The sequence below is a fragment of the Streptomyces sp. NBC_01003 genome, from assembly GCF_045162695.1.
Classification (GTDB): Bacteria; Actinomycetota; Actinomycetes; order Streptomycetales; family Streptomycetaceae; genus Streptomyces.
On record NZ_CP108707.1, the window covers coordinates 4,401,562 to 4,459,003 of the forward strand.

At 69.0% G+C, this 57,442-nt stretch carries 50 protein-coding genes (2 of these 50 running past the window's edge); 24 read left to right on the forward strand and 26 right to left on the reverse strand.

All coding sequences use genetic code 11. The annotated features are described in order from the left end of the window. From OG698_RS20050 to OG698_RS20080, 7 genes are all read right to left on the reverse strand, one after another. Window positions 1-174, reverse strand: partial view of an RNA polymerase sigma factor gene (locus tag OG698_RS20050; RefSeq protein WP_406111167.1) — the 5' portion only. It extends 444 nt beyond the left edge of the window; 174 of the gene's 618 nt are visible here — the first part of the coding sequence; its start codon is at window positions 172-174; its stop codon lies off the left edge, out of view. A 113-nt stretch (window positions 175-287) separates the two neighbouring features. Beyond that, the gene (locus OG698_RS20055) at window positions 288-737 is read right to left on the reverse strand and encodes a hypothetical protein (protein ID WP_406104466.1); all 450 of its coding nucleotides are present in this window, start codon (window positions 735-737) and stop codon (window positions 288-290) included. 213 nt (window positions 738-950) lie between these two features. Further along, entirely contained in the window at window positions 951-1,871 is a 921-nt protein-coding gene (locus OG698_RS20060) for a L,D-transpeptidase family protein (RefSeq protein ID WP_406104467.1), read from the reverse strand. A 281-nt stretch (window positions 1,872-2,152) separates the two neighbouring features. Further along, window positions 2,153-2,599, reverse strand: a complete 447-nt coding sequence (locus OG698_RS20065; protein WP_406104468.1) for a hypothetical protein — start codon at window positions 2,597-2,599, stop codon at window positions 2,153-2,155. Window positions 2,600-2,633: 34 nt separating this feature from the next. Continuing rightward, window positions 2,634-3,137: a hypothetical protein gene (locus OG698_RS20070; protein WP_406104470.1), complete on the reverse strand. Its 504-nt coding sequence runs from the start codon at window positions 3,135-3,137 to the stop codon at window positions 2,634-2,636. Beyond that, window positions 3,134-3,577: a hypothetical protein gene (locus OG698_RS20075; protein WP_406104472.1), complete on the reverse strand. Its 444-nt coding sequence runs from the start codon at window positions 3,575-3,577 to the stop codon at window positions 3,134-3,136. The genes OG698_RS20070 and OG698_RS20075 overlap by 4 nt, the downstream gene beginning before the upstream one ends. A 123-nt stretch (window positions 3,578-3,700) precedes the next feature. Continuing rightward, window positions 3,701-4,450, reverse strand: a complete 750-nt coding sequence (locus OG698_RS20080; RefSeq protein WP_406104473.1) for a hypothetical protein — start codon at window positions 4,448-4,450, stop codon at window positions 3,701-3,703. Window positions 4,451-4,760: 310 nt separating this feature from the next. Here OG698_RS20080 and OG698_RS20085 point away from each other — a divergent pair, with 310 nt between their 5' ends. Together OG698_RS20085 and OG698_RS20090 are read left to right on the forward strand one after the other, a co-directional pair. Continuing rightward, window positions 4,761-5,180: a hypothetical protein gene (locus tag OG698_RS20085; protein WP_406104474.1), complete on the forward strand. Its 420-nt coding sequence runs from the start codon at window positions 4,761-4,763 to the stop codon at window positions 5,178-5,180. Continuing rightward, the gene (locus OG698_RS20090) at window positions 5,177-7,519 is read left to right on the forward strand and encodes a tetratricopeptide repeat protein (RefSeq protein WP_406104476.1); all 2,343 of its coding nucleotides are present in this window, start codon (window positions 5,177-5,179) and stop codon (window positions 7,517-7,519) included. The genes OG698_RS20085 and OG698_RS20090 overlap by 4 nt, the downstream gene beginning before the upstream one ends. A 958-nt stretch (window positions 7,520-8,477) precedes the next feature. Here OG698_RS20090 and OG698_RS20095 read toward each other — a convergent pair. Beyond that, on the reverse strand, window positions 8,478-9,650 hold the full coding sequence (locus OG698_RS20095) for an RNA-guided endonuclease InsQ/TnpB family protein (RefSeq protein ID WP_406104478.1): 1,173 nt from the start codon (window positions 9,648-9,650) through the stop codon (window positions 8,478-8,480). Between the two features lie 245 nt (window positions 9,651-9,895). On the opposite strand from OG698_RS20095, the gene OG698_RS20100 reads away from it, so the two are divergent. The 3 genes from OG698_RS20100 to OG698_RS20110 are packed head-to-tail and all read left to right on the forward strand — an operon-like array spanning window position 9,896 to window position 10,556. Continuing rightward, window positions 9,896-10,111: a helix-turn-helix domain-containing protein gene (locus OG698_RS20100; protein ID WP_406104480.1), complete on the forward strand. Its 216-nt coding sequence runs from the start codon at window positions 9,896-9,898 to the stop codon at window positions 10,109-10,111. A 20-nt stretch (window positions 10,112-10,131) separates the two neighbouring features. After that, window positions 10,132-10,365, forward strand: coding sequence for a Scr1 family TA system antitoxin-like transcriptional regulator (locus tag OG698_RS20105; RefSeq protein ID WP_406104482.1), 234 nt, complete (start codon window positions 10,132-10,134; stop codon window positions 10,363-10,365). Between the two features lie 2 nt (window positions 10,366-10,367). Beyond that, on the forward strand, window positions 10,368-10,556 hold the full coding sequence (locus tag OG698_RS20110; protein WP_406104484.1) for a DUF397 domain-containing protein: 189 nt from the start codon (window positions 10,368-10,370) through the stop codon (window positions 10,554-10,556). A 9-nt stretch (window positions 10,557-10,565) separates the two neighbouring features. Here the strand turns inward: OG698_RS20110 and OG698_RS20115 are convergent, their stop codons facing one another. Continuing rightward, window positions 10,566-11,135, reverse strand: coding sequence for a DinB family protein (locus OG698_RS20115; protein ID WP_327578269.1), 570 nt, complete (start codon window positions 11,133-11,135; stop codon window positions 10,566-10,568). Window positions 11,136-11,336: 201 nt separating this feature from the next. On the opposite strand from OG698_RS20115, the gene OG698_RS20120 reads away from it, so the two are divergent. Next, complete coding sequence (locus OG698_RS20120; protein ID WP_406104487.1) at window positions 11,337-13,346, forward strand: calcium-binding protein; 2,010 nt, start codon at window positions 11,337-11,339, stop codon at window positions 13,344-13,346. Window positions 13,347-13,454: 108 nt separating this feature from the next. On the opposite strand, the gene OG698_RS20125 is transcribed toward OG698_RS20120, so the two are convergent. The 3 genes from OG698_RS20125 to OG698_RS20135 all read right to left on the reverse strand — a co-directional run bounded on the left by OG698_RS20125 (window position 13,455) and on the right by OG698_RS20135 (window position 16,841). Then, window positions 13,455-14,345, reverse strand: coding sequence for a hypothetical protein (locus tag OG698_RS20125; RefSeq protein ID WP_406104488.1), 891 nt, complete (start codon window positions 14,343-14,345; stop codon window positions 13,455-13,457). Window positions 14,346-14,353: 8 nt separating this feature from the next. Next, window positions 14,354-15,481 carry a hypothetical protein gene (locus tag OG698_RS20130; protein ID WP_406104490.1) on the reverse strand — a complete coding sequence of 376 codons (1,128 nt, stop codon included), beginning with the start codon at window positions 15,479-15,481 and terminating at the stop codon, window positions 14,354-14,356. Between the two features lie 139 nt (window positions 15,482-15,620). Further along, entirely contained in the window at window positions 15,621-16,841 is a 1,221-nt protein-coding gene (locus OG698_RS20135; RefSeq protein WP_406104492.1) for an MFS transporter, read from the reverse strand. Between the two features lie 72 nt (window positions 16,842-16,913). Between OG698_RS20135 and OG698_RS20140 the strand changes: the two genes are divergently transcribed. Beyond that, window positions 16,914-17,894, forward strand: a complete 981-nt coding sequence (locus tag OG698_RS20140) for an ArsR/SmtB family transcription factor (protein WP_406104493.1) — start codon at window positions 16,914-16,916, stop codon at window positions 17,892-17,894. A 313-nt stretch (window positions 17,895-18,207) separates the two neighbouring features. Here OG698_RS20140 and OG698_RS20145 read toward each other — a convergent pair whose 3' ends face one another. The 6 genes from OG698_RS20145 to OG698_RS20170 form a co-directional block, all read right to left on the reverse strand. After that, window positions 18,208-18,744: an SMI1/KNR4 family protein gene (locus OG698_RS20145; RefSeq protein WP_406104495.1), complete on the reverse strand. Its 537-nt coding sequence runs from the start codon at window positions 18,742-18,744 to the stop codon at window positions 18,208-18,210. A 253-nt stretch (window positions 18,745-18,997) separates the two neighbouring features. Next, complete coding sequence (locus tag OG698_RS20150; RefSeq protein WP_406104497.1) at window positions 18,998-19,351, reverse strand: hypothetical protein; 354 nt, start codon at window positions 19,349-19,351, stop codon at window positions 18,998-19,000. A gap of 37 nt (window positions 19,352-19,388) precedes the next feature. Continuing rightward, the gene (locus tag OG698_RS20155) at window positions 19,389-19,847 is read right to left on the reverse strand and encodes a hypothetical protein (protein WP_406104499.1); all 459 of its coding nucleotides are present in this window, start codon (window positions 19,845-19,847) and stop codon (window positions 19,389-19,391) included. A 110-nt stretch (window positions 19,848-19,957) separates the two neighbouring features. Then, complete coding sequence (locus OG698_RS20160) at window positions 19,958-20,515, reverse strand: hypothetical protein (protein WP_406104500.1); 558 nt, start codon at window positions 20,513-20,515, stop codon at window positions 19,958-19,960. A gap of 291 nt (window positions 20,516-20,806) precedes the next feature. After that, on the reverse strand, window positions 20,807-21,334 hold the full coding sequence (locus tag OG698_RS20165) for a hypothetical protein (RefSeq protein ID WP_406104501.1): 528 nt from the start codon (window positions 21,332-21,334) through the stop codon (window positions 20,807-20,809). Further along, on the reverse strand, window positions 21,331-28,971 hold the full coding sequence (locus OG698_RS20170; RefSeq protein ID WP_406111169.1) for a DNRLRE domain-containing protein: 7,641 nt from the start codon (window positions 28,969-28,971) through the stop codon (window positions 21,331-21,333). Before OG698_RS20170 ends, OG698_RS20165 begins: the two co-directional genes overlap by 4 nt. A gap of 1,514 nt (window positions 28,972-30,485) precedes the next feature. On the opposite strand from OG698_RS20170, the gene OG698_RS20175 reads away from it, so the two are divergent. From OG698_RS20175 to OG698_RS20185, 3 genes are all read left to right on the forward strand, one after another. Beyond that, window positions 30,486-31,091 carry a hypothetical protein gene (locus tag OG698_RS20175; protein WP_406104503.1) on the forward strand — a complete coding sequence of 202 codons (606 nt, stop codon included), beginning with the start codon at window positions 30,486-30,488 and terminating at the stop codon, window positions 31,089-31,091. Between the two features lie 451 nt (window positions 31,092-31,542). Beyond that, on the forward strand, window positions 31,543-33,489 hold the full coding sequence (locus tag OG698_RS20180) for an FG-GAP-like repeat-containing protein (RefSeq protein ID WP_406104505.1): 1,947 nt from the start codon (window positions 31,543-31,545) through the stop codon (window positions 33,487-33,489). Window positions 33,490-33,625: 136 nt separating this feature from the next. Next, on the forward strand, window positions 33,626-36,388 hold the full coding sequence (locus OG698_RS20185; protein ID WP_406104507.1) for an FG-GAP-like repeat-containing protein: 2,763 nt from the start codon (window positions 33,626-33,628) through the stop codon (window positions 36,386-36,388). A 245-nt stretch (window positions 36,389-36,633) separates the two neighbouring features. Here OG698_RS20185 and OG698_RS20190 read toward each other — a convergent pair whose 3' ends face one another. The 5 genes from OG698_RS20190 to OG698_RS20210 all read right to left on the reverse strand — a co-directional run bounded on the left by OG698_RS20190 (window position 36,634) and on the right by OG698_RS20210 (window position 41,053). Then, window positions 36,634-37,398 (reverse strand): hypothetical protein, encoded by a 765-nt coding sequence (locus OG698_RS20190; protein WP_406104509.1) that lies wholly within the window; start codon window positions 37,396-37,398, stop codon window positions 36,634-36,636. Then, a complete protein-coding gene (locus OG698_RS20195) occupies window positions 37,398-37,955 on the reverse strand; it encodes a hypothetical protein (RefSeq protein ID WP_406104510.1) in 558 nt (185 codons plus the stop codon). The genes OG698_RS20190 and OG698_RS20195 overlap by 1 nt, the downstream gene beginning before the upstream one ends. A gap of 75 nt (window positions 37,956-38,030) precedes the next feature. Beyond that, window positions 38,031-38,540 (reverse strand): hypothetical protein, encoded by a 510-nt coding sequence (locus OG698_RS20200; protein WP_406104512.1) that lies wholly within the window; start codon window positions 38,538-38,540, stop codon window positions 38,031-38,033. A gap of 102 nt (window positions 38,541-38,642) precedes the next feature. Then, on the reverse strand, window positions 38,643-39,329 hold the full coding sequence (locus OG698_RS20205; RefSeq protein ID WP_406104514.1) for a DUF4328 domain-containing protein: 687 nt from the start codon (window positions 39,327-39,329) through the stop codon (window positions 38,643-38,645). A gap of 116 nt (window positions 39,330-39,445) precedes the next feature. Then, on the reverse strand, window positions 39,446-41,053 hold the full coding sequence (locus tag OG698_RS20210; RefSeq protein WP_406104515.1) for a beta-N-acetylhexosaminidase: 1,608 nt from the start codon (window positions 41,051-41,053) through the stop codon (window positions 39,446-39,448). Window positions 41,054-41,253: 200 nt separating this feature from the next. Between OG698_RS20210 and OG698_RS20215 the strand changes: the two genes are divergently transcribed. The 5 genes from OG698_RS20215 to OG698_RS20235 all read left to right on the forward strand — a co-directional run bounded on the left by OG698_RS20215 (window position 41,254) and on the right by OG698_RS20235 (window position 45,544). After that, window positions 41,254-41,976 carry a 2-oxo-4-hydroxy-4-carboxy-5-ureidoimidazoline decarboxylase gene (locus OG698_RS20215; protein ID WP_406104517.1) on the forward strand — a complete coding sequence of 241 codons (723 nt, stop codon included), beginning with the start codon at window positions 41,254-41,256 and terminating at the stop codon, window positions 41,974-41,976. A 148-nt stretch (window positions 41,977-42,124) separates the two neighbouring features. After that, window positions 42,125-42,505 (forward strand): succinate dehydrogenase, cytochrome b556 subunit, encoded by a 381-nt coding sequence (gene sdhC, locus OG698_RS20220; RefSeq protein WP_100594758.1) that lies wholly within the window; start codon window positions 42,125-42,127, stop codon window positions 42,503-42,505. A gap of 8 nt (window positions 42,506-42,513) precedes the next feature. After that, window positions 42,514-43,002, forward strand: coding sequence for a succinate dehydrogenase hydrophobic membrane anchor subunit (locus OG698_RS20225; protein ID WP_100594759.1), 489 nt, complete (start codon window positions 42,514-42,516; stop codon window positions 43,000-43,002). Between the two features lie 23 nt (window positions 43,003-43,025). Then, window positions 43,026-44,780, forward strand: a complete 1,755-nt coding sequence (gene sdhA, locus OG698_RS20230) for a succinate dehydrogenase flavoprotein subunit (protein ID WP_406104518.1) — start codon at window positions 43,026-43,028, stop codon at window positions 44,778-44,780. After that, window positions 44,780-45,544 carry a succinate dehydrogenase iron-sulfur subunit gene (locus OG698_RS20235; protein WP_116510811.1) on the forward strand — a complete coding sequence of 255 codons (765 nt, stop codon included), beginning with the start codon at window positions 44,780-44,782 and terminating at the stop codon, window positions 45,542-45,544. The genes sdhA and OG698_RS20235 overlap by 1 nt, the downstream gene beginning before the upstream one ends. Before the next feature lie 77 nt (window positions 45,545-45,621). On the opposite strand, the gene OG698_RS20240 is transcribed toward OG698_RS20235, so the two are convergent. Further along, window positions 45,622-46,056, reverse strand: a complete 435-nt coding sequence (locus OG698_RS20240; protein ID WP_406111171.1) for an Lrp/AsnC family transcriptional regulator — start codon at window positions 46,054-46,056, stop codon at window positions 45,622-45,624. Window positions 46,057-46,166: 110 nt separating this feature from the next. Between OG698_RS20240 and OG698_RS20245 the strand changes: the two genes are divergently transcribed. The 6 genes from OG698_RS20245 (at window position 46,167) to OG698_RS20270 (ending at window position 50,637) form a co-directional block, all read left to right on the forward strand. Further along, entirely contained in the window at window positions 46,167-47,096 is a 930-nt protein-coding gene (locus OG698_RS20245; RefSeq protein WP_406104519.1) for an SMP-30/gluconolactonase/LRE family protein, read from the forward strand. Window positions 47,097-47,140: 44 nt separating this feature from the next. Further along, window positions 47,141-47,542 (forward strand): VOC family protein, encoded by a 402-nt coding sequence (locus tag OG698_RS20250; RefSeq protein ID WP_406104520.1) that lies wholly within the window; start codon window positions 47,141-47,143, stop codon window positions 47,540-47,542. A 110-nt stretch (window positions 47,543-47,652) separates the two neighbouring features. Beyond that, on the forward strand, window positions 47,653-48,063 hold the full coding sequence (locus OG698_RS20255) for a hypothetical protein (RefSeq protein WP_399971179.1): 411 nt from the start codon (window positions 47,653-47,655) through the stop codon (window positions 48,061-48,063). Between the two features lie 5 nt (window positions 48,064-48,068). Next, on the forward strand, window positions 48,069-48,578 hold the full coding sequence (locus OG698_RS20260; RefSeq protein ID WP_406111173.1) for a thiol-disulfide oxidoreductase DCC family protein: 510 nt from the start codon (window positions 48,069-48,071) through the stop codon (window positions 48,576-48,578). Between the two features lie 108 nt (window positions 48,579-48,686). Further along, window positions 48,687-49,358: a TetR/AcrR family transcriptional regulator gene (locus OG698_RS20265; protein WP_406111175.1), complete on the forward strand. Its 672-nt coding sequence runs from the start codon at window positions 48,687-48,689 to the stop codon at window positions 49,356-49,358. Between the two features lie 91 nt (window positions 49,359-49,449). After that, window positions 49,450-50,637: a D-alanyl-D-alanine carboxypeptidase family protein gene (locus tag OG698_RS20270; RefSeq protein ID WP_406104522.1), complete on the forward strand. Its 1,188-nt coding sequence runs from the start codon at window positions 49,450-49,452 to the stop codon at window positions 50,635-50,637. A gap of 92 nt (window positions 50,638-50,729) precedes the next feature. On the opposite strand, the gene OG698_RS20275 is transcribed toward OG698_RS20270, so the two are convergent. Continuing rightward, window positions 50,730-51,236 (reverse strand): MarR family winged helix-turn-helix transcriptional regulator, encoded by a 507-nt coding sequence (locus OG698_RS20275; protein ID WP_406104523.1) that lies wholly within the window; start codon window positions 51,234-51,236, stop codon window positions 50,730-50,732. 109 nt (window positions 51,237-51,345) lie between these two features. Between OG698_RS20275 and OG698_RS20280 the strand changes: the two genes are divergently transcribed. Continuing rightward, the gene (locus OG698_RS20280; RefSeq protein WP_406104524.1) at window positions 51,346-52,659 is read left to right on the forward strand and encodes an MFS transporter; all 1,314 of its coding nucleotides are present in this window, start codon (window positions 51,346-51,348) and stop codon (window positions 52,657-52,659) included. On the opposite strand, the gene OG698_RS20285 is transcribed toward OG698_RS20280, so the two are convergent. Continuing rightward, complete coding sequence (locus OG698_RS20285) at window positions 52,589-55,054, reverse strand: MMPL family transporter (protein ID WP_406111177.1); 2,466 nt, start codon at window positions 55,052-55,054, stop codon at window positions 52,589-52,591. The genes OG698_RS20280 and OG698_RS20285 overlap by 71 nt on opposite strands. A 389-nt stretch (window positions 55,055-55,443) precedes the next feature. Between OG698_RS20285 and OG698_RS20290 the strand changes: the two genes are divergently transcribed. Next, window positions 55,444-56,118 (forward strand): response regulator transcription factor, encoded by a 675-nt coding sequence (locus OG698_RS20290; RefSeq protein WP_227300528.1) that lies wholly within the window; start codon window positions 55,444-55,446, stop codon window positions 56,116-56,118. 74 nt (window positions 56,119-56,192) lie between these two features. After that, window positions 56,193-57,442, forward strand: partial view of an ATP-binding protein gene (locus tag OG698_RS20295; RefSeq protein ID WP_406104526.1) — the 5' portion only. It continues 274 nt past the right edge of the window; 1,250 of the gene's 1,524 nt are visible here — the first part of the coding sequence; it begins with the start codon at window positions 56,193-56,195; its stop codon lies beyond the right edge, outside the window.

Genomic DNA, 57,442 nt, shown 5'->3' on the forward strand with positions numbered 1-57,442 from the left:
CACGTCCTCGGCCTCGTCGCCGACGAGGCCGCGCAGATATCCGACGAGACCGGGCTGCACGAGCCGGTACGCGACCGCGAAGGCGGTCTCGTCCCCCTCCTGAGCCCGCGCCACGGCCATGCCCAGCTCCTCGTCGCGCGCGTGCGTGCGACGGGGCTCCCCACCCTGGCCCAACCGTTTTCCTCTTCGTACGTCTGCGTACTGACCCGACGCGGCACAGATCGATGCGTCCATGCCCTCACGGTCATCAGCGTCCCGGCCCACAGAAATGTCACTGGGCACACATGTCACAGGGCGGCGCAGGTCTTGCCCTTCCCGCGGTCGCCGCCGCGTCCGTGGAGGGTCAGGTAGAAGGTCTGGAGGGATTCCTCGCGGCCGAGTTCGAAGCGGTTGACGACTTTGCCGAGGGGGTTCCACACGCGTCCGTCGGGCATGCGGACACCGGCGGGCTGCCCGAAGTAGGCGCGCTGGGCGGCGTCGAAGTCGACCCATACGGCGCCGGCCCGTCGCACGAGCACCTCCCCCACATACGCGCCGATGCCGAACAGGGCCCCCGCGACCGACGCCCGGTCCGCAGTCCCTTTACGCAGACCGTCGACGAGGAAGTCCGCGACGCGGAGGCTGGCGACGGTGTAGTCGAGCGGGAGCCGGTTCCGCGCGGTGGCGTGTGCGACTAAACCCGCGGCGTGCCGCCGCATGTCCGCCGCGTTCGGCTCAGGTTTGTGGCCCACTCCCATGGTGTCCGCTCCTCGTCCAGTTCGTGGAGCAGCCTTCGCAACTCCCCCGCCTGGCCCAGCGGATGACGGCACGTAAGCATCACGCGTCACACACATGTCGCTTCTCACATGACCAATCGGCAAAGGCCGTACAACCTTTGAGGCAACTGTGCGTCGTGCTGGACTGCTGCACAGAGGAGCGGACCGGGTGCCTGGGCTTCCGGCTCCGGGCCGTCAGCCGATCGCGATGCGCGGATGCGCGCCCGGCTGAACCCAGCTCATGATGCGGTCCATCGTGGCGCGCGGCACGGAGACACAGCCCGCGGTCGCGCCCGAGCCGTTGACGTGGAGGAAGATGCCCGCGCCGCGCCCCGGCACGGCGGGCCAGCGGTTGAAGTTGATGACGAGCGCCTTGGCGTACTGCGTCGGGTAGTTGATCAGGTGCTCGCTGCCGCGGTCGCCGCTCTCGGTGAGCGGGAAGTCCGCGCCCGCCGCGGTGTGCATCGAGTTGTAGAACTTGGACTCCGGGTCCTCGACCCACCACTGCGTGGAGTCGACGCGCGTGTACGGCATGTTGGTACCGCCCGCCTCGACACCGAACCCCTCGGTGAGGGTGTACGTGCCGGACGGCGTCGTGTAGGTGCTCTGGCGCCGCGTCGAGCCGGGGACGACGCCGTTGGAGCCGACGCGTCCCGCGCCGGTGGAGACGACCGACTTCCATCCCGCGGCGCCCTTGGCCCATGCGGTGACGGTCGCGTACGAGCCGCTGGACTTCACGGTGATGACCTGGGTGGCGTTGCCCACCTCGACGGGCACGGGGAAGTTGGGGGCGGAGCCCGGGGCGGGGGCCTTGGACCCGGTGGCGGCGGACTTGGCCGGGGAACCGGCGGAGGCCGCGGCCGAGGCGGACTTCGAGGCGGACGCGGAGGGGGAGCCACTCGGGCTCGCCTTCTTCGGCTTCTTCGCCTTCTTCGATGCGGAGGGCGAGGCGGACGTGGATGCCGGGGCGGACGCGGCGCCGGCGTCCTCGGCCCGCACCTGGTCCGCGCCGGACGACCCGGGCTTGTCCTGGTGCCCGCACGCGGCGGTGGCGGCCAGCAGGAGCACGGCACCTGCGGTGAGGATTCCGGTACGGGAGCGGGAAACGGGCAGCACGAAGAGACCCTTCGAGTGGGCTGGTGTGGGGAGGCGGCCCGTTTATATAGGAGCCCCTCACGCGCCCGCGACCCGAAAGACATTCCGGGCGCACCCTTCAGAATCCACCCGACTCCTCCACCTGGCGATACGTCGCCGGACACTCCTCCAGCATCGAGATGATCTCCGCCCGGCAGCAGGACGGGCCAGAAGAACGGCTTGAGCAGGAATCCAGCAGGCCGACAATTTCCCCGCGCCGGAATGCCTCCAGGGCGCGGCCAGGTTGCACGGGTCCGCGGCGATCAGTGGAGGTAATCCGCCAGCGCGGCGCGCGCCGGCGCCGAAAGGCGGTCCACCGCCATGTCCTCGAGCGTGACGCGCAGCATCTCCGGCTGCATCAGGGGGATGGCCGCGACGAGGAGTTCCTCACTCGCGTACAGCGGCTCCACCAGCTGGTAGAACACGGCGGATGCCACGGGCTGGGTCGAGTTCAGGAGCAGGTTCTCGGTGAACTCGGCGCATCGGCTGAGCAGTCCGGTGTCACGCTCCGCCTCGGGCATGAGCAGCTCGGGCCGGACCAGGTCGCGGAAGACCACGTCGCGCAGGAAGTCGTAGAGATCGAACCAGTCGAGATCCCCGGAGACGGCCTGTTCCGCGGACATCCCCGCCACGGCCTCGATCCCGTCCCGGGACTCCGGGACCATGATCAGGAGGAGACCGGGAATCTGGTGTCTGCCGATGTCGGGCATGCCGCACCTCTCTTTGTTCGCGGGGCCTGGGCCATCACACAGGGAACGGACCTGTGTAATGGACCTGACGCTCCCGCACTTCACGCCGCAACAATTCCCCGGCGTGCGGGCGGAGCTTCTCCCAGTTATCCGGATGACCCAGCAAATGATCCGTCACCCGGATGCTGGTCAGCTCCTTGATGAAGGGGCTGTGACTCCCCAGCTCCGACAAGCCCTCCAGGAAGTATGCGCACCGATTCGCCATTTCCTCGTCCAAGGGAACGGTCTCAAGGAGCGGCTTCAACACCTCACTCAGGAAGACTTCGCTGATCAGGGTGTACGCCCCCACTTCGGCAGCAGGCTGATTCACCGAGTCGGCGTACTCGCGTTCGTCCTCCTCCAACGCGAGAATCACCTCCCTCTGCTCCGGAAAGCACTCCCGAATGAGGTCCCGTACGAGGGCGGAGGCCGTGGGGCCGGCCTGCTCGGGCTCGGCGCCGTCCGCCGCTTCCGTCAATTCACTCCTGAGTCCTTCCGGGGCGCCGCCCTTGCCGTTCACTCGAGCGCTCCCGCCGCCCGGAGCGCGTGCAGCGTCGCCGGATATTCCTCGAGCATGGCTACCAGCTTCGTCCGAGTCCCCGGGAGGCTGTGCTTCCAGGCCCGTAGCAGGATGTCCTGGCTCTCCAGGAACTGTTCCAGGATTCCGAAGTGGACGGAGCTCTCGACGTAGGGATTCGGGTCGGCTGCCAGAGATTCGATGTACGCGAAGCAAACTCGAACGCCTGGCTCGTCATCCGGGGCACCGGCCCGCAGCAGGGGCAGCAGCACAGGCCTGGTGAACGCCTGAAGCAGGAATTCCAGCAGGTCGGAGACGCTCCCCTGCGACCATGCCCTGTAGCGGTCAGGATGTGCGGCGATCACCTCATCGAGCACGGTGCGGGCCCCCGGGACGATGCGCAGGAACTCTTCGACCGCACGACCTGTCCCTGTCGAAGTCACTTCTCGCCTCACCCGTTCCCCTCAAAGCAGCGCTTCGGAAACGGCGAGACGCACGTGCCCGGCACCGTGAAGCCCGGTTCTACAACACGGCACCCGTCATGGGCGAACGACGGAACAATCCGGTCACGTGCCTGCGGCCGTGCGCTCCGGGCGGGGGTACATCAGGACCGCCGCGCACACCACGGCGAGAAGTCCGACGGCGGGCACGGTCCACCACGGGATGCCGGTCCACACCGCCGGGAGCCCCACCCCGAAGCAGATGACGATGCTGCCGAAGAAGAGCCGCCTGCCGTACGGCTCCCAGGTGAAGGGCGCGTGGTCACGGGGACTGACCAGGCGTACCGCGCCGAACGCGAACGTCTGAGCCGCGAAGAACGCGGCGAGCATGCCCATGGCGGCGTTCATCTGGATCTCGTCACGGGGTGCCTCCGAGGTGCTCTGCCGGACGCCGTCCTTGCTGAGCACGACGATGTCGCGGCGCCAGACGGTGGCCGTGACCCGGTCGCCGGTCTCCAGCCGCTCCAGGAGCGGCCCCGGGTCACCGAAGTCGACGACTCCCGTCCAGGAGTTCCCGTCCTTTAGCGTCGCCGTATAGGTGGAACTCTTCCCACCGCTCTTGATCACCGTCTTCACGACGGTGAAATGCCAGGTGCTCAGGCAGTCCTTCTGCACCTGCGCCGTCGCACGGGCGGGGCACAGCTCGGCTGCCACATAGTCCCGGTAGCGATCCCTGTCGGAGGGCAACCACCAGGCGAACGCGATGTAGCAGAGCACCGCCGATATCAGAGAAACCAGGATCAGCAGCACGCCCACGGCCCGAGTCCGGCCCGGCGACTGCCGACGGACACCGCCCTTGCCTGGCTCCCCACCCATACTCTGAGCCCTAGTCCTCGCCCGTACCGTCATGACCCACCCCCTCCGCCCCATCCTCCGCGCGACGGAAACAGGGATACAACGAGGTCGGACGGCAGTCCGTGGGAGGTACAGGCTTCCGCATCCCGGCAATCCGGCCGCCGGGTGGAGACCCACAGCCGTACCGAGCCTTCAGGAACTCGCCCGCCTTCTCTCTTCCCTGATCTCCCGAATTCCACCGGCTGCGCCATCCCTCACTTCAGCCAGTGTTTGGTTCGCGCTCCCTGTCCTAGGGTGATGCTGTCCACATGTGTGATGGAGGGGGACAATCATGGATCCGGAGATCGCAGCGTTAGCGGGCACCGCAGGAACAACGCTGGTCACCATGCTGACAACCGACACCTGGCACAGCATCAGGGACGGGCTCGTCTCGCTGTGGCAGCGTGCTCGGCCCGACAGAGCGCCGGCCATCGCCGATGAAATCAGTGTGACCCGAGACGATCTGCTCGGCGCTCAAGCCGTAGGCGACCGCGAGGCCGAAGCTGAAGTCAAGGCCGAGTGGCAGGGCCGGATTCGGCGACTCCTTGCAGCCCATCCCGAGCTCGCTGAGGAGCTGCGGGCGATGCTTGTCGAACTGGCCCCGGATGACGCTGGGGTGCCTGCCGTGACGCAGCATGCCACCGCCTCCGGTCAAGCGCGGGTCTACCAAGCCGGCCGCGATGTTCAGATCAGCGGGGTGGAGGACGCGTGAGTGAGGACGCTTCGCTGCGTGCAGCGGCGTACGGGCAGGGGCGGATCTTCCAGTCCGAGCGGGACATTCAAATCACCGAACACCACCACCATGGAGCGCCGGACACGTCGGCCTCGGCCAATGGACCTGCCTCAGTGAGGGTGGCGTCGGCGGCGCCGCTGCGTGCGGCGCTGCGCGACAGGGAGGAGCTGCGCGAGGAGCTCCTCACGGCACTGGACGCCGACGGCGGTGTGCATGTGCTGCACGGGTTCGGAGGGTGCGGGAAGACCGCGGTGGCACGGTGGTTGTTCGACCAGTCCGTCCCGTCCCGGGTCGCGCTGTGGGTGGATGCCTCGACCGAGTTGCAGCTTCGCGCCGGAATGCTGGCAGTGGCCGCAGACAGGGGTGCCTCGCCCGAGGAGGTGCGGGCCGCGCAAGAGGGACGGCGGGCCGCGGCCGATCTGGTGTGGCAACGGCTCGACGCATCCCCGGAACCGTGGCTGCTGGTACTCGACAACGCTGACGACCCACGGCCCCTTCGGGACGGATGGCTGCGTAGCTCTTCGCGGGGAACGGTGCTGGTGACTTCCCGGCAGGCCGCCGATCCCGCCTGGACCGGCGCGAGAGCACGGATGCACCGGGTTGGCGTCCTGCCGGTGGTTGAGGCAGCGCACCTACTGCATGACCTGACACCCGGAGAACACCAGCCCGAAGCAACGCTGCGGTTGGCGCAGCGACTGGGGTGTCATCCACCGGCGCTTACCCTGGCCGGTGGCTTCCTGTCCCAACAACTGCTCGAAAGCTGGACAGTCGAGGAATACCTGGAACGGCTGGGCGAGGATCCCGTCACCCTGTTAGATCGAGGCGCTGGCTTGGAGAGCGGGGCTCGGGAGCGGCTGAGCCGCACCTGGCAACTCTCACTCGACGCCCTGACGCGGCGTGGCCTACCTGAAGCGACAGCCATATTGAGATTGCTGGCCTGCTGGGGGCATGCTCCGGTTCCTCTGGCGCTGCTCGCTCCGTCGGCTCTGGTCGCGGTGGGCGTACCCGGGCTTGCGGCAGAGCGCGTCGAAGCGGGGCTGCATGGCCTGTTGTCGGCATCGTTGGTAGACCTCTTCGAGGTGCCGGGCGGTGCAGATGGACGGCGTGTACGGTGCGTGACCGCGCACGGTCTCTTGCTGGAAACGATCAAAGCGGGCGTACCCGCAGGACAGCGAACAGAGCTGTACGGGGCGGCCGCCGCACTGGTCAGCCGGGCCGTGCTTCATGGCGGAGACGCGAGCACGACGCGATTGGCGGAACCGCACCTGGTGGCGTTGCTGGAGAACAGCTTCGCCGTTGGCAGTGTGCTGGAGGCAGCACGCCGGGTGCGGGATACCTACGACGTCGCGGGGCGATGGGCCGACGCTCTGCCCTTCGCTTCAGGAGTAGTTAAGGCCACTCCGGGAGAGGGAGCGGCCGGGGACGTCGTGGTGGTTGCCGACGCCATCAAACTGGGGGAGATCCTCCATATGAGTGGGGACTTCGCCGGAGCGGAGCCCGTGCTCAATAAGGCGCTGGATGGGGCGATGACATGGGCAGAGGAATCGCCGCTGCTTCAGGCAGACGCCTGTTTTCAGTTGTCGCATTGCTACGGCAAGAGCGGGCGGAACGCTGAAACCATCCGACTCCTCCATAGGGCTGGCGAGATCAGGCAACGCGTCCTGGGACCGACGCACGCTGACACCGTCGAGACGGTGGTCGCGCAGGCGGACAACCAATTCCTACTGGGCAACTACGGAGTGTCGCTCCGCCTTGCTCACCAACTGACGGACCTGGTGCCCAACCTTCACGGTGAACGCAGTGATGATGTCGCCGCACGTGCCCTTCTGGTCAGTGCGGCTGCGATGCGACATGCCCAAGTGGCTCGGACCCCAGAGAGCCCGTGGCGAGCAACCGTCGCCGCCCCCGCATCGGATGCCATTGCGGAGATCGAAGCGCAGGAACTTAGTTGGGACCTGGTGTGGGAGCGAGCACAGGCCGCTCTTGACGCTCACGTCCCCCTCTTCGGACCTGACCATCCTCGGACAGCTGCGGCTCGGCACAATCTTGCACTCGCGGCCTCGGCACATGACGATCAGGAGACAGCGATTGCCGAGTTCAGAAGAACGGTCGCCATACGTACCGCGCACCTGGGCACCGGGCACCCCTGGACCATTCAGGCGAGCGGAGGCCTGGCCCACTGCCTGGCGCTGCAAGGCGACACCGACGAAGCATCCACTCTCGCGGACAAGGCCTACGCTGACGCGCTCCGCATTCTCGGCCCCAAACACTTCATCACCGTGGGGTGCGCCGCTGCGCAAAAGGCAGCCTCATCATGAGTCGGTCACCTCGGCCGGCCTGGTAGGCGTTGGGAGTGAACAGCACCGGGTGTGCAGAGGTCACCGGCTCCCAAGCGGCACTCGCCCCCGCAGGCACTCGCCGCAGATTCCTCGTCGCCCTCCGGCCGGAACAGCCGCGCCTGCGTGTGCACGCCCTCGCATTCCCGCAGTTGAGCGATACGTGGCGGCATGGGTACGGGGCGGGCCTCCTCCGCCGCAGGCGCCGGTGGTACGTCACTCAGGATGTACCGGAACAGTCCGCCCGGCTTGAGGATCGGCTGCTTGGTGCCTGGCAAGCTGCGCTGCACATGCGCCCGCACGCCGCCTGGCGGGTGCCCCGCCTCCAGCTAGGCGCTTGCCAGTGCCGCCAGCTGCGGCAGTATGCCGCGCGGGACGCGGATCCTTGGTTCCAAGTCCAGGATTGTGGCGATGAGTTGGCGCCCGCCCTCTGTGGCCGTGGGAGCCTCAGGCGCCTCCGCCTCCGGAGGCGTCTCGGGATGGTGAGGGTGTTCTCAAGAACGGGTTTTTCTGGATGACGGCCGACGGTCCGACCCGTCGGCTCACCGGCGGCCGGGTTTCCGCCCGCCGGAGCCCCGTCCCGTAAGGCGAGCGCCTGCTCCGGCTTCAGCGGCACATTGGAGACGAGCTGCACGGTCGACCACAGTCCACGAACGCCCTGTTGGCGCCACTCGTGCAGATGGCCCTCACGCTTCAGTTCGCCCTTGGCGCGATTGAAGGCGCACTTGCCGATCTCGGCCTGACGGGCGGTTTTCGACAACGAGTCCTTGGCGTCGCCAGGGAGCGACAACTGCCAGGTCAGCAGCCGTACGGCGTCCGACGAGAGGCGCGGGTGGCGGAGGATTTCGTTCGGCACCTGAGTCAACTACCCGGTCGTGAAACGACCGGGCTTGCTGCTCGAGTCATCACTGGCTGTGATGGGTTCGGCTGCATCCAGTTCTCACGCGATGAGGGTGAGTTCAGGGGCCGTTGACTGGGCCCCGCAGACCCACGCCATCCAGCCGCGTTGGCGGATGTTGTGGGACGCGTTGTGGTCTGCGTGATCAACGAATCCGCAGACCCGGCACGAGAAGCGGGCCTGGGATGGCCGGTTGCCGCGTGCTGTGTGATGGCACATCGAGCATTCCCGGCTGGTGTAGGCCGGATCGACGTGCACGATCGGCACCCCGGCCCGCTTCGCCTTGTAGGCGATGAACGAGCCGAGTTGCGCGAACGGCCAGGAGTGGATCTTGACGCGTTGGGGCTTTCTCAGCCGTGCCCGCTCGCGGATGCCCGTGAGTGTCTCCAGGGCGATCCCGCGACCGGTGCGTTCAGCCTCCGCCACGATCCACTTCGAAATCTTGTGGTTGATGTCCTTAGCGCGCCGGGCTTCCTTGCCCGCATGCTTCTTCGCCCGCCGCTTGGCGGACTTGGTGTTCTTCTTCTGCAGCTTGGACCGCAGCTTGCGGTCACTCTCGCGCTTGCGGTTGATCCGCCTGCCGCAGTGTCGTGCCCCGTCGGAGGTGACCGCGATGTTCACGATCCCCAGGTCGACGCCGAGGAACCCGGCCGGATGAGAGTTCGGGGCGGCTTCGGGGATCTCGCACGTCGCGATCAGGAACCACTTCCCGCCCTGGAACACCAGGTCGGACTCACCCTGGCGGTGCGCAGCCAGCACAGCCAGCTGCCCGTCCTGCCCGGTGAACGCCACGCCCTTGAGCCGGCCGGCCGTGGTCCAGATGGACACCGTTTGCTGCAAGTGCTGCCAGGACAGCATCCGGTCGTCGTACGGCTGCGCAGCCTGGGGCCGGAAAACCACCGGCTTGCCCGAGGCCCGGGCATGACGCCTGGAACCGGGCCGCCCGTACCGGCCGCTACGCAGGTTCGCCTTCAGGGCGGTGTAGGCGTCGCAGGTCTTCTTGATCGCGTGCTGGGCGGCCTGCGCGCCCAGTCCCCACCGCTCCCGGATCTCGGCATAGGTGTGCTTGCGGAGGGCCAGCGGACGTCGTGCCTCTTTCTCGAAGGCGACGGACGCGGCCCACGTGGCGGCCTCGTTGCAGGCGTGCAGGGTCGCCTCAAGTGCCGCCGCCTGTACGGGCGTCGGCAGCAGCTTCACCCGCATCACCAGCTTCACGATCAGCGAACCTATACACCTGGACGAAGACCCACCACATGTTCGCCCCCGCCCCACCCGAACGAGCGACACCCGCTCCGGCCCTGCCCGCGCACACTGCCGTGGCCCGGCTCCGCCGGAACGCCTCCCGGCCGCTCCGCGTCGCACCCCGTGGATGCGATTCCTCCCGGGCGTGAACGCCCGGGGCTCCTCGCAAGAATCCGCTGAAGGGGCGCCGGGAGGCCGCCGGGTTCACGCAGGAGGAGTTGAGCGCGCGGGCCATCATGTCGCGCACCCACATCGCCCATATCGAGGCGGGCCGCCGCCGGCCGTCGCTTGAGGACGCGCGACGCCTGGACCAGGTGCTGACTACGGGCGGGGTATTCGAGAACTTCCTGCCGACTCAGGGAGAGGGCAGCGTCGACGAACACTTCGCGGAGGCACTGGAGTTGGAGCGACAGGCGACGGTGATTCGGACCTAGCACCGAAGCTGGTGCCCGGCATGCTCCAGACCAAGGCGTACGCCCGCGAAGTCCTTCAGCCCGGCTTCCCTCCGAAGACCGACGAGGAACGTTACAGGCTCCTTGTCACACGACTGGACCGGGCGCGCATCCTGGACAATTTCGCCTCACCAGTGACCTGGTATCTGCTCGACGAAGCGGTCCTACGACGACCGGTGGGCGGCCCGGCAGTAGTGAGCGGCAGCACGTCCGCGTTGCCGATGCCTCAGCCCTGACGATGTGGCAGAAGTCGAGCTACAGCGGCGGCGAGAGCGACGCCTGCCTCGAAGTCAACGACCACGCCTGCGCCGCCCACGTCCCCGTACGTGACAGCAAGAACCCTCACGGTCCGGCCGTCGTGTTCACCAGCGGCGCGTGGACGGCGTTCCTCGGTGCGGTGAAGGCAGCCGACCACCCGCGCCCCTGAGCGGCGGGCCTACTGGCCCACCCTCCCGTCGATGCACTCGCGCAGCAGGTCGGCGTGGCCGCAGTGGCGGGCGTACTCCTCGACCCGGTGCACCAGCAGCTCCCGGACCGGGATCTCGACCTTCCCGAGACGCTCGCCCAGATCCGCGTGCCCCGCGAGCGCGGCGTCCGTCGCGGCCTGCTCGCGTTCGAGATCGGCGTACGCGGCGTCGATCACGGCCTGCTCGGCGACGGCGCCGTTGAAGTCCCCGTCGGGCTCGCCGTACAGCTTCGGCAGCGGTTCGCCGTCGGTTATCCAGTTGAGCCAGTCCCGCTCCGCCTCGGCGAGGTGCCGGAGGAGGCCGAGCAGCGACATCGTCGACGGCGGCACCGACCGCCGGGCGAGCTGCTCCGGGTCCAGGCCCTCGCACTTCATGCGCAGGGTCAGGCGGTAGTCCGTCAGGAACGTCCGGAGCGTCTCCAGTTCGCCCTCCGCGCTGACGCCTTCGCTGCTGCGGGGGTCGTCGTCCGGGTCGGCCCACATGTCGGGGTAGACGCTCGCCTGGCTCCATCGTGCGGGTTGGTCAGTCATACGTCGCATGGTCGTCGGTGGCGGCCCGCGCCGCCACTGATTTGCGCGGCTGAGGCATGCCGCGGCGCACCCGTTGAAGTGAACCCCGAGGTACCCGCTGGGCCCAGCGCGGCCTGCCGAACGGGTCTGGCCCCGGAGGCACCAACAGGCTGTGGCCTGCCACGGGAAGCAGCGGCCCGCTGCTCGGCGATGAGAGGCGGAAAGGTCTCCATGCCCACACTCATTACTGGTCTGCGAAGAACGCTGGGGCGAAGCGGGGCTGCCGCAGCCACCGGCCTCGCGCTCGTCCTGACCGCGCCCGGAGCCGCGCTTGCCGCGCCGGGCGACCTCGATCCCGGCTTCGACGGCGACGGCAGAGTCGTCACCGACTTCGGCGGCTACGACGAGAGCCGCGACATGGCGTTGCAGGCGGACGGCAAGATCGTCACCGTCGGCCTCAACAATTCTCCGCAAGGCGACGCGGCCGACTTCACCCTGGCCCGCTACAACACCAACGGCAGCCTCGACACCAGCTTCGACGGCGACGGCCTGGTCCTGACCGACGTGAGCGGGGGCGACGAGGACATCGCCAACGGGGTGGCGGTGCAGCCGGACGGCAAGATCGTCGTGGTCGGCCGCAGTGTGGATCCCGTGAGCGGAGGCAACCGGTTCACGGTCGTCCGCTACAACAGCAACGGCAGCCTCGACACCGGCTTCGACGGCGACGGCATCGCGCTCACCGATTTCGGCACGGGTGCGCAGGAGGCCTTCGCGGTGACGGTGCAGGCCAACGGCGCGATCGTCGCCGTCGGCGAGAGCGGTCCCAACGTCGCGCTCGCCCGCTACAACCCCGACGGCAGCCTCGACACGGGCTTCGACGGCGATGGCAAGGTCACCACCGGCTTCGCGGGCGGCAGCGCGACCGCCTACGACGTGGCGATGCAGTCCGACGGCAGGATCGTCGTCACCGGCCGCGCCGGGTACAACTTCCCGGCGAACGCCTCCGATTTCGCGCTGGCCCGCTACAACTCCGACGGCAGCCTGGACACCGGCTTCTCCGGCGACGGGAAGGTCACCACCCCCTTCGCCGACGCCGACGTCGCCGCCGGGGTGAAGGTGCAGACCGACGGGAAGATCGTCGTCGCCGGAACCAGTGACTTCGACTTCGCGCTGGCCCGCTACAACCCCGACGGCAGCCTGGACACCGGCTTCTCCGGCGACGGGAAGGTCGCCACCAGTTTCGGGGCCGGCACCCTGGACGGGAGTTCCGACCTGGCGTTGCAGTCCGACGGCAAGATCGTCGCCGCCGGCATCAGCCAGGCCGACTTCGCCGTGGCCCGTTACAACGCCGACGGAAGCCTCGACGGCGGATTCGGGACCGGCGGCAAGGTGACCACCGACGTGTCCTCCTTCGGCTACTTCGACACGGCCAGCGCGGTGGCGGTGCAGTCCGACGGCAAGATCGTCGCCTCCGGCAACACCGGCGACGACCGCGGTCTGGTCCGCTACCAGGTCACCGGCACGCCGCCCCCGACCGGCGTGGACCTGTCCGTGACCAAGACCGGACCGGCCACCGTCAGCCTGGGTGACCAGGCCACCTACACCGTGACGGTGACCAACAAGAGCACCACGACGGCGGCCACCGGCGTCACGCTGACGGACACCCTCTCCGGACCCGGCACCGTACTGTCGGCCACGCCCGGCCAGGGCACCTGCACCATCACGTCCACCAGCGCCAACTGCGCGCTCGGCTCCCTCGCCGCGGGTGCCTCGACCACGGTGAAGGTGGTCGCCGAACCCAGGACCGCCACCGGCACCCTGTCCGACAAGGCCACGGTCACCGCCACGCAGACCGACCCGGTACCTGCCGACAACTCGGCGACGGCGACCAGCACGGTGAACAACGCGCACGGCTGCACGATCACCGGCACCAGCGGCGCCGACACCCTCACGGGTGGCTGGGGGAACGACGTGATCTGCGCCCTGAGCGGCAACGACACCGTCCGGGCGAGCTACGGCAGCGACACCGTCTACGGCGGCCCCGGAAACGACAACATCGACGGCGGATTCGACAACGACACCCTGATCGGTGGCCCCGGAAACGACACCCTGACCGGTTACTTCGGCAACGACCGGCTCAACACGGTCGACAACGTCTCCGGCAACGACACCGCCAACGGCGGCCTCGGCACCGACACCTGCACGACCGACCCCGGCGACGGACGCGTGAGCTGCCCGTAGCCCCGGCCTTTACCTACCGTGCCCCAGGCGTCACCGGAGCCCTGCCACGACAGGGCTCCGGTGATACACCGGGGCGGACGGAACCCTTCAGCTCGGACTGAATTCCCGTCAGTTCACGCCCACGGGAGGGCTGATGCTCCCCTTGAACACCCCGCCGTTCACCTCGCTCACGTCCTGCCGGTAGTTGATGTACCCGCCGTCGTGCGGAATGAGGAAGGTGAACCCGAACCTATGGGCTTTGATTCGCCCGGTCCTGGCGTCCAGGGTCAGAGTCTCGTTGAACCAGGCGAGCACGATCTGGGACGTGCTGGTGGCGATGCCGGTGCTCCGGAGCTGGGCGAGGACGGGGTCGAGCTCGCGGACGGCGGTCTTCACGTAGGCGCGGTCCTGTACGTCCTTCAACGCCGATGGCGGAAGCTTGACTTGAAGCTCGGCCGTGTCGCCCTTCTTCACTACGGTGACATCCTTGTTGCCCGCCTTGAGATAACCCCGGTACGCGTCGATGGCGGCCACCGAGTCCTCGACCTTGTTCTCCATCGCAGGGTTGGTGGAGGCGCCCTTCTTCCAGGCGGCGGTCCCCTCCTTGACGTAGGTCGTACCGCCGACGACAAACACCTTCTCCGCCTTCTCTACACCCTTGCTGCTGGTGATGACACCCTCCGAACGGAGGGCCTCCGGCTTCACGGTGCGCGACACGATGGCCTCGTAGGACGCGCCGCTCTCCTGCTCCTGGAGCTTGAGGGCCTCTTCGCCCTCCACGGCGAAGGTCCAGCCGGGTTCGGCGGCCATGGCTTTGTCGGCGAGGTCGAGGAAGTCGGCGGGGGTGGTGGGCGCGGAGGTCTTCCCCTCTCCCTTCACCTTCTCCTGCACCTTCGCGTCGGCCCGCTTCGTTGCGGTGGGCTTGGCCGCGTCCGAGCCACCCACCCCCGCGCCGCAACCGGCCAACACGACGCACAGGGGCGATATAGCCGTCAGATATCCAAGACGAAATCTCTTCACTTTCCGGCCTACTCCTCGTCCTCGTAACTCTGGAACCAGTGGGTGTCGTAGTACCGGGCGATCGAGTGGGGGTGCGAACGCTCGGTGAGCATACGGAAGACGAACTCGGCGGCGGTGCCGTCGAATCGCGTCCAGGTGTCGGCGATGTCCTGCGACGCGAGGACGGGCCAGCGGTCGGGGTCGTCGCCTTCGGTCAGCCAGTAGTACTGGTCCGCCTGCTCGGACGACCCCCACTCCAGGAGTCCGCCGGGCGCCGGATGGACGCCGTACGGCCTCCACAGGCTCGTGCCCGAGCGGGCCGCGAACCCGGCCAGATGCTCCGCGTTCTCCACGAAGTCCATGCCGGGGACGTCGGGCTCGGGCACGTAGAGGGTGAGGAAGCCGTCGAAGGCGCCGCATCCGAAGATCTCGGCAAGCTGCTTGAAGTCCGTGGGCAGCCGGGTGCCGAGCCGCGCCTCCACCGCATCCCAGTCGACCGTACGGGCCTCACCGGCCCACCCGGTCACGGCCACGACCCGCTCGACCCACGTGGTGTCGACGGACAGCTCCTCCACAACGGGCACGTCCCGCTCGGCGACGAGGACGACGTGCCGTATGTCGTCCCCCACCCGGACCGTCCCGGCCCCGATCCACTGGTCGGCGTGGGCCCAGGCCCGCATGTCGATCACGTCAGTACCGAAGGGCGTGAGCACGGGGAGCCCGGTCGTCGCATCGACGGTGGGATCGGCGTAGCCGCGCATGGCGAGGTTGCGGGAGGACCCGTAACGGCTGCTGATCCCGTCGATCAGTTCGAGGAGGTCGAGCTCTTCGGAGAGGGCGAGGCATACGTGTCCCGAGCCGTGCCCCTCCTCGCAGCACTCGAAGCGCCGAGCGCCTTTGCCGACCAACCGCGTTACAGCATCGACGAGTTCATCCGGCTCCATGACCGCCTCCAGCCTCCTGCGCTCGCCTCGTGCGAGTCTGCTGTCTTCCTTGATCGCCCGGACCTCCCGCCGGATGCGGAATCCGATGTAGCCCCACGCGGGGAGCGTCGCGACGAGGGCCGCCAGCCGGTCACTACGGTCCTCACCGGCCCCGAAAGTGATCGCCCCCATGAGTGCCACCCAGCACATGGCGTAGCCGAGCAGGCGATTCACGAGCGACTCCTCCGGTTCTCCTCGGGGAAACCGGGCCGGTTCTACAGCACGCCACCCTCAGCGCGCGAGCGACCGGAGCTTTCGGACATCGCTACGCGTGCGGCGCGCTCCTCGCATCAGGACGCCTGTAGGAAACGCCCTAGTCCGTGACGGCGGGTTCCGGCAGGGCGTCCGGGCGCGTACCGGGGACGGTCGGCCGTCGCTCCTCGCGCCTGCCCAGCGCCGCGAGAGCCAGCGTCACGGTGACCGAACCGGCCGCCATCAACGTGATCGCCGTGGCAGAGGAGGTGAGTTGGGCCAGCGTGCCCGCGAGGAGGGCGCCGATGCCTTGGAGGGCGGCCATGCCGGTGGCGTGCAGGCCGAGGGCCTGGCCCGCGAGGTCGTCCGGGGTGAGGGACAACAGACGTTCCTGCAGGACCAGGCTCGCGGCGAAACCGACGGAAGCGACGGTGACGGCGACCGCCGACAGCGCCGCTCCCGGCCGCAGGACGAAGAACAGGTAGGGAGCCGCGAGGAGCAGTCGCAGCGGGGTCGCGAGACGGGGGCGCACCCCGGGCGGCACCAGGCGGCCCACCGCCATGTCACCCACGAACATGCCCAGCGCCCCGACCGCGTACAGCGTGCCGGCGGCTCCGGGAGCGTAGGAGACGTAGAGCGAATCGCCGCCTACCACCAGGCCGTTGGGGACCCACAGGCCCAGGTACGCCAGGCGGCGGGGGCGCGAGGACCACAGGAGGGCGTTGGTGCGCCAGGTCGCCGCGACGGACGGGCGGCCGGAGGAGCGCGGTGCCCGCGCCGTGAGGCCCAAGCGGGTGACGAGGGCCGACATCACGTACAGCGCTGCCGCGAGGAGCAGGCAGGTCCGTGGGGACAGGAGCGCAAGCAGTACACCGCCCGTCGCGAAACCGGCCATCTGCGTCAGGCCCCAGAGCATGTTGTACACCGAACGGCCGAGCACATAGCCGTCCTTCGACAGGATCTCGTTGAGCAGCCCGCCACGCACTCCCCCGCCCAGCGACGCGACCAGGCCCTGGAGGAGTACGACGACGAACACCGCCCAGACCGGCAGCCCGTGCAGCGCGAGGACCGCCGTGCCGGCCGCGAAGGCGAGGGCGAGGCCGGACAGGACCGCGCGCGGTGGCAGGCGGTCGGAGCCCGAGAGCAGGAACGCGCCCCCCATCAGCTGCGCGAGCTGCGGCCCGAACATGCTCACTGCCGACAGGAGCGGGGAGCCGGTGGCCCGGAAGACCAGCGTGGCGAGGGCCAGGCCGCCGATCGTCTGGGCGGCGGCGAACGCGGCGAAGGAGAGCAGGAACGGGGTGAACTCCGGCGTGCGGAACAGGGTGCGGTAGCTGCGCATGCATCGAAGTCTGGGAGCGGACTGGGGGTCGTGTTTACTGTTTCGCCGACACGCGAAAGGTCGTACGTACGCATGGGCTTGTGGCAGATCGACGCGGACAGCCTCGCCCGCAGCCGGTTCGTGCTCTCGCCGTTCGCCGAGACCTTCGCGAGCCTGAGGCTGCTGCACGCGGGGACCGGTTCCCATCCGGGCGAGGATGCCTGGCTGCACACGCACCTGCCCGGCTACCGTGCGCGCCTGACGGCCGACCCGGTGGCCGCACTCCTCGTACAGGTGGCCATCGGCACGTCCTGGATCGCCGACTTCTTCTGCCCCACCTCGTGCGAGGGCGAGCGTTTCGAGGAGACCGTGGCCCGGGTGCGGGCGGCCGGGGCCGGGAAGGCGCGCGCCAACCTCCGGGTGTGCCTCGACGGCCCGCTCCCCGCCACCCTGGAGCGGGACGACCTGCCCGAGCGGGCGACCGCGCTGTTGACGTACGTCTGGCAGGAGACCGTACGGCCGTACTGGGAGCGGCGGCGGCGCGTTCTCGAGGCCGACATGATCGCGCGGACCACGCACGTGAGCCAGGGCGGCTGGGCGGCCGTCCTTGACTCGCTGAAGCCGGGGACACGGTGGCTCGGGGAGAGCCGGTTCCAGGTCAACCTGAACATGAATCCGCCGCGGGAGATCGCCGCCGGGGCCGACCTGCTGTTCATGCCGGTGACGCCGAGGACGAGTTGGGTGTCATGGGAGGGACGGGAGCGGTACGCCGTCGTCTACCCGTGCCTCGGGGTGCTCGCCGAGGACCACGACCGACGCCCCGTCCCGGCCGGGCTCGGCGCGCTCATCGGGACCACACGGGCCGGATTGCTGGTCCTCCTTGGAACTCCCATGAGCACGACCCAGTTGGTCGCCGTGACCGGGCAGGGGCTGGGGTCGGTGGGCAGGCACCTGCGGGTGCTGCTGGACGCGGGTCTTGTGGAGCGATGGCGTGCCGGGCGGTCGGTGCTGTACGTGCGGACGGCGGCCGGGGAGGTGCTGGTGGAGGCGTCGGGGCCGGAACCGGGGACATAACCGCAGGTGGGACCGAGGCCTGACGGCCCAAGGACCGGTGGCGCAGGCCCAGACCCGAGCCCGCCGGCCCCCGACCGCCCCGGCACTCTCCAAAGAACCCAGGAGCCAACCTGGCGACGATCACGGAGGCCCTGACGGCGTCGCTCCCGTAGGCCCAACTGCACAGCCCGGCACGCCTACTGACTCACCGCCTGAGGTCAGCTCCAGCCCTCAGGGCCCCGACTCCCCGCGCCAAACCGCACCCGTTCCAGGACTGCCCCAAATGCGACCGCCCGTTCCGCGCCCCGGAACCAGGCAACGATCAGTCACGCGGTCACTCACTCAGGCCCAGCACTGTCGGGAAGTCGCTGGGGAAATCCCTGGGCATGCCCGGCACGTCGATGGTGCGCCCGTACACGCCGGCCAGGAACTCGACGGCACCGACCGGGAACTCGATCCAGTCGGCGTTGTCCGTGCGGACGACCACCGGCCATGCGTCCGGGTCTGCGGGGCTCGTCCTCCAGTAGAAGGAGTCCCCCGAATTGGAATCCGCCCAGCCGATCAGGCCTCCCGGTTCCGGGAAGGGAACGTAGCCCTCGGTGTCGCCCATCTCGTACAGATCCTGGAGGATCTCGTCATTCCTGGACGCCGCCGCCCATGACGCCTCGGCACCGGGCGTCGGAACGGACACCATGACGAAGTCATCAATGACCAGCACCGGGTACGCCTCCGCCAGGGAGCGGAAGTCCGAGGGCAGCGCCGTCCCGAGGGCGGCCTCAAGGGCGGCCCAGTCCACGTTGCGCCCCCCAGGCACGCGCCACCGCGTCATCGACGGAAGCGCGGCCTCCAGCTCTTCGATGCTCAGCTGCATGTCGTCTGCCAATCCGTTCGACCACAGGCCGTGGTCGTAGCCCCAGGACTTGTCCTCCGACGGCGGTGGAGCATCGGCGCGGCGTCATACCGGCAGCCACGACGGCCTCCACGCGCGGGCACACCGGTCGGCGTGCACTGCATGCACGCCGAGCCAACACCCATTTTCACGCGAAAGGCGGTGAGCCGAATGACCCGGCCCGCCGTCTCACTTCGGAACATCACCCCCTGCGAAGCAGGCAACGATCTCGCCATCAGACCAGTTCCGGCCCGCAGCTTTGAACTCCGATTCCGGATGCGGCGAGATTCTCTTCAAGCAGACGAATTCCAACGTGAGTCCCACTTCGGCCGGTGGCCTTCAGGCCTATCGCTGAATTCATCGCTTCCGGCATCGATTCCCCGAAGATATCGCGGAAGGCTTTCATGATCTTCCCGCTGGATGCATCCGGGTCGACAGCCTTGATGCAACTACTTCCATGCTCGGCCAGAAGGAGGTCGCGAATGAAACTAGGGGCCTGCCCCCAGTCGCCGTCATCCGACTCGATCCCACAGTTACTGCAGGACCAATTGAACTCCCAGCGCAGCCTGCCTCGATCGGCGATCTGCACCCCCCACCCCTTTACAGGGTGATGGCAGTTCGTACATTCAGTCGGAATCCGAACCGCTTCCTCGTTCATTACCAGCCTCGCATGTCTGGAAGGCCGGGTACCTGCGGGCAATGAGCTCCAACGCCTCGCCGGAGAACAGGGATACACCGGCCTGGAACTCCGCAATGGTGCAGTTCCCCGCCACCGGGTCCCAAGACCTCGAGATGGTCAAGGTTTCACCAGTGGACACGAGTTCAATCAACAGGTCACTCTCCGTGAAGCTGATCCTTCCGGAGTTTCCCTCACGGACTGCCTTAGAGGAAAGAAGGAGACAGAACATGAAGTCGAGCACCGGAATTCCCGGGAACTCCTCGACCCCAAGGCCACCTGCGGCCAGCCGAATATCCGCCAAGAAGTACTCGCAGCGCAGGTCCATTTCACTGGCACGTTCCAGCTTCTCACGCTGCTTATCGAGCATTTCCCGCAGCGATTCCGTGGCAAAGGTTACGCTAAACATGACTCCCCGATATCAGACCTGCTGAATGACGATCGCCCCCAGGAACCCCTGCGGGCGATCGCTGTTCACATGCGCCTGTGGATCAGCCGCCGATCAGTCGATACGACCGCTCAGGCCACTACCTTCGGGTCGTCACTCGGGAAGCCCTCGGGCAGGCCCGGCACGTCGATGGTCCGCCGGTACACGCCGGCCAGGAACTCCACGGCACCAACCGGGAACTCCGACCAGTCGCCGTTGGCTCCACGCACCACCACGGGCCAGGAGTCCGGGTCGGGTGAGCTCATCCTCCAGTAGAGGTAGTCCCCCTCATTGGACTCCGCCCAGCGCAACAGACCACCGGGCCGCGGGTAGGGGACGTAGTCCTCGGTGTCGCCCATCTCGTACAGATCCTGGAGGATCTCGGCCGACTCCCTGGCCCCGGACGCCCATGCCGTCTCGACCCCGGGCCGCGGAACGGACACGAAGAGGAAGTCGTCGATGACCAGCGCCGGATACGCCTCCGCCACGGACCGGTAGTCGGACGGCAGCGCCGTACCCAGGTCCGCTTCGAGGGCAGTCCAGTCCACGCTACGACCCGCAGTCACACGCCACTGCGTCATCGACGGAAGCGCGGCCTCCAGCTCTTCGACCCTCAGCATGTCGTCCGCCAATCCGGGCTGTTCACCCAAGCTGTTCCAGCATGTCCAGCGACTTTCGGTGTGTGGGGTGGCCCGAGGTGTCCCTGGCCGACGGCTATTTCATTGTGTGGCGTGGGAGTTCTAGTCAGTCGACGAGTCGCGAGTCAACCGGACTCTCGAAGGCGCCGTATCCGAAGATCTCGGCGAGCTGCTTGAAGTCCGTGGGCAGCCTGGTGCCGAGCCGCGCCTCCACCGCAACCCAGTCGACCGCACGGGCAGACCGAGAACCGGCCCGCGGAAATGTTCCCGCGGGCCGGTCCCGTCTACGCGCCGCCGACTCGATCAGTCGGCTTCGATGTCCGGTGTCGCACTCGGAAAGTCCGGCGGCAGGCCGTCAGGCGCCACTGCCCCCGTGACCAGGCCGGCCAGATACTCCGTCAAGGTTCCCTTGAATTCGCACCAGTCGTCGTTGTGACCGCTGACGAGAATCGTCCAGGACTGCGGGTCCGCGCCATTTGCGCGCCAGAAGAAGACGTCTCCGTCACAGGAGTCGCCCCAGGGGACGAGACCACCTGGTTCCGGATATGGCACGTTTCCGTGCGACATTCCGGAGTCCCGTAGCTCCTCCAAGTTACGGAGCAGTCCCTTCATTCCCCGGACGAAATTTTCCTCCTCGCCGGGGGTCGGGATGTGAAGCCCCAGGAACTCGTCGACGGTGAAGCGTGGATACGCCTCGGCGAGTTCGACGAAGTCCGCAGGGAAGACGACCCCTGTCTCCTCCGCGAGGAAGTTCCAGTCGACCCCCCTCGGCCCGTCCGCCCGGATGTCCAGAAGCGCCGGCAGCGCTTCCTCTAGTTGCTGGAGGCTCAACAGGTCACCTGGCTCCCTGGTACGTTCTGCACCGTCACACCGGCGAATAGCACACCGTTCGGGGTCGTGGCTGTCATCGTGATGCCGGTCGGGATGTTCTCCCTGCCATTACCATATTGCAGCTGCCCCGAGTACAGCACTGGTTGCCCCGATTCCAGGGCAGTGGCCATCTTGTTCTCGCACCGCTTCATGCCGGGGTCGTTCATCTCCCGGAAGCCGGTGAAGATGTTCTCGCGCACCCAGGCTCCGTTGAACCGGTCACCGATGATGTGAGACCGGTTGAAGATCCAGTTGTTGTCCTTGTCACGCTTGCTCACATAGCCGGGCGGGTTCCAGGAGCCCTGACGCTTCCCTCGTGAGTTCGGCGGCTTCAGGTCCTGCGGGCAGATCACTGCCGTGGCGCCCGTGGGGGCACCGTCCACAAGGGGCTGATAGTTGTACCGCTCACTGCGCGGCTGGTTGCACGCGCCACCCGCGGTATCGGGCAGCAGTGGTGGCCGGTTCGCACCGCGGTCGATCTCCACCCAGTGCTTCTCGACCTTGTCGTCGTCCCCGAAGACCTGGTCGGCGATCCAGTCGACTGCCATGTCCGACGGGCTCTCGAACCCGGCGATATCAGCCACCACGCTGATGGCCGCACTGGCGAGGTTGCGCTTCCCGACGGTCTTGAACCCGAACTTGAAGAATCCCTTGACTCCACCGCTCGTGGCTTCCTGGAAGGTGCTCTTCGCGGCGGACTCGATGGTGTCGATGACACCGCCGACGGAAAAGTGTCCGTCGATCTCCACCGAGGAGGTCGGGTTGCCGCCCGCGAACGCGTAACGGTTTCCGGTGTACGGGTCGCTGCCGAGGTTCATGTCGGCGAGGGCGCCGTTGTACATGTCCCGGGTGGTGAATCGGTTGAGGCCCGGGTTGTAGTCGCGGAAACCCATGTCGTACGTGCCGGACTGGGCGTCCCAGCGCTTTGCGTTGTAGCGGTACGGGTTGTACGCCTCCTTGGTGGGGTCGACGGCGTCGGGCTTGTCAATGCCGGTGAACTCGGACTTGTCGTCCGAGCCGTAGGCCGTGTAGCCGTACGTCGCCTTGGTGTCGCCGTCCTTGTCGGTGACAGTCTCGACGTCGGTGTGCCCGTTGTAGCCGTAGTAGCCGTCTTCTGTGGTGCCGTCGGCGTTGTGCTTGACCTGCGACAGACGCTCGCCCCACGCGCTGTACTGGTACGACTTGGACAGCGTGCCGTCGACCTTCTCGTCCAGGACCTCGTCGGACAGGCCCAGGTACTCGAAGTCGGTGGTCTTGCCGTCCGCCGTCTTGGAGGCCGTGCGGTCCAGCGGGTCGAAGGTGTACTTCGTCGACTTCAGCGCACCCGAGCCGTCCATCTTCTGCGCGTCGACGACGTGGTCGAACCCGTCGTAGACGTTCCGCTCGACCACCTTTCCGCCGGCCATGACCGACTCCTGGCGGCCGTACGGGTCGTAGGTGTAGTTCGCCGTCGAACTCCCGGTGGTGGCGGACAGGAGCCGGTTGCGGTCGTAGTTGTAGGTGCTGGTGGTTCCCTGAACGCTCTGGCTGATTACGTTGGCGTTGGAGTCGTGGACATACGACTCGGTGCCCGCGCCGGTTCCGGTCTTGACCGACTTGGCGAGCCGGTCGACCGGGTCGTAGGTGTAGTCCGTCGTCGAGGACAGATACGCCGCGTGATCATCGGCGTTCATCTTCTTCGCGACGTCCTGCGCCTTGTTGCCATTCGGGTCGTAGTCGTACGTGTGCGAGGCGACGAGCGTGCCGTTCGGCTTCTTCTCCGTGGTCGTCTTCAGCGAGCCGTCCAGGTAGTAGCCGTAGTCCACGGTGTTGGTGTTGGCCTTGGTCTCGTTCAGCACCTGGCCGCGGCCTGTGTACGTGTAGGACGTCACCTTCGGCGAGGCGTCCGTGGCGGACTTGCCGACCGACACCGTCTTGACCAACTCGCGCAGGTCGTAGGTGTACTTGGAGAACTGGTCGGGGTGCGTGACCGTGTCCTGCTGGCCGTTGGCGTCGTAGGTGAAGGAGGTCGCCTTCTTCTCCTGACCGGCCGATGTCTCGGTCACCTTCTGAACCTGGTTGAGGCCCGTGTAGGCGACCGTGTAGGCGTCGATCTTCGCGGTGGACGAGGTGTCGGCGATCGACGTCGTGTTGCCGTTGACGTCGTAGGCGTACACGAAGTTCTTCTTCTCCGTGTCGGCAGGATCACCTGCGGTGTCGCGCACCAGCTTCACACCGTCGGCGACCGCGATGCCGCCGCTGTTCTGGTCCAGCTTCAGCTTGGCGTCCTCGCCCTGCTTGAGGCTGTACGAGCCCAGCGACACCCATGTACCGGTGTTGGCGTTCTGGTCCTTGGTCACCGAAGGCTCAGTCGTGGCACCGTGCGTCAGCGTGTACTTCGCCGTCGTCGCGGCGCCGGTCACCGTCGGGAACTTCACGTACGCGGCGTACGTGCCGTCCTTCGGAATGTTCAGCGTCCACGTGAAGGCATCCGTGCCCACGCCCGCCGCGTGTGTGCGGTGGTCGTAACCCTGCTGACCAGTGATGTCACCCTTCGCCCACGTACCCGTCGATGACGTGTTCTGGGTGTCCGAGTTGTCGGCCAGGACCACCGACTTGCCCACCGGCACACCGTCGTCGGACTTCGACTTCAGCGAACCGTCCGCGTAGTACGACCAGGACATGGTCCGATCCGAGGACCCGCCCGCAGAGGACAGCGTCCGGCTCGTCTGCTTGCCGAGGTTGTCGTACTCGTACGTCGTCGAGATGTCCCACGGGTCGGTGGACTTCCTCGTCCAGCCGTTGTCGAAGTACTCGAACGACGTGTCGTTGCGGACCGTCTCACCCTCCGACGGCGGCAGCGACGTCTTCGACACCCGGCCCACGGCGTCGAAGTCGGTGCGCGTGTACACGTTCGGGTCGTTGTAGCGCCCGTCCGCCGGGTCGTAGGGCTGGAACTGCTTGACCGGACGGTTCAGCGCGTCGTACTCGGTGCGCTGCGTGAAGTCGTCCGCGGCGGACGTCGCGGTACCCCGCGGCGTGATCACCTTGGTGGTGTTGCCGACCTGGTCGTACTCGAACTGCGTCTTGCGGTACGTGATCGAGCTGGTGCCCGAGTACGGGACCCGGACCTCCTTCTTCATACCCCGCTCGTCGTAGTCCGTGTACGAGACGTTGTTCTCGGTGTCCTTGGCCTGGATGACCAGGGAATCCTTGTCGTACGTCCGCGAGGACGACTTGCCTGCCGCGTCCGTGACCGTGGTGACCCGGTGGTTCAGATCGAAGTCGGTCTTGGTCGTGTAGTCGTCCGGGTCGCTGGTGGCGTTCTTCTTCGGGTCGACGACCTTGATGGCGTTGCCGACGTTGTCGTACGTGTAGGAGATCTTGTCGGTCGCCGAGTTCACCACCGAGGTGAGCTGGTAGATCTCGTTGTAGTTATTGGTGGTCACGTAGTCGGTGGCGTCGGACGACGTCAGCGAGCCCTTGGGCTCCGTCGTCGTCTTCAGGTTGCCGACCTTGTCGTACCCGTAGACCGTCTTGCGCGGGTCGGTCTGGTTGTTCGCCGGTGCCCTCGCCGAGGTGAGCTGATCAGCCTCGTCGTACACCGCCGTGGAGACCGCACCATTGGGTGCCGTCGTCTTGGTGATGTTGTCGTTCTCGTCGTAGACCGGCGCCGGGGTGGTGATGAGCACCCCCGCGTTCTGGTCCTTCGGCACGGTGTTGACCAGCGGTCGACCGAAGACGTCGTAGGTCTGGGTGGTCTTCTTGCCCAGCGCGTCCGTCACCTCGGAGACCTGACCGCGTTCGTCGTACACGTACGCCGTCGACTTGCTCAGCGCGTCCGTGATGGTCGCCGGGTATCCGGTCGGCCCGAAGCCGCTGTTCACGGTCGCCTTGCCGTTGGCGTCGGTCGCCTTGCTCATTTGACCGTAGGCGTCGTACTCGTACGACGTCGTGTAGTCGCCCGCCGTACCAGTCGTGGCGACACCCTTCGGGTCCGTGACCGTCTTCAGGTTCCCGAACGAGTCATACCCGAACTGCCACTTACGCCCCTCCGGGGAGGTCTTGGTGAACAGGTCGGCGGAGAATCCGTCGAGGCGCGTCTGGTACGTGTACTGCGAAGAGTTCGCCGGATACGTACCGGGCGCGCAGTCCGACGACGGCGGCACGCCACCCTTGTTGTTCTCCGCGTCCCGCGACCACAGCGGGTAGCCCGTCTTCTGGTCGTAGCAGTAAGCGGTCTTCGCCCCGTTGTCCTCCTCCAGATACGTGACGTTGTTGTCCGCGTCCCAACTCATCTTGGTGACCTGGGACTTGGCGTTAGTCGTCTGCACCGGACGCCCGAAATCATCCGTCGTGTACTTCATCGCGCGGGACTCGGCATCCGTGACCGTGGTGTCGACGAACTTCGCGTTCGTGGCGTTCACCGCGTATCCGAAGCCGGTCGCCCCGTTGAGACGGTCCGTGATCGTCTTCGTCCACCAGTGGTACTTCGGGTCGTCGCCGGTCTTCGGTGCGAAATAGTCGAGCTTCGTGGGCTTGCCGCGCGGGTCGTCGACCTGGACCAGCTTGACGTTCTTGTTGCCCTGCGTGGCGTCGTAGGTGAAGGCGAACACCTTCGGCTGGGACGAACCCGCACCGTCAGTGATCTTCGTCAGCAGCGCCTTGTCCGAGTACTCGAAGGTGACCTTGCGGCCCGAGATGTCCGTCATCGACTGGACGTGGTCGGCGACCTTCAGGAACGGCGCCGTCGACTTGTCGAAGTACGTGACGGTCAGCGTCTGCCGGCCCGCGGGGTCGGTGATGTACGCGAGGTACTTGGTCGGCTTGCCGCCCGACTTGTGCTCCTCGTACGTGTACGTCTGCGTATTGCCGTTCTTGTCGATCGCGGACGTCATGTAGCCGTCGCAACCGAAGAGGAAGCGGGTCCCGTCGGGGCGCGTGAGCGTCCAGGCGTCGGGGATCGGGTCCTTGTTCGGCGTGCAGTCCAGGCCCGACTTCATCGTGACCTTGTAGTGGACACCCGCCGGAGCCTTCCACGTGCCGTCGCCCTGCTTGGCGAAGACGTGCGTCGTGCCGTCACCGTCCGGGAGACGGATCTCCGTCGGGTTCGGGTTCGGGTGGAAGTCCAGGGGCGCGCCCAGACGGATAGGGCCGGCCGCCTGCCCGGACCAGCCGGCACCGAGCACGGTGTCGGACGTGTCGAGCGAGTTGTACGAGAACCGGGCGAAGGTGTTGAGCCCGCGGCCGGGGTTCGTGAACGCGTTGTACGACCAGACCGTGTTGCCGGAGGCGAGGTTGCTCATCACGGTCGAGCCGGCGCCCGTGTTCTTGCCGGTGTAGGAGTAGAACTTCTCCAGGCCCAGCGAGTTCGACGTCGGGTCCTCGACCGCCACGTTCTGCTTCAGGGACGGGATTCCTCCCGTGCCCGCCGAGAGCCAGCTGCCGTCCGAGATCTTGCGGACGTCCCAGCCGAGGACGTAGTCCGTGCGCTTGTTGCCCTCGTCTGAGTTGATCGGCGTCTTGACCTGCGCATGCACCGTCGCCGACTGCGCCGGCTTCAGGTTAGGGATCGCCGTGGAGAGCTGGTTGCCGCCGGTCGTCATGTCCGTGCCGTCGGGCAGCTTCCAGGTGTACGACAGCTGCCGCTCACCCGCCAGCCACTCGGTGCCGGTCGTGTTCGTGACCGTCACGTCCACCGTGTACGTGGAGTTCGGCGTCATACGGGCCGGCGTCTGCGGCGCGTAGTACGTGTTCTCCGACGTCGCGTCGACGTAGATCACGCGAAGCAGCGGGCCGAGCTGCTGGTCGGCGGTCTCCGATGACAGGAACAGCGTGCGCTCCTGGGGCCCGGTGCCCGTCTCGTCCTTCAGCTTCAGCAGCGCACCCTTGTTGCTGGACGGGGTCTTCACCCAGCCCTGCGTGAGCGAGGTGGCGTCCCACCAGTGGCGGCCGACCTCGGAGACCTGCGCGACCGTGTCGGACACGGTGCCGGAGAAGTCGCCGCCCGGCGCCGTCCAGGGAGTGGTCGACGTGGCGTTGTTCCAGGTCGCCGTCGTCTCGTCGAAGTCCTTGCTCAGGCCGTGGAGTTCGTAGATCGCGCCGTCCGTGCCGGTCGTCGTCTCCGCGCCCCACATGTAGAGCTTGGAGTCGAGGACCGTCGCCGTTGCCGGGATCGAACTCGTGGGGAACTTCAGCCCGGCGCGCGTCTTGCCGTACGTACCCGAGTTGTTGCCGACGCTCAGCCACTTCTGCGGCGTGTACGAGAGGATCGTGTCCTCGTTGGTCGTCGGCTGCTGGGACGAGAGGGTGGTGTCGGTGACGCCGCCCGCCGTTCCCTGGATCAGCTTCATCGTGCGGCCGGCCTTCGGCACGCCGACGATGCGCGTGGGCGACCCGATGACGGAGCCGTCCTTCGTCTTCACCGCGATCTGGTAGTAGTACGAGCGGCCGATCTCGTCCGTGGACGAGTCGGGCGTCGGGGTCGCGGTGGTGTCGGTGTAGGCCGTGGTCGCCTTGTCGACCGGGGCCACCAGCGTGGCCGCGCTCGGCGTGAAGACCTGCTGCGTGGAGCGGTGCAGCTGGTACTCGACGATGTCCTGGCCGGTGTCGCCGGTCGAGTTGGTGTACTTCGACCAGGACAGCTCCGGGCCCGTGTCGTGCACGATCGTCGGCGAGTTGAGCGCCGATCCGACCTTGCCGTACGTCACGGTCAGGCGCGGGTACGAGGACGTCTCGCCGCCGTAGTCGCCGTCACCGGACTCGTAGCGCGGACCACCGGTGGGCGTCGCGGCCAGCGTGTCGTCCTGGGCCTGGATCACGAAGCCGTTGTTCGTGGCCGTGCCCGAGACCCACTTCTGCACGGTGTCCGTCACCGCGAAGTCGTGCCACTGGTTGTACTCACCCGTGTTCTTGACGATCTGGGCGGGGTTCACCAGACGGATCGAGTCCGCGATGTTGCGGGTCGTGGAGCTGTTGGTGTCACCCAGGACGACCTTCCCCGCGTTGCCCTTGGAGAAGTAGAACTGGGTGCTGTTCACCGTCTTCCACGCCGCGGTCGTGCCGGACTGGTTGACCGTGCCGGTGGCCGTACCGTCCCGGTGGTTCAGGGTGTACGGGGCCGCCGTCGCCCCGTCCGAGGCCGGCGGGAAGTGCGCCTCGACCCGGTAGGACGCGGTCTCGTTGATCGTCGGCTGCCAGGTGTACGACTCGCCCGTCAGGCTGTTCTTGTTGTAGGCGAAGTCGTCGTTGGTCGCCGCGCCACCGGTCGTAGTGGCCCGGGGCCACTCGCCGACGGCTGCCGTACCGGTGTCGCCGTCATCGATCTGGACGGTGGTACCGGAGAGCTCACCCGACAGGGTGCTGGTGTTGGACCACGTGGCGCCCGACTCGGTCCACGGGCCGGTCGCCCGGTGGACCTCCATCGTCACGTCGTTGGCGTTGGTGGTGTGCGCCTGGTCGAAGTACATGCCCAGACGCGCCGAGTCGATCTTCGTCCCCGCCGGGATCTCGTCCAGCGGGAACTGGATGAGCGACCGCGAGATGCCGGTGTCGGTCTTGCCGACGGACATCTTCCAGGTGTTGTTGAAGTTCGCCGCCGGCTGGTCCGAGAGGACCATCGTGTCCTGCGACTGCGACGGAGTCGGCGTGATCGTGATCGTCGGGTCGATCGACACCGGGAACTGCCGCTTGGGCGACGCCAGCCACTTCGCGTCCGGAGTGACGACGATCTTCCAGTTCTTGCCGTCCCGGACCAGCCGCTGCTTGACCTTCGGGCTGTACGACACCCCGTACGGCGAGTCGGCGTCCTTGCGGGTGTCCGACATGTACGCGGCCGGGATCGTCATCACCGGCGTGTTCGGCAGCTCGCCGTACAGCTCGATCGAGCCGTTCTTGCGGGCCTTCGGCGTCAGACCGTCCGTGTCGAGGGTGAAGGTGTAGGAGACGGGCCCGTCCGGCGCCTTCGCCAGGACGATGTTCTCCTTCACGCGCCCGGGACCGACCTGATACTCCAGATCGGCACCACCGGCCGCCGCGTCCTTGTACGTGACGGTCGAGCCCTTGGCCTTCGGGTCGACCGATTTCCCGGCGCCCTTGAGACCCAGCGTCACCGCCGGGCCGTCCGCGCCCGCCTGGAACTTCAGCAGCTTGTCCGGGTCCGAACCGAACCAACTGCGGCCGGAATTGGACGTGTTGACGAAGTCGTAGCCCTTGGCCTTGGTCGCGTCGACAGCGGTGTCGATCGACTTCCAGGTCTTCTTCTTGCCGGAACCCGTGGGGTACGCGGTCGGTACCTGGGAGAGCTCGGCCTGGATCTGCCCGTTGGACATCTGCCAGAAGCGCGCGTGCTCCGTACGCCGGGAGGTCAGCTCCTTGACGCGCTTGGGCTTGGCGGCCTTCTTGCCCTTCGGGAGCTTCTCGCGGCTGGGTATCTCCAGCTTCCCGCCGGTCGGCGGCTTGGCCTGGTCCTCGTCGTCGCCGGAGAACCAGCTCTTGACGGTGCCGAAGACGCCCTTGTCGTCGTCGCTCTTCGCCGAGGCCGGTGCGGAGGCATAGGCCAACTGCGGCAGCGCTGCGCTCACCACCGCCGACACCACAAGGCAGGAGATCAATCTCCCATAGCGGACTTTCACGTCCTGTGCCCTTTCCTGTGCGGCACGCCCGTGTTCCGTGCGTCATTGGCTTCGCGCGAAATTCGGGCACGCCTGATCTCCGAACGGCGATTGCCGTCCGGACGTCTGTTGTGTGCCACTGAGGAGGGTCGGTTTCGGACAGGACGGATTGACCGACGTACGTCCGCAAGACCCCTGGTCGACGAGGTCTTCCGGGCATGCGTCGGCGGCTTCTGGCTTTCTCCTTCGTGGGCGGACGCTTTCTACATCAGCCGCGCATGGTCATGTCAACAGTTGGAATCAAACGGGCAGTTGGGGATCCGGGCGGACAGATCACCTCGCCGCGACTACTGATTTCCGGATCAGCCCCGGAATGTCGGCCATCACAATCCGCGCCGTCCCATTAATCCGCTTGTTCCGGACGTTGGAACGGCCGCGCCCGAGTGCGGTATAACCGCCCGGTTCTCCGCCGAGCGCGACGCATTCGCGCGAGGAATGCTCGCCTCACGAAAGCCAGGCCCATGCCATCGTCGTCCGAACAGTCAGAGCCGACCGCCGAACCCACCGACACGGCCGTAACGACCACGGAGGAAGCCGAGGCGGCAGCCGGCGAATCCAGGAACCTCAAGGAATCCGAGGAGTCCAAGGAATCCACGGAGCCCAAGGAGCCCAAGGAGTCCGACGGCTCCAAGGGAGTTGACCGTCGAGGCATAGTCGCCAGCGCCGTCGTCGTCGCGGCCTGCGCCGGGCTCGTGCTCTACGGCGTGCTCGACACCGACGAGAAGCCCGCGCGTCACGTCCCCACCGCCTCCGTGACGTACGAGGTCAGTGGTGAAGGCACCGCCGATCTCACCTGGCAGGCCCGCAGCGAGTCCGGGAAGGCCGTCGCCGCGCGTGGCGTCACGCTGCCCTGGAAGAAGACCGTGCGCGTGCCGCTCGGCAAGCCGCCCATCGTGACCATCACGCTGGGCGAGAAGGGCGGGCGGGCCAGCTGCCAGCTCGCCATCCGCGGCAAGCATGTCCAAACAGCCACCGCCTACGGCAGGTTCGGCCGCGCCACGTGCCAGGGCGAACTGCCCGCGCCCGAGGTCTCCGAGTCCCCGGCGAGCGCGCAGGGAGAGCAGTGATGTTCCCGAGCCTCGGCCGCCAGGCCGCCCGTACCGCGCTCGCCGCCGCCGTCGTGCTCAGCGTCGTCTCCCTGTCGGGGCGTTCGCAGCCCACCGCCGTGCAGGCCGCGGCGCACAAGGGCGCCGTGCACACCGTCGCCGTACCTGACGGGTCCGACCCCGGCAGGCGCGTGCTCGCCGCCCGCTCCACCGAGCCGTTCAGCATGCTCGGCGTCACCTGGTCCGACCCCGACGCCACGCTCGGCGACGGCGCCGCCGAGATCCGTACCCGCAGCGCGGAGACCGGGCACTGGTCGGCCTGGCGCGCGCTCGAACTCGACGTCCACGAGCCGGAGTCGGGGCCCGACCACACGAAGGCGGGAGTGCGCGGCGGGACCCAGCCTCTGTGGGTCGGCGCGTCCGACGGCGTGCAGGCGCGCGTCACCGGCGGGAAGCTGCCCGCGGGCTGCGCGTGGACCTCGTCGACCCGGATGCCGGGACCCGCACCCGTACGGCATCGGGCGCGCTGGAGAAGACCGCCTCGGCGGCCGGGCAGCCGGACATCACCTCGCGCGCCGGCTGGGGCGCCGACGAGTCGATCGTCGCCGACCCGCCCACGTACACGACCGACACGAAAGCCGTGTTCGTGCACCACACGGCCGGGACGAACGACTACACGTGCGCCGAGTCCGCGTCGATCATCCGCGGCATTCTCACGTACCACGTGAAGAGCAACGGCTGGAACGACATCGGCTACAACTTCCTCGTCGACAAGTGCGGGACCGTGTTCGAGGGGCGCGCGGGCGGCGTCGACAAGCCCGTCTACGGAGCCCACACCTATGGCTTCAACACCGACACGAGCGGTGTCGCCGTCCTCGGCGACTTCAACACCGCGGCGTCCACGCCCGCCGTGCGTGACGCGATCGCCCAACTCGCCGCCTGGAAGCTCGGGTTGTACGGGATCAACCCGGCGGGCAGCATCGTGATGGCGGCCGGTGCGGACAACGGGAAGTTCACGCAAGGGCAGCTGGTGACGATGAACCGGATCTCCGGGCATCGCGACGGCTACCCGACGGAGTGCCCGGGCAACAACCTCTACGGCGACCTGCCCGCCATCCGCACGCTCGCCGCGTCGAAGAACTCGCCCGCCAAGGGTGCCGACGTGAACGGGGACGGCCATGCCGACCTGGCCGCCGGCATCCCGAAAGCGACCGCGAACAACCTGGCCGGCGCCGGCCAGGTCACCGTCGTACCCGGCGCCCGGACCTCGCCCTACGCGGCGAACAAGGCCGCCGTCACGCAGGAGTCCGAGGGCGTGCCCGGCGGCTCCGAGGCCGGAGACGGCTTCGGCTCCGCGACCGCGTACGGCGACCTCGACCACGACGGTTACACCGACCTCGTGGCCGCCTCTCCCGGCGAGGAGGTCACCCCGGGCGCGAGCGACGAGGGCGGCGTGAGCGTGCTGCGCGGCACCGCGAACGGGCTCACCGGGCAGGCCGGAATGATCAACGAACCGGCGGCGGTGCGCGCGAGCGGCGCGAAGTTCGGGGCCGCGCTCGCCACCGGCGACTTCGACGGGGACGGCGGCAACGACATCCTCGCGGTGGCGCCCGGCGCCGGACGCGCCTGGACCGTGGACGGCTCCGACCGCACCTTCTCCTCGCCCATCGCGCTCTCGGACGGGCCTCTGCAGGAGCCGGCCGTCTCCACGGGCGACTTCGATCACGACGGGTTCGAGGACGCGGCGATCACGTTCCGTACGGGAACGGGCGAGCGGCCTCTCGTCGTGGTGCGCGGGTCGTCGAGCGGCCTGCGGACGTCCGAGCCCGCCGTCCTCGCGGGCGCGGGCGGACGCTCCCTCGCGTCCGGCGATCTGAACGGTGACGGCTTCGCCGACCTGGTCGTGGGTCGGCCCGACGCGGCGGCCGGTGGCGAGGTCGCCACGTACCACGGCTCGGCGGACGGGCTCACGACGACGGGTGCGGCCGTCGTCGTGCGGGGGGAGCTCGAACAGGCGGGCACCGGGGGCGAGTTGGGCGCCTCGGTGGCCGTGAGCGACACCGACGGTGACGGATACGCCGACGTGCTCGCGGGTGCGCCCGGGGACGACTCCGGCGCGGGGCACGCGTTCCTGCTGCGCGGTGGCGCGGACGGGGTGGGCGCGGCGGGCGCGGTCGCGTACGTCCAGGGGTCGGGCCCGGTGCCCGGCGCGGCAGAGGCCGGTGACCGGTTCGGGTCCGCCGTCACCGTCGCCGATCTCACCGGGGACGGCGTCGCCGGCCTCGCGATCGGCGCCGAGGGCGAGAACACGGGCGACGGGACCGTGATGACCGTGAGCGGCGGGACGGGTGCCTCTTACGGGCCCACCGCGCTCGGAACGGCCGCCGGTGCCGGTATCGGCGGCGAACTGACCAGGTGACCGCCAGGTGTCTTCCGAACTACTTCCAGGTGAGTTACAGCACACCCGTACAACCAGTGACGTTTACCGACAGTCAACCGCTGAATAGAGCAGCTACCCGCGTAACAGGTGTGGCATTTGTGAACTTCTTCGAGGGGTGGGGCATTTGAGCCCGCGTAATCCGCGTGCGCGCAGATCACATGCGTACAAGCCGCTGAGTCTCAAGCGCAGGGCCTGGGTGACGGTGGGGGCCGTCGTCCTCGGTGGCGCGGGCGTCATGACGTACGCCATGGCCGACCCGGGGGACGGCGCGTCTCCCCAGGGTGAGCCGCGCCGGGCGTCGGCGATCCACACACTCGGCCTCACCGCCAAGGGCGCGGACCGCAAGGTCGTCCCGCAGAAGTCGACGGACCGCTTCAGCGCCGTCGTCGTCACATGGAAGAACCCGCACGCCACACTCGACGGGACCGCCCAGGTCCGGGGGCGGAACGTCGCGACCGGTGACTGGACGGACTGGCTGACCATGCCGGTCGAGCAACTCGGCACCGACGGCAAGGAGACCAAGGCCGGTGGCGGCGTCCGCGGCGGCACCGAGTCCGTATGGACCGGTGACTCCGACGCCGTCGAGGTGCGGGTCGTGGCCAAGGACGGCACGGCCTCCGACCTGCCGTCCGGCATGGACGTCAAGCTGCTCGACCCGGGCACGCTCGCCCCCGCGAAGGGCGCGGGCGCCGCCCAGCCCGCCGCGTTCTCCGAGGACACGACGCCCCCCGCCACCACCGACTCCCCGTCCGCGGACCCCGCGAGCGGCACCCCCGAAGCGACCCCTTCGGACTCCGGCACCCCCTCCGCGCCCGCGTCCTCCTCGGCCTCCGCCGACCCGTCGTCGAGCGCGTCGGCTTCGCCCGAGCCGACCGAGACGGTCCCGGCCGCCCGCCCGTCGACGGTCGTCAAGCCGCCGGTCATCACGCAGGCCGAGTGGGGCGCGGACACGGACTACAACGGCACCCCCGAGTACGACGACTCGATCAAGGCCGCCGTCATCCACCACACCGGTGTCGACCCCGACAACACGGTGCCCTGCTCGCAGTCGCGCCAGCGGGTGCACACCATCCAGCAGGAGCACATGGCCAAGGGCTGGTACGACATCGGCTACAACTTCCTCGTCGACCGGTGCGGCCAGATATTCGAGGGCCGCAGCGGCGGCATGGACCTGCCGGTGCACGGAGCCCACGACTACGGCTTCAACACCGACACGGTCGGCATCTCGTACATCGGCAACTTCATGTCGGCGAAGCCCACGAAGGCGGCGCTCAACTCGATCGCCCGCGTCGTCGCCTGGAAGTTCGGCCAGTACGGCATCACCGCGAACAGCAAGGTCACGCTGACGTCCAACGGTGACCAGGGCGTGTCCGACAACAAGATCCCGCTCGGCCAGTCGATCACCCTCGACCGCGTCTTCGGGCACCGCGACACCGGCACCACGCTCTGCCCCGGTGACAACCTGTACAAGCAGCTCTCCACCATCCGGACCCTGGCCTCGGCCCCGGGCGTCTCGCACGCCCTCGCCACGTCGGACATCTACTCGTCCGCCGCGCCCACGGCCAAGACCCGTGACGGCCTGGCCGACATCGTCGCCGGCACGCCCAAGGCGTCCTCCGGCGGCTCCGTCACCGTCGTGCCGGGCGGCACGAACGGACCCGTGTACACGGCGAAGAAGACCCTCACCCAGTCCAGCACGGGCGTCCCCGGCACGAACGAGTCCGGCGACCAGTGGGGCGCCTCCGTCGCCGAAGGTGACATCAACGGGGACGGTTACGCGGACCTCGCGATCGGCCAGCCCGGCGAGAACGACACCTCCGGCCACGCCGACCGCGGAGCGGTCACCATCCTGTACGGACCGGCTCTGAACACCGGCGCGCAGATGAACCTCGACGAGGGCTTCTACGCCAACGGCGCCAAGTACGGCGCCGCCGTGACGGTCGGCGACTTCAACGCCGACGGCAAGGCGGACGTCTTCGCGGCCTCCACCGGCACCGGCGGCACCTGGACCGCGCGCTACGCCGAGGGCCAGGAGTCCAGCTCCAACATCACCAGCGGCGACACGGCCCTCGCCTACGAGGCCGCCACCAGCGGCGACTTCAACCAGGACGGCTACGCGGACGTCGCGCTCAACTACCGCGACTCGACCTCGGTCGGCCGGGTCGTCTGGTTCAAGGGCGGCAGGAACGGCCTGACCAAGGCCGGCACGCTCTCGGTCAAGGGCGGCCGCTCCATCGCCTCCGGCGACCTCAACGGCGACAGCGTCGACGACATCGTCATCGGCCAGCCCTACACCGCCGAGTCCGGCGCCTACGCGGGCGGCCAGGTCACCGCGGTCTACGGCTCGAAGATCACGTCCACGACGCCCGGCGGCCTCACCGCCACCGGCGCCAAGACGATCCACCAGGCCACCAGCGGTGTCCCGGGCGCGGCCGAGTCCGGCGACGCCCTCGGCGCCTCCGTCGCGATCGGCGACTACAACGCCGACGGCTACGCGGACGTCCTGGCCGGCGCCCCGAACGAGGACATCACCCGCACCAGCAACCGTTCCAACGCGGGTACTTCGCTGCTGTTCAAGGGCTCGTCGACCGGTCTCACCGGCACCGGCGCCCTCGCGGTCTCGCAGGACGAGCCCGGCGTCCCCGGCTCCACGGAGACCGACGACAACCTGGGCTCCGCCGTCTCCCTCGCCGACCTGTCCGGCTACGGCCGCGCGGACCTGGTGATCGGCACGGCGGGCGAGGACGCCGGCAACGGCACGCTCCTGTACGTCCCGAGCAACAGCACGGGTCTCGGCCTGTCGACGTCCAAGTACATCGGACTGACGCAGCTCGGCACCCCGGCCGGCGCCCGCCTGGGCACCACGCTGGCCCCGTAGGCACCACCCGTACCACCGCACCATCAGCTGAATCTCTCGCCGCGCGGCTCCCGACACCCCCGGGGACCGCGCGGCGAGAGCCGTTTGCGCCCTGACAGCCCTGACAGCCCTGTCTGCTTTGTGCCCGCACTTGCGCCGCCACGCCCGAATGGGTTACTCACTACCTTCCACGGAAGCGGACCCGACCGCAGGAGGGGGCGGCCGGGCCCGGTTCCGTTCGGGTCCGTGTCGTCGGATCCGTGTGCTCAGACTCCGGCGGCGTTCTCCTCGAACGACACCGCCACGAGCCGGTCGCTGAACCGCTCGGGGTTCTTGATCCCCGCGACCAGGGCGCGCTGCGCGGGGACCGCCTCGTCGGTGAGCGTGACCGCGACGACGGGACAGTCCTCGATCCGGTTCGTGTGCGAGGGCGCGCAGCTGCCGATGTCCGCCCGCGTGTGGCCCGGGCAGACCGCCCGTTCGGGCAGCTCGATCGCCAGATCCAGGTTCCCGATGTCCGTGAAGCGGTAGCCGCCCGAGGTCGGCGGGACAGGCCGCGGCTTCGCCCCCTTCGTCACCTGCGCCGTGAGCCCGCGAGCCGACGCGATACGGCCCTCGCCGTGCGGCCCGTACACGTCGACCGTGATACGCCGCTCGCCCACCGGCGCGGTCAGCGTCAGCGGCCGCGGTCCCGGGTCGATGGCCGCGCTGACCGTGAAGGCATACGGCCCGTCGAAGTCCGGCCCCGAACGCGAGTACCCGTAAGAGGTGAGGACGAGCGCCGGCGCGGCCGTCTGCTCGCCCTCGCCGCGTGGCGCGGGCCTCACAGGACCCGGCGCACCGCACCCGGCCAGCGCCGCCGTGCTGCCGTCGGGCAGCGCGACATCCTTCAACACCCCTGGTACCACGTGGAGTCGGCCCGTCGGATCGTCCGGCATGCCTCGGTGCGCGGCCAGCGCGACGAGTGCCGCCGCGACCGGCAGCGCGAGCGCCGCCCACGCCCGTGGGGAGGGCCCGGAGATCCCGTGCATCAGACGCGGCCCCGCGCCCGCCTCGACACGACGGCCCGCAGGATGCGCCGACCCTCCGTCGACACGTCGAGCGCCTGGCGCAGGCCGCCCGCGCCCCGGCCCGCGAGCAGCTCGAGGATCCTGACCTGACGCCGGAGTTCGGCCGCCACCAGCGGGGACATGCCGTCCGTGCGGCCCTCGCGCCGGGACCCCACCGAGCCCGCGCCGTCCTCCGTCGTGTCCAGCATGCGGTGGATCTGGAGCGCGCCGACCGAGCAGGCGTCGGCCCACTCGCGCAGCGCGGGCGCCGACAGGGTGTCCGGCACGGCGGCCAGCATGCGCCGGGCGAGCCCGGACGCCTCGTCAGCGTCGTCGTCCGGCCCGGCCGGGAGCGCGGCCCGCGCCTTCGCCAGACACTCGCCCCACTCCGGACCGCCCTCGGCGAGGCTTCCCCACAGCGGGCGCAGTGCCTCGTCGTCCTCGGCGCCCAACAGCGGCACGCAGCGGTCGAGGCAGGCGAGACCGCTGGCCGCGAGACCCCGCTCGTCGGCCTGCGCGATCAGCTCCACCAGGCTCATGAAGTACGCCCTTTCCCCTGCCCACCCGGCATTTCGTCCCTACTGGGCTCTACTGCGTGCCGGGGCGCAGGAACGTCACAGCGGCGCGACGCCGAGCCGGTCCAGGAAGCGGAAGAAGAGCGGCTCGGCGAACGGGTCGGGGTCCTGGCCCAGGACGTCGGCGAGCGGACCCTGCTCGACGGTGCGGCCGCACTCCCGCGCCCACGCGACCGCGCGCCGCGCGGCGTCCGCGGGCTCCAGGAAGTAGTCCTCCAGGGTCAGTTCGTCCGCGGAGAGATATCCGGCCATGGCATCGCGCGCCAGACACGTGGTCCACGCGCCGCTCTCCGGCGCGGCCGCCTCGATGACGACGCAGTCGCTGTCCATGACGTAGCCGAACAGGGCGGGCGCGCCGGTCTCGGCGGCCAGCGCGTTCATGCTGCCGACGTCGTGGCGCCGGGCCCCGCCGTCCGGGCACTCCCAGACCTGCCAGCCGTCGGCCCGCCGCTCCAGGAGCGTGAGCGCGTCGCGCGCCCCGCTCAGCGTGTCGAGCTCGGCGAGCGGCCGCTCGCTCCTGGCCACGACGTAATAGCCCCAGTAACCCATGCCGGTGTCCCCCCGGTGCCTTCGAAAGCAGCTGATCTCGGCTCGGGCCGAATACACCACAGCCATACGTGGCTCCGCCACCGAAAACGCAGATCCGGCGGTTCAGGCAGGGAACGGCGCCATCTCGGGCCCGCCGAGAGCCTTCTCGTTCTGCATGCGGGTCAGGGCGCGGACGAACACGACGGCGGCGACGGCGGCAGCGACGTCGAGCGCGTCGGAGAGCATCAGCATCTCCGTGGCCGTCTTGATCTCGCCGATGCTTTCGGCCTTGTCGTACTGGCTGCCCGCCAAGCGGCCGATGACATTGCTCACCAGCCACAGCGACCACCAGCAGTTGATGACCTTGCGCGAGTACTTCCGCGGGATCAGGCCGGCCTCCGGAACGCTGGCGTCCCAGGTGTCGGCGGCGACCTGGCGCGGCGCCCACAGGTTCACGAAGGGCACGAACCAGCCCCAGGAGGCCCAGCCGCGCGACCTGCTGTGCCCGTCGGGCCGGAACACCTCGGCGTTGATGCGCACCCGCCGGAACCACACGATGAAGACGACCGCGGTCGCCACCAGGGCACACAGCTGTGCGACGCCCGCCGCCGAGTACAGCGAGTCGATGCGGTCGGCGTCCGCCTCATTGCCCGCCGAGAAGTGCCCGGCCACGAAGTCCGCCGCGAGACTGCGCTGCTCGAACCCCACCCACAGCGCGAACAGGTCGATCGCGGCCGTCACTCCCAGCAGGACGACGACAGCCTTCGAGACACCGACCGGCGACTTGAGCACAGCAAAACTTGTGGACACGACGGACCCCCCACGGGTTCAAGGTGAGCCGGTCGCGCGCATCTCCCCAGAGCGCGTCGATCACCGGCCAGCGGAACATACGGTTCAAGCCACCGCGGTGTCCACTGCTCAGCCGCTCACGACCCCAGCCGGTTCGCGAGCGCCACGAACTGGGGCCACGTGAGCGGGGGCTTGCCCGGGTACCAGAGCTTCTGGATCGTGGCCCGCAGCGGCATGCGGATCCCCTGCGCGACCTGCGCCTGCGTCTGCGAGTTCGCCAGGTCGCACCACACGGCGAACGTGCCGCCCAGGATCTGGCTGTCGTACTTCGCGGGCACCGGCGTCGTGCCGCGCACGACGAGCGGGGTCCAGCTCTCGTAGATCCGCTGCCCGGTCGGGTACACGAAGTCGTTGGGCTGGCCGAGGACGTAGTAGAGGAACTCGTCGTTGTAGTTGGTCATCTTGCGACCCTCGGCCAGGTACTCCTCCGGCGGGCGCGCCCCGATCTCCTTGCCCGTCCAGTAGGCGACCTCCAGGCTCTTGTCGGCCTGGACGACCCCGCCCCGGAAGAACCCGTCGTTCCACGCCTTGAGGGAGCGGTTGAACGGCTTCATCGTGGCGACCCGGTCGTTCAGCCAGCCCGTCGTGAGGTCCTCGACCGTCGCGTTCGCCCCGTACTTCTTCTGGGCGGCGGCCGCGAGCTGCGGGAAGGACGCCTCGGGGTTCTTCACCGTCAGGGCCTGGTACTCGTCGCCGCCCAGGTGCCAGAACGCGCCGGGGAAGAGGGGAGCGTACTCACGCAGCAGATCGTCGACGATCTTCGCCGACTCGGGGTTCGAGATGTCGACGGCGCCGCGCGTCGCGACACCTGCCGTGTTCCGCAGCTGGAGCTCGGGGTGCGCCGCGATCACGGCGCCGAGGTGTCCGGGCGAGTCGATCTCGGGGATCACGGTGACGTGCCGCTGGGCGGCGAGCGAGACGATCTCGCGGACCTGCGCCTTGGTGAGGTGGTCGGGCGAGACGATCTCGGGGTGCGAGTCCGACTGGATGCGGAAGGCCTGGTCGTCGGAGAAGTGCAGACCGAACTGGTTGTACTTCAGGTCGCTGATCTCCCGGATCCGGTCCTTGATCCACCCGGCCGTGAAGGGCTTGCGCGCGATGTCCAACATGAATCCGCGCTGCGGCTTCGCCGGCGCGTCCTTCACCACGCCCTCCGGCGCGGTCCCGCCACCGTGCACCTCCTGCTTGAGCGTGCGCGTGCCGTAGAAGACACCCGCGTCACCCGGCCCCACGATCCGCACCCGGCCGCCCTGGACGGTCATCGTGTACGACTCCGGGTTCCCGCTCCCGCCGAGCGCCAGCTCCACGTCACCGGCGCCGGCCTTGACCTTGCCCGCGTACTTCAGCTTCAGCTCGCCGGCGATGAGCTTGCCCTCGTCGGAGAGCTCCGCGTCCCCGATGACGACACGGCCGCCGGCGGGGCGCCACCCGGGCCCGCGCGCCGCCGTGTGCTCGCGCACGGAGGGGATGGTCTGCGGGGTTTTCGACAGGGCGTACGACTTCGAGGGCGAGGGCTCCGCCGAGGTCGAGGCGGGGGACGCGGACTTTCCGTCGGAGGGGCGCCCGGCACGGGTGGCGCTTGTGCCGCCGCCGTCGCCGGCGCAGCCGACGAGGACCATGGTCAGCGCGACCGTCCCCGCCGTGACGACTCCCGCGCCGACCGTCGATCGACTCCGCGTACCCATCAGTGACCGCCCTCCGGTTTCGACAGCAACCTCGACATCGAATTCCGCGTCCTAGGAGGCGACCGTAAGGCCCCGCTCCCCCGACCTCCCGTCCACCACACGCCCCCAAACTCTCCCGTCCGGGTGAAATCGGTGCATCCACCAGACAGCTCCAAGCCCGGATCGCTAGCGTGTACGCACATCCGTCACACCCTCACCACATGTCCCGTGACGCTCCTGACGTCTCGTCCCAGTGTCAGCCCAGTCACGTCCCACGTCTCGCCGAGGAGCGCACGCTGCCTTCGCACCGTTTCTCCCGCCTCCCCGGGCATGCCGCCATACCGGTCCAGTGCTCAGCAGGGCATTCGTCGCCGCTGCAGTCGTCCCCGCACGGCCTCACGCGGTTCAACACGCTGCCCTCGACCGAGGCCGAGCGCGCGCTCCTGACCTGCTGCGGATCACTCCACTGGGCCCGCCGCCTCGTCGCTCACCGGCCCTACCCGGACCTCGACGCGCTGCTCGCCGCCGCCGACGAGGCGGTCTACGACTTCGCGCCCGCCGACCTCGACGAGGCCCTGTCCCGCGAGTCGCTCCCCCTGACCCCGCACCGCTCGTACTCCGTCGCGCACACCGCGCTCGGCGCCGCGCACGGTGCGTACGAGAGCCGCTTCGGTCACGCGTTCGTGATCTGCCTCGACGACTACGGACCCGCCGAGGCCCTGGACCAGCTCCTGGCCGGAATCCGGTCACGCCTTGGCAACGATCCCGAGGAGGAGCGCGTCCTGTCCTGGGACGAACTGCGCCGACTCGCCCGGGGACGACTCGCCCGGCTCGTCCGGTCGCTCGATGCCCGGACAGAGCCCCAAGAAGCGATAGACCCGCAGGAACCAGCGGATTCCGGGCGCCCCGACAGTGCGTCCGATAGCCCGTACGTGGCTGTTTGATTGCCTGTTTGATCACACCGGCGGCCCCCGGGCGAGCGAGCCGACAACTCGTCGATACGATGACGAGCGGCCGGTGGACCGTACCCGGCCGGGCCAGACCGACATCGAAGCCGGCAGGCCCCAATCCCCGCTCCCGGAGGGTTCTTCCGTGCCGGCTGGAACGCTGTACCGCGGCCGGGAAGGCATGTGGTCGTGGGTGGCTCATCGAGTCACCGGTGTCCTCATTTTCTTCTTCCTGTTCGTACACGTCCTGGACACCGCTCTCGTCCGCGTCTCCCCCGAGTCGTACGACGACGTCGTTTCCACCTACAAGACGCCGATCGTCGCGCTCCTCGAGTACGGCCTCGTCGCCGCCATCCTCTTCCACGCGCTCAACGGCCTGCGTGTCATCGCCGTCGACTTCTGGTCGAAGGGCCCGCGCTACCAGAAGCAGATGCTCTGGACCGTCGTCGGCATCTGGGTCGTGCTGATGGTGGGCGCGCTGTACCCGGTCCTCGGCCACGCCGTCCGTGAACTCTTCGGGAGCTGACGCCAGACATGTCTGCTGACACCACCCCTGCGAAGACGCCCGGCGTCGGACCCGTCGAGGGCGTCGCCGTCTATGACGTCGACAACCCGGCGCCCTTCATCGAGGCCCCCCGCAAGCGCACCTCGAAGACCCCGCGCTCGACGCGCGGCAACTTCGAGATGGCCGCATGGCTCTTCATGCGCCTGTCCGGCGTCGTCCTCGTCGTCCTGGTCCTCGGCCACCTGCTCATCCAGCTCGTCCTCGACGGCGGCGTGAGCAAGATCGGCTTCGCGTTCGTCGCGGGCCGCTGGGCCTCGCCGTTCTGGCAGGGCTGGGACCTCCTGATGCTGTGGCTCGCGATGCTGCACGGCGCGAACGGCCTGCGCACGGTCATCAACGACTACGCCGAGCGCCCGAACACGCGCCTGTGGCTGAAGGGCCTCCTGTACACCGCCACGGTGTTCACGATCCTGCTGGGCACGCTGGTGATCTTCACCTTCGACCCGAACATCCGATAGGCACGGGGCTGAGGCAACCACTCATGAAGATCCACAAGTACGACACCGTCATCGTCGGCGCCGGCGGCGCGGGCATGCGCGCGGCCATCGAGTCGACGAAGCGCAGCCGCACCGCGGTCCTGACGAAGCTCTACCCCACCCGCTCCCACACGGGCGCGGCGCAGGGCGGCATGGCCGCCGCGCTCGCCAACGTGGAGGAGGACAACTGGGAGTGGCACACCTTCGACACGATCAAGGGCGGTGACTACCTGGTCGACCAGGACGCCGCCGAGATCCTCGCGAAGGAGGCCATCGACTCCGTCCTCGACCTGGAGAAGATGGGCCTGCCGTTCAACCGCACCCCGGACGGCACCATCGACCAGCGCCGCTTCGGCGGCCACTCGCGCAACCACGGCGAGGCCCCGGTCCGCCGGTCCTGCTACGCCGCGGACCGCACCGGCCACATGATCCTTCAGACGCTGTACCAGAACTGCGTGAAGGAGGGCGTGGAGTTCTTCAACGAGTTCTACGTCCTGGACCAGCTCATCACCGAGATCGACGGCGTCAAGCACTCCGCCGGTGTCGTCGCGTACGAGCTGGCGACCGGCGAGATCCACATCTTTCAGGCCAAGTCGGTCATCTACGCCTCGGGCGGCACCGGCAAGTTCTTCAAGGTGACGTCGAACGCGCACACCCTGACCGGTGACGGCCAGGCGGCCTGCTACCGGCGCGGTCTGCCGCTGGAGGACATGGAGTTCTTCCAGTTCCACCCGACCGGCATCTGGCGCATGGGCATCCTTCTCACGGAGGGCGCCCGCGGTGAGGGCGGCATCCTCCGTAACAAGGACGGCGAGCGCTTCATGGAGAAGTACGCGCCCGTCATGAAGGACCTCGCGTCCCGTGACGTCGTGTCCCGCTCCATCTACACGGAGATCCGTGAGGGCCGCGGCTGCGGTCCCGAGGGCGACCACGTCTACCTCGACCTCACGCACCTCCCGCCGGAGCAGCTCGACGCCAAGCTCCCGGACATCACGGAGTTCGCGCGCACGTACCTCGGCATCGAGCCCTACACGGACCCGATCCCGATCCAGCCCACCGCGCACTACGCCATGGGCGGCATCCCGACGAACGTCGAGGGTGAGGTCCTGTCGGACAACACCACCGTCGTCCCCGGTCTGTACGCCGCCGGCGAGGTCGCCTGCGTGTCCGTGCACGGCGCCAACCGCCTCGGCACCAACTCGCTGCTCGACATCAACGTCTTCGGGCGTCGTGCGGGCATCGCGGCCGCCGAGTACTCCGAGAAGGCCGACTACGTCGAGCTGCCCGAGGACCCGGCTTCGATGGTCATCGAGCAGGTCGAGCACCTGCGCAACTCCACGGGCACGGAGCGCGTCGCGGTCATCCGCAACGAGCTCCAGGAGTGCATGGACGCCAACGTGATGGTGTTCCGCACCGAGCAGACGATCAAGACGGCCGTCGAGAAGATCGCCGAGCTGCGCGAGCGGTACCGGAACGTCTCGATCCAGGACAAGGGCAAGCGGTTCAACACCGACCTCCTGGAGGCCATCGAGCTGGGCAACCTGCTCGACCTGGCCGAGGTCATGGCGACCTCCGCCCTGGCGCGCAAGGAGTCCCGCGGCGGCCACTACCGCGAGGACTTCCCGAACCGCGACGACGTCAACTTCATGCGCCACACCATGGCGTACCGCGAGGTCGGCGACGACGGCTCCGAGTCCATCCGTCTGGACTACAAGCCGGTCGTCCAGACCCGCTACCAGCCGATGGAGCGTAAGTACTGATGGCTACCCCGACCATGGACAAGCTCGAGGCTCTCGAGGCGGACAACGGCTCGCACCTCATCACGGTCACCTTCCGCATCCGCCGGTTCAACCCGGAGGTCTCCGCGGACGCGGTCTGGGAGGACTTCCAGCTCGACATCGATCCGAAGGAGCGCGTCCTCGACGCCCTCCACAAGATCAAGTGGGAGCTCGACGGCTCGCTGACCTTCCGGCGCTCCTGCGCGCACGGCATCTGCGGCTCGGATGCCATGCGCATCAACGGCCGCAACCGCCTGGCCTGCAAGACGCTGATCAAGGACATCAGCCCGGAGAAGCCGATCACGGTCGAGGCCATCAAGGGCCTCACGGTCCTCAAGGACCTCGTGGTCGACATGGACCCGTTCTTCCAGGCCTACCGGGACGTCATGCCGTTCCTGGTCACGACGGGCAACGAGCCGACGCGCGAGCGTCTGCAGTCCGCCGAGGACCGCGAGCGCTTCGACGACACGACCAAGTGCATCCTGTGCGCCGCGTGCACGTCCTCGTGCCCGGTGTTCTGGAACGACGGCCAGTACTTCGGCCCGGCCGCGATCGTCAACGCGCACCGCTTCATCTTCGACTCGCGTGACGAGGCGGGCGAGCAGCGCCTGGAGATCCTCAACGACAAGGACGGCGTGTGGCGCTGCCGCACGACGTTCAACTGCACGGACGCCTGCCCGCGCGGTATCGAGGTCACCAAGGCGATCCAGGAAGTCAAGCGCGCGCTCATCACGCGACGCTACTGACCTTCCCGGTCGCACATCTCGCACATCCCTGAGGGCCCCGCCCCCGGTTTCGCACCGGAGGCGGGGCCCTCGGTGCGTCACGTTGCTACTGGTCGCTCGAAGAACGTCTCCAGGGCCACCGTCGCCTGTGTGCCGCTGACGCCCTCGATCGCGTACAACCGCCGGAGCACGTCCTGGAGTTGCTGCGTCGTCTCCGTTCGCACCTTCACCAGGACCGACGCGCTGCCGGCGATCACGTGCGCCTCCTGGATCTCGGGGATCGCGGCGAACTGCCCGGCCGACTCGCCCATCCACGACGACGACTCGACCATCACGAACGCGAGCACCCCCTGCCCGAGCGCGGCCGGGTCCACGTCGACGGTCGTCCGCCGGATCACGCCCCGCTCGCGCAGCTTGCGCACCCGCTCGTGGGCCGCGCCCGCCGAGAGGCCGACCTCCTTGCCGAGCGCCGCGTACGCCGTCGTCGCGTCCCGCTGGAGCAGCGCGACCAGCTTCCGGTCGATCTCATCCACTGCCACTGTGACCCACTCCCACTCCGCCGACCATGGCGCAACCGTATCTCGTTCTGCCATAGTCCCATACGACAGGATGTCATTCGGTCTACAGTTCTTGGGGGATAACCATGTCTTGCCAGAACCAGCCCAGCGTGTACGAGATTCTGGACGAGCGCTTCCGTACCGGACGGTGCGCTTTCGGGGACGACAGCCTCACCACCCTGCACACCGGCAGCCGTTGGGCCGAAGGCCCCGTCTACCTGCCCGCCTGGCGCCAGCTCATCTGGAGCGACATCCCGAACGACCGCCTGCTGCGCTGGGACGAGGCGACCGGCGCGGTCAGCCTCTTCCGCGACCCCGCCGGACACACCAACGGCAACACCCTCGACCGCGAGGGACGCCTCATCAGCGCGGAGCAGGGCGGCCGCCGCGTCACCCGCACCGAGGCCGACGGGCGCGTCACCGTCCTCGCCGACCGCTTCGAGGGCAAGCGGCTCAACAGCCCGAACGACGCGGTGGTCCGCTCGGACGGCTCGATCTGGTTCTCCGACCCGGACTTCGGCATCACCAGCGACTACGAGGGCTTCCGCGCCGAGTCCGAGATCGGCGCCAACAACGTCTACCGGATCGACCCCGCCACCGGCGAGGTGCGCCAGGTCGCCGACGGCTTCGGGGCTCCGAACGGGCTCGTCTTCTCGCCCGACGAGCGCCAGTTGTACGTCTCCGACACCCGGGCCGGATGCATCCGCGTCTTCGACGTCCTCGACGACGGCGAGAGCCTGAGCGACGGCAAGGTCTTCGCCGAGACCAGCGGAGACGACGGCCGCTTCGACAACATCCGCTTCGACGACGGCGGGCGACTGTGGGCCGCCGCCATGCACGGCGGTGTGCACTGCTACGACCCGGACGGCACGCGGATCGGCCGCATCAATGTCCCGGAGCCGGTCTCGAACGTCGCGTTCGGCGGCCCCAAGAACAACATCCTCTTCATCACCGCGACGACCTCCCTGTACTGCCTGATGACGTCCGTGACCGGCGCGCCACGGATCCGCCGCTGACGATGTGCTGTCCGGTTCACCCGAAGCATGGCTAATCTGACGGTATGTCACTTGACCTTGAGCTGCTCGGCTTCGACAACGCGCTGTTCCCCGTCGGCGATCTCGGCGAGGCGGTGTCCTTCTACGAGCGGGCCGGATTCCGCGTGAAGTTCCGCCTCGACGAGGCGGGGATCGCACTCCTCGAAGCCGGCAAGGAGACACCCGGCGTACTGCTGCGCGCGGAGGAGGACTTCGACCACCGGCCTCCTCCGTGCCCGGGGCCGCGCGTATGGCTGGAGGTGCGCGACGCGAAGGCGGCGGCCCGCGCGCTGGTGGAGGCAGGGATCCCGCCGGTCGACCCGCCGTTCTCCACCTCCACCGGTTACGTCGTGGAGATCGCGGATCCGTGGGGCAACGTCATCGGCCTCACGGACTATCTCAAGCGCCCCGAACTGGCGCGGAGTTGATATCCGGGTTCGTCGACTCCCGTCGGCCGACCCTCGCTTGAACATGTTCAAAAACAGGTCTACAGTCCTTCTCGACAGCGTTTTTGAACGCGTTCAAGGAGGGGTGGGGAATGGACCTCACAGTCGTCGCATACGTCGTCTACCTCGTCGTCAGCATCAGCCTGACCGTCTGGGTGGCGCGCACTCTGAGCCGTAACGGGAGGATCTTCCTCGCCGACGTGCTGCACGGGAACGAGAAGCTCGCGGAGGCCGTCAACCACCTGCTGGTGGTCGGCTTCTACCTCGTCAACCTCGGCTTCGTGGCGCTCTACCTGAGCGGGGACGACGACATCGCCGACACCCGCGGCATCTTCGAGGCCCTGTCGACGAAGCTCGGCGTGGTGCTCCTGGTGCTGGGGGTCATGCACCTGGGGAACGTGTGGGTGCTCAACAAGATCCGGCGGCGGGGGGTCATGGAGCGGGAGCAGCAGCCGCCCGTTCCCCCGCAGGGCTGGGCCGCGCCGCCGGTGGCCGGGGCGTGACGGCGATGAGCGGGGTCGCGGACCGGGGCACCACGGGGGCCCCGGTCCGCCGGCTCGTCCTCCTCTACGACGCCCAGTGCCCGCTCTGCACCTTCCTGCGGAACTGGCTCGCCCGGCAGCGGCAGCTCGTCCCGCTCGACCTGGTGCCGGCCGGGTCCGAAGAAGCCCGGCGCCGCTGCCCCGGGATCGACCACATCTCCACGCTCTCGGAGATCACGCTCGTCGGCGACGGCGGCCAGATCTACCGCGGGCCCGCCGCCTGGGTCGTCACCCTGTGGGCACTGGCCGAGTACCGGCCGCTGTCCCACAAATTCAGCACCCCGGCCGGTGCCCGCCTCGCGCGCGCCGCGGTCCTCGCCGCCGCCAAGTACCGCCAGGCGCACCGGGACCAGCAGGTCAGGAGGGCCGGGGGCAGCGCCTACCGCAGGGCGGACGGCTGGGTGTACGACCGCGTCGACGGCTGGACGTACTACGGCGCCGCGGCCTGCGACAGCGGCTGCCAGGTGCCCGATTAGGCTCTGAGCGTGCCAGCAGAGAAAGAGACCCCCGAGAGCCCTGCGAAGAGCGCTGCCAAGAGCCCCGCCAAGAGTGAGCAGACGCGGGCGCTGATCCTGGAGACCGCGATGCGGATGTTCCGGGAGCGGGGCTACGACAAGACGACGATGCGGGCCATCGCCAAGGAGGCGGGGGTCTCCGTCGGCAACGCGTACTACTACTTCGCGGGCAAGGAACACCTCATCCAGGGGTTCTACGACCAGATCTCCGCGGAGCACCGGGCGGCCGTACGGCCCGTGCTCGACCGGGAGACCGACCTGGAGAAGCGTCTCGCCGGGGTGCTGCGCGCCTGGCTGGAGATCGCGGAGCCGTACCACGAGTTCGCGGCCCAGTTCTTCAAGACCGCCGCGGACCCGACCAGCCCGCTCAGCCCCTTCTCGCCCGAGTCGGAGCACGCCCGCGAGACGGCGATCGACGTGCACCGCGAGGTGCTGGCCGGTTCGAAGGCGAAGGTTCCGGCCGAACTCGCCGCGATCCTGCCGGAGTTGATGTGGCTCTCCCAGATGGGGCTCGTCCTGTACTGGGTCTTCGACAGCTCCGAGGACCGGGAGCGCAGCCGGCGCCTCGCCGAACGGGGGGCACGCCTGACTACGCGCGGGGTCGCCCTCGCCCGGTTCCGGGTGCTGCGGCCGCTCGTCCTGGAGGTGCACGAGTTGTTCACGGACTTCCTGCCGGGGATGACGGAGGCGTCTACGGCGGCGCGGGAGAAGGGGAACGGGACGGGGAACGGGGCGGGCTGATCTTCGGGGGAGCTGCGGGGCTGGCGGGAGGGGCGGCGGGGCGGCAGGGGGCTCTTACCTTTGGTTCATGCGCGGCTTGTACGGTCGTCTGATGCCCGGCCCTTCTTCATCGCACCACGTCAGCCGTCGCGCCGCGCTCGCCCTCGGTCTCGGCGCCGCGGCCTCCGTCACCCTGCCAGGGCCGCGTGCCGCGGCCGCCGTCTCCACCGTCGGCGGGGAGCGGCTCGGCAGGTCCGGTGTCCAGGTGGCATCCGGCACGCCCCGGCTGCCGAAGCTCGCCGCGCAGGCGTGGCTCGTCGCCGACCACGACAGCGGCGACGTCCTCGCCTCGTACGATGCGCACCGCGCGCTGCCTCCGGCGTCGACGCTCAAGATGCTGTTCGCGGACACGGTCCTGCCGAAGTTCGGGCGGGCCTCGGTCCACAAGGTGACCGCCGCCGATCTCGCCGGGATCCCGTACGGCAGCAGCCTCGTCGGCGTCCAGGCCGGGACCTCGTACACCGTCGAGCAGCTGTGGCAGGGCGTCTTCCTGCGCTCCGGGAACGACGCGGTGCACGTGCTCGCCAGCATGAACGGCGGGGTGGGCGAGACCGTCCGCCAGATGCAGGCCCGCGCGAAGGACCTCCAGGCGAACGACACGCATGTGGTCAGCCCCGACGGCTTCGACCACAAGGGGCAGGTGTCGTCGGCGTACGACCTGACGCTGTTCGCGCGCGCCGGGCTCAAGAACGAGGACTTCCGCGGCTACTGCGCCACGAAGACGGCCGACTTCCCGGCCGGGGGCAAGAAGACGTTCCAGATCCAGAACACGGACCGCCTCCTCACCGGGCAGGGGGTGGCCGCGTACCAAGGGCTCATCGGCGTCAAGAACGGCTACACCTCGCACGCCGGCAACACGTTCACCGGCGCGGCGACCCGCGGCGGGCGCACCCTGCTCGTCACCGTGATGCACCCCAAGTCGGGGTACGAGGCGGTGTACGAGGAGACGGCGGCGCTGCTCGACTGGGGGTTCGCGGCGGCGGGCAAGGCGGATCCGGTCGGCACGCTGGTCACGCCGCTGAGCGAGCAGCCCAAGGGGGCGGCGGCCAAGCCGGGTGCGGGGGCCGCGGGCTCGGTTGGTGCGGCGGGCGCTCCCGTCGCAGCGTCGGCCACGTCCCACACGGACGACTGGGCGTTCGGCGGCTCCGCGGCGGTCGCGGTGCTCGCGGGTGGCGGGCTGCTGGCACTGCGGCGGCGAGAGCGGGAGCGGCCGAGCGGGCGTCGGCGGCGTCAGGGCTGACGCGGGCCAGTGGCGGGGTGCGGGTGCCAGGCCGACACCCGCCCAGTGAGCGAGGTACCGCGTCAGGGCGGACGTCTCTGGGGGTGTGCCCCTCAGGGGCGGCTGCCGCCGGGGCCCGATTCGGCGGCCACCATCACCCGCCGCAGCAGGTCCGAGAGCTGCCTGCGCTCCTTCGCGTCGAGCGCGCCGAGCACCCGGTGCTCCTCGCCCCCGAGCCGGTCCAGCGCCTTGCGCCAGATCGCGCGGCCCGCCTCGGTCAGCTCTACGTCGACCCGGCGCCGGTCGGTCCTGGACGGCGTACGGACGACGAGGCCGCGGCGTTCGAGGCCGTCGAGGCGGCCCGTGACGGAGGCCGGGGCGAGGCCCAGGTCCGAGGCGAGTTCCGAGGGCGCCGCGCGTCCGCCGCGCCCCGCGAGCTTGTGCAGCGTGTCGTACTCGAACCGCTCCAACTCCACGTCGGCCAGGGCCTGCTCACGGGTTCTGCGCAGGTGCCGGGTGAGCTCGCCCGCGCGCGTGACCGCGCCCTCGATGTCCGGGTCGAGTTCCGGCATGAGCGGCAGCCAGCGCGCCAGATGCCCATCGGTCGAGTCGCGTTCCATGGGGGCAGTTTACGGTCAGATCCTTCGGCGCCAGATATTTCGCTGTCCGATATTTTGATCTCTGATACTTCGTTGACGAATACTTCGGTGACGAAATACATTCGCCCGCATGCCGCACTCCAGCCTCCGCCACCCGCTGTTACGCGACGCCTGCTTCCGCCGCTTCTTCCTCGGCCGCCTCCTCTCGCTGGTCGGCGACGCCGTCATCCCCTCCGCTCTCGCCCTCGCGGTGCTGCGCGCCACCGGCTCGGCCTCGGCGCTCGCGCTGGTCCTGGGCTGCGCGATGGTGCCGCGGCTCGTGCTTCTCCCCCTGGGCGGCGTGATCGCCGACCGCTTCAATCCGCGCATCGTGGCCCTGACCACCGACCTCGTACGCTGCGCCGGCCAGCTCTTCGTGGGCATCGAACTCCTCTCCGGGAAACCGGAGTTGTGGCAGATCGCGGTCGCCGAGGCGATCGGCGGCGCGGCCTCCGCCTTCGCCATGCCGACGCTCGCCTCACTGATCGTCGGCATCGTCGGCGAGAAGGACCGGCAGGCCGCCAACTCCGCCCTCGCCGTGGTCCGCAGCGGCACGCTGGCGGGCGGTCCGGCGCTCGCCGGGCTGCTCGTCCTGACCGCGGGTCCCGGCTGGGCGTTCGTGCTGGACGCCGCCTCGTTCGCCGTCAGCGCCGCCCTGCTCGCCACCCTGCGGCTCAGCCGCACCACGACACCCCCCGAGGAGCGCCGCTCCCTCCGGTCCGACCTCGTCGAGGGCTGGCACGAGGTGCGCTCGCGCGGCTGGTACTGGACGAGCCTCGTCGCCCACGCCACCTGGAACGGCGCGGCAGCCGTGTTCGCCACCCTCGGACCGGCCGTCGCCGTCAAGGAACTGGGCGGCGACGGCGCCTGGATCATGATCGCCCAGGCCGGCGCCGTCGGCCTCCTCCTCGGATCACTCCTGTCCGGGCGGGCCCGCCCCCGCCGCCCGATCCTCACGGGCAACCTGGTCCTGACCACGTACGTCCTGCCGCTGGGGCTGCTCGCCCTGCACGCCCCCGCACCGGCGGTCGCCGCCGCGTTCGGCGTCGCCCTGGCCGGTCTCGGCTTCTTCAACCCCCTGTGGGAGACGGCGGTGCAAACGGCCGTTCCCGCGGCGGTCCTCGCCCGCGTCACCTCGTACGACTGGCTGCTCTCGCTGGCCGCAATGCCCCTCGGCTACGTCCTCGCCCCGCTCGCCGCCGACGCCTGGGGCGAGGCGACCCCGCTGTGGATCGCGGCGGCGGCCGTGGGCCTGGCCTGCGTGGCCACGGCGGGGGTGCCCGGCGTACGGCGGTTCACGCTGAACACCCCTGCCAACGCCCCTGACTCAGAAGTCAGTTCACCAGGTCGACCCCGTCGTCCGTCAGCTCCACGTCGTACACCAGCGGACCGCCCCCGACGGTGATGTGGCGGGCGCGCGGCGCCACTCCGTGCGCCGTCACCGCCAGGACGTACGCCCCCGGCGCGGGCACCGACACGATGTACGAGCCGTCGGCGAGGGACGTGACGCGGTCGAGCTGGCGGCCGCCCCTGGAGACGAGGGTCACGGAGGCGCCGGCCAAGGGGGCGCCGTCGGGGGTGCGCAGGAATCCGTGGACGACCGTGGCTCCGCCGGTGCTGCTGCTCTCCACGGGCTCCGCGGTCTTGATGAGGCCGGCGCTCTCGATGGGCTCGGCCGGCGGTGCGGCGGGCGGCTCGGCCGCCTCCACGGCCAGGTGCGGGAGCCGGCGGTCCAGCCAGTCCGGCAGCCACCAGTTGGCGCGGCCGAGGAGATGCATCGCCGCCGGGACCAGCGCCGTGCGCAGGATGAACGCGTCGAGTGCGACCGCCGCGGCCAGCCCGATGCCCGCCATCGCGCCGTCCATGTCGCCGCTCAGGACGAAGGCCGAGAACACGCAGATCATGATGAGAGCCGCACAGTTGATGACCCGGCTCGTCTCGGCGAGGCCGACGCGCACGGCCCGCGCGTTGTCCCCGGTGTGCACCCACTCCTCGTGCATCCGGCTCACCAGGAACACCTGGTAGTCCATCGAGAGGCCGAACAGCAGCGACAGCATGATCACCGGCAGGAACGCGGTGATCGGCCCCTCCTTCCCGATGCCGAGGAACTCCGTCCCCCAGCCCCACTGGAAGACCGCCACCAGGACGCCGAACGACGCGGCCGCCGCGATCAGGTTCATCAGCGCGGCCGTGAGCGGCACGACGAGCGAGCGGAACGCGATCAGGAGCAGCAGGAAGCCGAGCCCGATGATGGCGCCCACGAAGTAGGGCAGCCGGTCGCCGGTCACCGACGCGAAGTCCTTGAAGACGGCCGTCACCCCGCCGACGTGCGCCTCGACACCGGCTTCCGGGATCACGTCGTCACGCAGCCGGTCGATGAGCCGGTCCGTCCCGACGGACTGCGGTGACGTCTCCGGCACGACCTGGATGACCGTGATGCCCGCGGCGGGCGGGGCCGCGGCGGCCTGCGCGACGTCGCCCGTCGCACGGATCGTCCTGACCAGCTCCGTGGTGTCGGCGCCGCCCGGCACGACGACCTGAAGCGGCCCGTTGAAGCCGGGCCCGAAGCCCTCCGCGAGCAAGTCGTACGCCTGCCGGGTCGTCGTCGACTCCTGGTTGTTGCCCTGGTCGGTGGCGCCGAGCCGCAGCGACAGTACGGGCAGCGCGAGCACCGCCATGACGACCAGAGCCATCGCCGCCATCGAGCGCGGGCGTTTTTGCACATACGCCGACCAGCGCGCCGCGGGACCGCTCGCGTCGGCGGGATCCGGTCCCGCCGCCGCGAGCTTCCGCCGCTGCTTGCTGCTGAGTACGCGCGGGCCGAGCAGGCCGAGGAGCGCGGGCAGGAGGGTGATCGCCGCCAGGACGCTGAGCACGACCGTGAGGGACGTGGCGATGACGACACCGTCCAGGAAGCGCAGGTTCATGACCAGCATTCCGGCGAGCGCGATGCACACGGTGCCGCCCGCGAACAGGACCGCGCGCCCCGACGTGTTGAGGGCGCGCACCGCCGACTCCTCCGGTTCGAGCCCCCGCTGGATGCCGCGCCGGTGCCGGGTGACGATGAAGAGCGCGTAGTCGATGCCGACGCCGAGACCGATCAACGAGCCGAGCAGCGGGGCCACTTCGGGCACGTTCGTCACATGGCTGAGCAGCATCGTCGCCATCATTCCGCTGCCGACGCCCATGATCGCGACGACGATCGGAAGCAGCATCGCGAAGAGCGAGCCGAAGGCCAGGAAGAGGACGACGGCCGCCGCCGCGATGCCGACCACCTCGGATACGCCGGTGGGCGGCTCCTGGATACGGGTGATGGCCTGACCGCCCACCTCGACCTGGAGGCCGTCGCGTTCGGCACCCTGAGCCGTGTCGACGACTTTCTGGACCAGGTCTTTGGGGACCTCGTTCGCCTGGTCGGTGAAGGTGATCTGCGCGTAGGCGGTGCGGCCGTCGCGGCTGATCTGCGCGGCGCCGTTCTTCTCGTAGGGGCCCGCGACCTGGCCGACGCCCCGCATTCCGGCGATCTCCATCAGCGCGGGCTCGATCCGGGACCGTACGGCCGTGTCCGTCACCGACCTCGCGTCGCCGGACGCCCGCCACACCACGGTGTCCGTGTCACCCGAGCTCTGCGGGAACGCCTTCGTCATCAGGTCGTACGCCTGCTTGGAGTCCGTGTCGGGCAGGGAGAACACGTTCGAGTAGTCGGTCCCCGCCGAGGTGCCCGCGGCCCCCAGGCCGAACAGCGCTCCCACCCACAGCACCAGGACCACCAGGCGGTGCCGGTAGCACCACCGTGCCAATGCCGTCACGTTTGCCACTCCTTCGGTCTTCCGTCACCGGGAGCGCGGCCGTAACTCCGGCGCGGGCTCCGCGGGTTCCCCCGGGCCTGCCTCGGCCTCAGCATCCGTGGGCGCGGGCGCACGACGGCACGGCGCGGCCATGACTCTCAAGGAACTCCAAGGGGCGGGCAGGGCTGAGCGGGGGCGGGCGCGCCGATACTGGACTTATGAACGCTGGGGGTATGAATGCCGGGCATGTGAACTCGGGGCCTGTGAAATCGGGACAGGCGAAGGGTGGGCCCGTGAATGCCGGGCACGCGGACGCCGGTCCCGTGAATGCCGGGCACGCGGACGCCGGTCCCGTGGGTGCCGGGCACGTGAGCAACGCGGAGCACCCCGCGGGAGCCACCGTGCTCATCGTCGAGGACGAGCCGAGCATCGCCGACGTCCTCGCGATAGCCCTGCGCTACCACCGCTTCGAGGTCATGACCGCGGGCACCGTCCGCGAGGGCCTCGCCCTGGCCACACGTACCCGGCCCGACGCCGCGCTCCTCGACGTGATGCTTCCGGACGGCGACGGCCGGGCGCTCGGGCGTGAACTGCGCGCCCGCAGGCCCGATCTGGCCCTCGTCTTCCTGACCGCGCGCGACGCGCCCGCCGAGATCGTGGGCGCGCTCGGCTTCGGCGACGACTACATCACCAAGCCGTTCAACATCGACGAGGTCGTGGCCAGACTGGGCGCCGTCCTGCGCCGCACCCGGTCGGCCGACGTCCTGCCCGAACGCCCGCCGCTGCGCTACGGCGACCTCGAACTCGACGAGACGGCCTACACCGTCCACCGCTCGGGCCACACGGTCCAGCTCACGCCCACCGAGTACGCGCTCCTGCGCTTCCTCGTGCGCAACGGCGGCCGCGTCGTGCCCAAGGAACAACTCCTGCGGCACGTATGGCAGTACGAGCACACCGCCGAGTCGACCGTCGTCGAGACCTACATCAGCTACCTGCGGCGCAAACTCGAAGCGCTGGGGCCGCCGTTGATCACGACGCGGCGGGGGGTCGGATACGGGCTTGCGGGTGGGGCGTGAAGCGGGGGCGGGGGCACGCGCCTGGCCGGAGCCGGCGGTTCCACTCCCTGCGCGCCAAACTCACCCTCGTCAACGTGGCGCTGCTTGCCCTCGGCATCGTCGCCGCGACCGCCGTCAGCCTCATGGGCATGCGCCACTACCTCCTCGCGAGCGTCGACGCCGAGCTGACGTCGTCCCGCACCTCGCTCCAGCGCACCGGCCTCACCCTCAAGCAGATCGAGTCGCTCAGCGAACTGGGCATCGCCCTCGACAAACTCTCTCCCGGCCCCGACTCCACGGATTCCGGGGCGAGTTCACTGCCGCGCAACGAAACCGTGTTCGTGGCCGTCGACCGGGCCGGCGAGCCCATCACCGTAGGCACCCTGCGCCCCACCGCCCGCCAGCGCGACCTGGCCTCCGCGGTCGACGATCCGAAGGCGCTCGCCACCGCCGACGAGCCGCGCGACGTCACCGTGCACGGCGACCCGTACCGCGCGGTGGGCGCCCGACTCGCCGACGGCACGACCGTGCTGCTCGCCACCTCGACGGCCAACGTCCAGACCGGCATCCACAAGGCCCTCAGGCTCGACATCGCCCTCGGCACGGGCCTGCTCGCGTTGCTCGCCGTCCTCACGATGATCGGCGTCAGCCACCGGATGCGGCCCCTCGAAGACATGGTCGAGACCGCGTCGGCCATCGCCGACGGAGACCTCGCACGGCGCGTGCCGCCGCACCACGACACCGCCCTGGAGGTCGAACAACTGCGGCTCGCCCTCAACTCCATGCTCCACCAGGTCGAAACGGCTTTCGAGACCCGCGAGCGCAGCTCCGCGCAACTGCGGCGGTTCGTCGCCGACGCCTCCCACGAACTGCGCACGCCGCTCGCCGCGATCCGCGGCTACCTCCAGCTCTACGACAAGGGGATGCTCCGCGACCCGGCGGAACGCACCCGCGCCCTGGGCCGCGTCCATGCCGAGGCCGACCGCATGAGCCGACTCGTCGACGAACTGCTCACCCTGGCCCGCCTCGACCAGGGCCCCGAACTGCGCCTGCGGAACGTCGACCTGAGCCGGCTGGTCCGCGAAGCCGCCGACGATCTGCGCGTGCAGCAGCCGGACCGCCCGGTCCAGGTCGCAGCTGACGGCGCGCTGCTCGTCCGCGCCGACGAGTCGGGCCTGCGCCAGATCCTCGGGAACCTCCTCGCCAACGTACGTACCCACACACCGGAGGACGCCCCCGTCAGCGTCTCGCTCGAACGCGCGGACGGGACGGTGCGGCTGTGCGTGGCCGACGAGGGCCCGGGGCTCGACGAGGAGGACGCGGCACGGATCTTCGACCGCTTCTT

What these genes read in the sequence shown, in the direction of transcription:
- OG698_RS20135 (WP_406104492.1), bottom strand. Translation starts at nt 16,841, where the DNA reads ATGCGCAGCTACCGCACCCTGTTCCGCACGCCGGAGTTCACCCCGTTC.
- OG698_RS20265 (WP_406111175.1), top strand. Translation starts at nt 48,687, where the DNA reads ATGCGGATGTTCCGGGAGCGGGGCTACGACAAGACGACGATGCGGGCC.
- OG698_RS20155 (WP_406104499.1), bottom strand. Translation starts at nt 19,847, where the DNA reads ATGTTTAGCGTAACCTTTGCCACGGAATCGCTGCGGGAAATGCTCGAT.
- OG698_RS20085 (WP_406104474.1), top strand. Translation starts at nt 4,761, where the DNA reads ATGGATCCGGAGATCGCAGCGTTAGCGGGCACCGCAGGAACAACGCTG.
- OG698_RS20170 (WP_406111169.1), bottom strand. Translation starts at nt 28,971, where the DNA reads ATGGTCCTCTCGGACCAGCCGGCGGCGAACTTCAACAACACCTGGAAG.
- OG698_RS20235 (WP_116510811.1), top strand. Translation starts at nt 44,780, where the DNA reads ATGGCTACCCCGACCATGGACAAGCTCGAGGCTCTCGAGGCGGACAAC.
- OG698_RS20200 (WP_406104512.1), bottom strand. Translation starts at nt 38,540, where the DNA reads ATGGGTTACTGGGGCTATTACGTCGTGGCCAGGAGCGAGCGGCCGCTC.
- OG698_RS20175 (WP_406104503.1), top strand. Translation starts at nt 30,486, where the DNA reads ATGCCATCGTCGTCCGAACAGTCAGAGCCGACCGCCGAACCCACCGAC.
- OG698_RS20225 (WP_100594759.1), top strand. Translation starts at nt 42,514, where the DNA reads ATGTCTGCTGACACCACCCCTGCGAAGACGCCCGGCGTCGGACCCGTC.
- OG698_RS20210 (WP_406104515.1), bottom strand. Translation starts at nt 41,053, where the DNA reads ATGGGTACGCGGAGTCGATCGACGGTCGGCGCGGGAGTCGTCACGGCG.
- OG698_RS20055 (WP_406104466.1), bottom strand. Translation starts at nt 737, where the DNA reads ATGGGAGTGGGCCACAAACCTGAGCCGAACGCGGCGGACATGCGGCGG.
- OG698_RS20115 (WP_327578269.1), bottom strand. Translation starts at nt 11,135, where the DNA reads ATGCGACGTATGACTGACCAACCCGCACGATGGAGCCAGGCGAGCGTC.
- OG698_RS20255 (WP_399971179.1), top strand. Translation starts at nt 47,653, where the DNA reads ATGGACCTCACAGTCGTCGCATACGTCGTCTACCTCGTCGTCAGCATC.
- OG698_RS20215 (WP_406104517.1), top strand. Translation starts at nt 41,254, where the DNA reads ATGTCCCGTGACGCTCCTGACGTCTCGTCCCAGTGTCAGCCCAGTCAC.
- OG698_RS20250 (WP_406104520.1), top strand. Translation starts at nt 47,141, where the DNA reads ATGTCACTTGACCTTGAGCTGCTCGGCTTCGACAACGCGCTGTTCCCC.
- OG698_RS20275 (WP_406104523.1), bottom strand. Translation starts at nt 51,236, where the DNA reads ATGGAACGCGACTCGACCGATGGGCATCTGGCGCGCTGGCTGCCGCTC.
- OG698_RS20260 (WP_406111173.1), top strand. Translation starts at nt 48,069, where the DNA reads ATGAGCGGGGTCGCGGACCGGGGCACCACGGGGGCCCCGGTCCGCCGG.
- sdhA (WP_406104518.1), top strand. Translation starts at nt 43,026, where the DNA reads ATGAAGATCCACAAGTACGACACCGTCATCGTCGGCGCCGGCGGCGCG.
- OG698_RS20080 (WP_406104473.1), bottom strand. Translation starts at nt 4,450, where the DNA reads ATGGGTGGGGAGCCAGGCAAGGGCGGTGTCCGTCGGCAGTCGCCGGGC.
- OG698_RS20110 (WP_406104484.1), top strand. Translation starts at nt 10,368, where the DNA reads ATGTGGCAGAAGTCGAGCTACAGCGGCGGCGAGAGCGACGCCTGCCTC.
- OG698_RS20120 (WP_406104487.1), top strand. Translation starts at nt 11,337, where the DNA reads ATGCCCACACTCATTACTGGTCTGCGAAGAACGCTGGGGCGAAGCGGG.
- OG698_RS20245 (WP_406104519.1), top strand. Translation starts at nt 46,167, where the DNA reads ATGTCTTGCCAGAACCAGCCCAGCGTGTACGAGATTCTGGACGAGCGC.
- OG698_RS20145 (WP_406104495.1), bottom strand. Translation starts at nt 18,744, where the DNA reads ATGCAGCTGAGCATCGAAGAGCTGGAGGCCGCGCTTCCGTCGATGACG.
- OG698_RS20195 (WP_406104510.1), bottom strand. Translation starts at nt 37,955, where the DNA reads ATGAGCCTGGTGGAGCTGATCGCGCAGGCCGACGAGCGGGGTCTCGCG.
- OG698_RS20065 (WP_406104468.1), bottom strand. Translation starts at nt 2,599, where the DNA reads ATGCCCGACATCGGCAGACACCAGATTCCCGGTCTCCTCCTGATCATG.
- OG698_RS20105 (WP_406104482.1), top strand. Translation starts at nt 10,132, where the DNA reads ATGCTCCAGACCAAGGCGTACGCCCGCGAAGTCCTTCAGCCCGGCTTC.
- OG698_RS20280 (WP_406104524.1), top strand. Translation starts at nt 51,346, where the DNA reads ATGCCGCACTCCAGCCTCCGCCACCCGCTGTTACGCGACGCCTGCTTC.
- OG698_RS20270 (WP_406104522.1), top strand. Translation starts at nt 49,450, where the DNA reads ATGCCCGGCCCTTCTTCATCGCACCACGTCAGCCGTCGCGCCGCGCTC.
- OG698_RS20140 (WP_406104493.1), top strand. Translation starts at nt 16,914, where the DNA reads ATGGGCTTGTGGCAGATCGACGCGGACAGCCTCGCCCGCAGCCGGTTC.
- OG698_RS20190 (WP_406104509.1), bottom strand. Translation starts at nt 37,398, where the DNA reads ATGCACGGGATCTCCGGGCCCTCCCCACGGGCGTGGGCGGCGCTCGCG.